Source organism: Puniceicoccaceae bacterium (assembly GCA_040224245.1).
Lineage (GTDB): Bacteria > Verrucomicrobiota > Verrucomicrobiia > Opitutales > JAFGAQ01 > JAKSBQ01.
The window spans coordinates 57,672-104,089 of sequence record JBEGIR010000071.1; the positions used below are offsets into that span (position 1 = coordinate 57,672).

Here is a 46,418-nt window from a genome sequence, read left to right on the forward strand (position 1 = left end):
TCCGGAATCAGGCGTACGAGATCTTCGGTATCCGCCACTGCTACAGTCATGCTCCACGCCACTCGCGTATTGGAACCGATCACCACCAGCGGAAGTCCTGGAATCGTTACACCCAGCAGTCGAACAGGTTTTCCTCTATCACTTTCATATTGATAATCAACACGATACCAAATATTCGGCACACGCAGATTCAGGTGCGGATCACCCGCAAGCAATGCACCTCCCTGCGCTGAAAATCGATCTGCTACCGCCCAGGCATTGGAACCTTGGAGTTCTTTGCTCTCATTCGCTCGCAATGTGCTCGGCAATGTGCTCGGCAATGTTGCAGTTCCGCTCAGCTCAAGCGGCCTCCCGTTGAAAGTCCAATGCTCTGATGATGGAATTGGGAATATGGGAAATGTGGACCCATCAATCGCCGCTTGCCATCGCGTGCTGTTGCGACAGAGAAACTCAAACACCGGTTTTGAATAATGTTCGGAAACCAGTGCAATACTGCGGGCAGTACGAGCGTCTCCACCTTCCAGATCGAGATACATGCTGTAGGCCACGAGCAGACAATCCACCGGTTGCCACTCGACTGGCCGGCGTGCAAGCAATCCATACTCCCATGGTCGCACCCGTAGCGAATCTAATCCCTGATTCACACCAGCCGTATATTTTTCCAACAATTCCCGCTCGTCAGAAGATAACTCGGAATACACCTTCTCCGCTAAGTAGCGAAATCGAAATTGCCGCAGGTAACGGTCGAAATCGAGCGTACCCGGAAGCAGTTCGCTCAATTCCCCGGCAGCACTGCGCCGAAGCAAATCCATTTGAAAATAACGTTCTTGAGCATGGAGAAACCCCATCGCCACATAGGCATCCGTGCGCGATGCCGCCCGAATCGTAGGAACTCCCAACTCATCCCGCTCAATGCGCACGTTGTCCCTCAATGCAGGAATTTGAACCGAACCCGAACGTTGGGGAAGACTTCCAGTAAGCAGCAATCCGACAGCCACAACGACTGCAGCTGCCATTCCAATCCCTCCAACGGCAATCCACCGAATCCATCGTTTGCTCATCCTGTCACTCCATCCGTTGGCAGACACTGAAGCAAGTCTCAAGGCTCCGTCAATTCATGCTCTCAGCTTGCCCGGGTTCTTGAACTGCAGCTGATAGCAAATTCCCCCGGTTGCGCTTCAAGTGAACTTACACATGCAAATCGGAACAGATGGTTTCCCTTGACGCATAACATCCATGCGACAGATTCATAGCCATGATCTTCAAGGTCTGATCCGCTCAATCTCAACAACAAAATTTCCACCGATTGTTCGGTTGCACTGAATTGACCACGGACGGTGAAATCCCCCTGCCCCTATGCAATCAAAATCTTCGCCGACCCGATTCTCTATCCGGAGCATTTCACTCCAATCCCTATTAATATGGATCTTGGTCATGCTCTGCATCGCGATCCTGCTCCGTCTACCGTCCAACTCTCCGGAATCCGATCAGTTCCCACTTTCCGAAAGCTCAACAGATACACCTCATTCCTCCGCTTCGAGTGGCTTGCTGTCCGAGCTGATGCAGGCCAATCACACAACCTTCTTTTCCCCAACGCCTCCCCCCCAACAACCCGTTCTGTCGCTTCCGTGGGAAACAAGCCGATACGTTTTGGTGCAGCTCTCACTTCAGAACCTGCTGGCAGAGCCTGGCCTGTTTCAGGTCTACCATCAGTTTCTGTCGTCAGTGCTTCCCCACATCGAGGTCATGGCCCTCTTTCATCGCTCAGAGTACAAACAGATTCCGGCTTTTCTACAAGCGATGCAGGACAAAATGCATGACCCATCTCTGCTGGATCGTCTGGTTTGGGTCCCCTCCGATACCCAATCCATCTGGGTCAGAGATTATGGTCCCCAGTTTGCACACAACCGCAGCAATCAGTTGGTGGTATATGACAATTCATTCCGGGACCCCCGTACTGAAATCTCAAATCTGCTCAGCTTGGAAGCAAGCCGGAAAGCCGAAGGCCAACATCCTCTCAGTTCGACGTTTTATTCCGAAATCGAACGTCTCCGTGGTGATGACATGGCTCCCAGTGTTGTCGCAACCTTTCTCAACCTCTACCATGAGGACCCCGTCTTGCTTGTTCGCCCTCCTCTCGCCCTGCTGGGAGGGGATTTGATACCCATCCGTTCGAAAGAGGTGATTGTCTCGCAGTCAACGCTCGAAAGCAATGGCGGGCGCGCTGATCTTCTGGTTCGCCTGATGCGCCGCTACTACGGCATCGACAAAGTACACTTCCTCTCGCACCTGCCCGGCAATACCATCAATCATCTCGATTTTATCCTGGCCCCGTTGGATGAGAATACGATCCTGATCGCCACCCCTCCGCCCGCACCTGCCGCCAACCGCATCTATCAACGTTTACTACACCGCGAAATCACACAAGTTCTGGAAAAGAACCGACGTTACCTCCAGAAGCATTTTCCAAGGCACAGACTGATTGAGGTTCCGCTCCCTCCACTCGCAGTCGATACCGATGCAAACATCATGGAACGCTTGACGATTACACTGGTGCAAACTGTCGCCACACAAATGGGCCTCTCTCCCGATGAAGCATTCCAGTATGACAGTACCCGCCCCGATGTTCGTCGCCTGCATCCGGATCTATGGCAGAAAATTCGAGACGACACTGGCATCGATTCACTCTCAAATCTCCAGCAGTTATCCTTAGCCTGCCAGCACTACTTTGGGCAAAGTTCCGAACAAATCCTCAACCTCTATGTTGAAAATTTCGCCGTCTACCGCTCATACCTCAACGCATTGCAGGTGGTGAATCCAGATGGACACGAACACCTGTTCATTCCCCGGTACCAGCCTCGTAGCGACGAAGAGCAGTCCCTGATTCCCGAACTCGAAAAACAGGTTCTCGCTGCATATCGGGAAGCACGACCCAATGCATCCTTGCACTGGATCGATTGCGATCCGCTCATCGATGACCTCGGTGCCGTTCACTGTTTTGCATCGACGATTCCTGAAATCCGCAAACCTTCGCAACATGGCGCGACACGTCCCAGATAGCATTCGCTTTCACCCCCTCGACTACGCAGCTGCTCTGGGTTTTGTCGTCTACGCAGCCAGCGTCACTGCGACGCCGATGTGCCTTGTCGCACTCAGCCATGAATTGGGTTTTTCAATCGGAGAGGGAGGATTGCTCGAATCCATGCGCAGCATCCTTGTCATCCTGACTCTGCTGCTCAGTGGGTTCATTGCCGCCCATTTTGGCAAAGCAAGAGCACTGGGCTGGAGCACGCTCGTGATCGCCTTTGCTATGGTAATCTATACCGCTACCTATCATTTTTTTCCGCTCCTGCTGGCACTGGCACTGCTGGGAATCGGGGGTGGCGTCATCGAAGCCCTGCTCAATCCGCTCGTTGAAGAACTGCATCGAGGGGATTCAGGGCGCTACCTCAACCTTCTCAACGCCTTTTGGTCCGTCGGTGTGCTGATTAGCGTTCTGGTAGCCGGAGAGCTGCTGACGCAGGGGATTTCTTGGCGCTATTTCATGGGAGGACTCTCCTTACTGGGACTCGCAGCAGGATTGCTCTTTCTGCTTCTTCGCAACAGGGGAGCACCTCGCGTTCGCGTCCCGATGGTGGATGTTTTTGCGCACAAAACGGCATTGCTTCAGAACCCGCTGTTTTATGGATTTGCCGCAATGATGTTCATGGCGGGAGCAGCAGAAGGATCCATCATGTTCTGGAGCGCAAGTTTCATCCAACTTCACCATGGAGGGGCACCTCGCATCGCAGGATTTGGAGTCGCCTCCTTTTCTATCGGCATGATTCTGGGACGATTGTTTTGTGGTTGGTGGATTCGACAACACCACCTCAGGGCCGCGATACTCTATTGCGCAGTCATCGGTAGCTTGGTCGGGCTGGCATTGCCCTTCGTCGACCGCATCAGCAGTGTTTTGTTTGTGCTCTTCCTTGCCGGCCTCGCAACCGCCACCTTTTGGCCGAGCATTCAGGCCTACGCTGTGGATTGCATGCCCAGCTCGGATTCAACTTCCTTATTCATCCTGCTCTCCTGCGGAGGCATCGCCGGATTTGGCTTTGCATCCGGAATCATCGGCCAATTGGTGGAACACTTTGGTTTTACGACAGCACTGCTGGCCATTCCCGCCTTCTTTGCACTGCTTGCACTCATGGTGTGGGCAAAGCCCCACAATGCCCGAACTTCCAATACTCCCTAATCCCGCATCACGCCACACATTCCATCTGCGATTCCAATCCCATCTGCCACATGTCTGAAACTCTCACCGCTCTGGTCATCATTCTTGCACTGGCTTCCCTTGCAGCACTCGCCTCTCGCTCACTCGAACTGGGCACGCCATCTTGAAGTCAGAGCACACATACCAATAGTAATAGAACACACCAACGATTCCAAAATTTATCACTTACACTTCTGGAACATAGCTGTCTGAGTGCTCCACTGTTAGCCCAAAGGTGCCACTCTGAGATTTCGAACAACGCGAAGCCCCCCCCAGTCTGCGCCCTTCATTGTCGCATATGCAGCCTTTCGGTGAGCTGAAAAACACAGCGGGTTCTGGCGTTGCAACTCTTTCAGATATGCAGCACTCCCAATCGCCATACCGTCGGAGAAATACCGTATTCGGCAACGCAATACTTCCGAAAGCTCAAGTTTACCCCTGTTGACCAACACTGCTTCGACTTTTTCCACCGGAATGCGCCCGGACGCTTTTTCTGCGCTTCCTTTGCTTCGGTAGCCCTTTCCATACAAACACATACGGTACGAACAAATCGCTGTTTTCCACGACTTTCCAAAATACATGGATGTGTAGCCCGTTCTCGCATCCTTCTGTCCCCCCATTGCCGCTCCATAGCTGCTGAAACGATAGTCTGCGGGGTCTTGCACGAGTTCCGCCCGGACCGGGTTCAGATCAATGTAGGCCGCTACGGTGCTCATGGCTTCCCGGCTGGGTTCCACAATGAGACTCTTGAATCGGTCCGACCAGATGCTGCCCTGATTCTCATGACGATGGTTATACCAAATCCCAAATCGCTGCTTCAGTTCACGCATAAAAACGGAAACATCACCCATGCGCTGTCGCAATCGCTCTCGCCATTGATCTGCTTCCTCTGATCCCGCATTCAGCAATGCCTCAAGTCGTTCTGGAGTAATCGCACGTGGACCCAATCGTTCGCCTGCATACATCACACGGTGTCGTCTCAACAGCTCATGATCAGAAATTTCTGACTCATGTCGAACCCGAACCAAAAGGTGGAAGTGATTGCTCATCACACAGTAAGCCAACACATCCACTCCACAAAACTGCGCTTGACGACGCATCATGCGCACAAACATCGCTTTCTCCTCATCTCCAAACAAGTGCTGCCTGCAACTCGTTCTACTCATCAGGTGATACACCCCATCCATCCCCCGGATCACCGCCCTTGGTCTGCGCCTGCTTCTCATGCCCCCAACCTCCCCCAACTCTCCACATTTTTCAAGCACAATTATAATTATCAGCCTGGGTGTTTATCGATATATTGATGAGTATTGGACTCTGGGTTGCATGAAACAAGGCGGGCAAGTATAGCTTTTGCATGAAACTGTCACTACCCCATCCTACTCGGAAAAACTGGGTCTACTTCGGAACCGCAGGGCCGGGTGCTGAGGGGATATTCTGCTCCGAATTTGATCCTGTTACCGGAAGTCTCAGTGACAGCAAATTAGTCGCATCCATCCACAACCCATCCTTTCTGGCCCTGCATCCCGACGGTAACAAGTTGTATTCAGTCGGTGAACTCAATCAAGAACCCAGCGTTGTCGCCTATCATCTTGAGCAAGATGGGGAGTTGACCGCATTCGATCAAATTCGAATCGGTAACGATTCTGCAGTACATGTTACTGTTCATCCTTACGGTAAATTCCTTCTTACTGCACAATACGACCATGGTTTCATCGCATGGATTGCACTGGATCCTACAGGCAAATTTCAAAAAATGCGACACTACCAGCATACAGGTGCGTCAAACACCGTTCACGGTCGTCAGGATTCGGCCCATCCTCATTTCTGTGAATTCTCTCCCTGTGGTCGCTTTGCTCTGGTTCCTGATCTAGGCACGGACCAAATTTTCATCTATCGGGTTGATCCAAGCTTCGGCATGATCGAATTTCACCATGCCGTCGACACCATTCCAGGTTCAGGTCCCCGTCATCTTCGCTTCTCTCCTGACGGCAATCTCATCTACCTGCTCAATGAGCTCAATCTGTCGGTGAGCATTTTCAAATGGCAGGCGGGAGATGGTATTGCTCAACTCCTCAACAGCATCGAATGTTTGAGTGAATCCGAAAAAGCACAAGAGTCCTTCAATTCCGCCGCTGAAATCCTAGTTCATCCCAACGGTCCGTTCGTGTATACATCCAACCGTGGACACGACTCAATTTCTGTCTTTCGCGCCAATGTCGATTCATCCTCATTGCATCGCGCACAGGTCCAGCCGATACGCGGGGCATTTCCCCGAAACTTCAACCTATCACCAGATGGACAATGGTTGCTCGCAGCGGGTTCACATTCCAACAGCATATCAGTGCATCAAATTCACCCTGAAACCGGAAAACTCACCTATCAGACGGACAGCATCATTCAGGTTCCTTCACCAGTATGCATCGTATTTGCAAACCATCTCTAGCTTACTAGACCGCAGAAAACCGGAATCATCCATCAGTCCCGCAAGTCCATGCCATTCTTGCACAGCGGTGATATGCTCCCCCAAGCTCCACCACCCGGAGTTTCCATTCGCAGCCGTTCTCCAGGCTCGGCCTGCCAACCGTCCAAACCCTCACGGGGGTCCATCGATCCGTCCGTCCGGATTCTCAATTGATTGCCACAGACTCCTGCCCCACCTCCTTCACGTCCCTGCGGCTCGCAAGTCCGTCTCTGGCACAACAATGAAACCTGCATCGTTCGCAAAAATTCATATTCCCTCACCAACCCATCACCACCGTTCCAGCGTCCGATCCCACCAGATCCATGGCGTAGTGCAAAGCGCCAGATTCTCAGTGGATACCGATGTTCAAGGATTTCAGGATCGGTAATGGCGGTGTTGGTCATGTGGACATGCACTCCACTGGCACCCGGGAAACCCTTCCCTGCTCCTGCCCCTCCACCAATGGTTTCATAATACCCAAAACGGTCATCGCCAAAAAGCACATTGTTCATGGTACCCTGTCCCTGCGCAACCTGCCCAAACGCCAGCAGCAACAGGTCTACCACTCGTTGACTCGTTTCCACATTACCACCGACTACTGCCGGACACAGCGCTGGATCCGCAGGAAACTCTGGATTGAGGAAACATCGGGGCAGCACCATCTCGACCGGACGAAGCATGCCCTCATTCAAAGGTAGCTCCTCCGAAAGAAATAGCCGCATTACATAAAGAACTGCACTGGAAACGATTGCGGGAGTTGCGTTCAGATTTCCAGGGTGCATCGCTGCGCATCCGGTGAAATCAAGCAACAGGCGTCCACCTTCGACATGCCCCCGCAGTTCAAGCACTGTTCCATCGTCTAGCCTATCAGTTGCATGGAACTTCCGGTTTCCCATGCGCTTCAACGCTCGCACGCTTGCCTGCTCGGCAATCTCTGCCGCTGCCGCCAGAAAGTGCATCACCTGATCCACTCCCTCCTGTTCGATGAGAGCCTTCAGCAGCATCGCTCCCCGATGGTTCGCCGCGATCTGAGACTGCAGATCTGCAAGATTTTCTGCAATGGCGCGCGACGGCCATGCTGCGCTTCGGAGCAGGTGCTCCAAGACTGCAAAGCGCGGCGATCCACCTTCCACCAGATACTGGGGCTCGATGACAACTCCCTCCTGCGCAAGTGAACGTGCTCGAGGAGGCATCGATCCGGGTTGTATGCCTCCGATCTCCGCATGATGGGCACGGTTGGCCAGGATCGCAACACGCCGTCCATTGTGAAAGACTCCGGAAATCACGGTGACATCCGGAAGGTGCGAACCACCAAATGCGGGATGATTTGTGACGATCACATCACCGGGTCGCAGCGGGATTACTTCCAAAACCCGCCGTACACAGGTTCCAAGTGCTCCGAGATGTACCGGAATGTGTGGAGCATTGACCAACAATAAACCTTCCGCATCCAGTAGTGCACACGAATAATCGAGGCGCTCACGTATGTTCGTAGAGAACGCAGTACGGCGCAATTGTTCTCCCATTTCCTGCACCAACCCGTTGAAGCGATGCAACAAAATCTCTCGGGTCACTGATTCAGGGGCTGAAATTTCGCGTTGCGACACAAAAGTTGTGGCTTGGAATCGCTCGAGTCGCAGACTACCGCGATCACCTTTGATGCCTCTCCACCCTGGAGGAATCACCAATACACTGAACGCATCTGTCACCAATGCGGGTCCCTCAACCACAACTCCAACCTCGAGGTGTTCGCGTAAAAACACGGGAGTCAACAAACGGGAACCATGAAACCAGCTCTGAAGGGTGCGAACAGGCGTGGGAACGGAAGCACTGCTCGGATTCACCGGTGAAAAATTCTCAAGTGAATCCAGTATATCCGCAGTCCCCCATCTCATGCGCACGACCACCAGCTCCAACCGTACCGGCTGCGGAGGTTCATATCCGAAGATTTCACCGAATTTTCGAATAAACGCATCTTCCAGACTGCAATCTGCCTTGACGGTCAAGGTGGACTCCTGCCCCACCAAACGCACATCAAATTCAATCTGTTCCTTCAACCCGGACAGATCGCGCATTCCCTCCGACTGCAAAAACTGAAATGCTTCAGCTCGCATTTCGTTCAGCAACGATTCCTCCCTCTGACTCCAGCTCTCCATCGAACACAGCAGGGAACGCTCCCGGGTGCATGACACTTCGCTTGCCTGAAGTCCTGCTGCGCTGAGCAGCCCCGCATCACAAGGAGAAAGCACAGTTTGCATGCCCAACATATCTGCCAACTCACATGCATGCATTCCCCCTGCCCCCCCAAAGGCGACCAGCGCAAAATTTGCCGGATCATAGCCATCCCTCACGCTGATCTGCCGAATCGCCTGCGCCATGCGCTCATTGGCCAACTGTAACAAACCGGCCAACCACGCATCATCTTCGGGTTTACCGCGCAACTTCAGTGATGCCCATTCAGCTTCTTTCAACGAAATTGGGATTTGAAATCCATCGGGATCGAGACGACCCAGCAAGAGATTGACATCTGTTACGGTCAGCGGTCCACCGCACCCATAACATGCAGGACCCGGCATCGCACCTGCACTTTCGGGTCCAACCCTCACCCGATCCTGTTCCACTCGGCAAATAGAACCACCACCTGCTGCCACCGTTTCGATTTTCACACTACGGGCAAGGATGCGGGCAGCTCCGACCCGCTGTTCGGATTGATACGCAAAATCGCCATTCCAACGGGAAACATCCGTGCTGGTTCCTCCCATGTCCAGCGCAATGATTCGCTCAAGGCCCGCTCTCCTGCCTACTCTTACCGCACCGATAACTCCGCCCGCAGGACCACTGAGCAGACTGTCCACTGGACGAAAATTCGCTCGCGACAGCAGTTCACCCGCACTGGTCATTATACGAAGCTGTGCGGAATCCAAACCCCGCTCAACGGCATCAAGATAATCCCTCATCAACGGCCCCAGCGTTGCATCTACCAGAGTTGTTTCCGCCCGACGAAGATAGTGGATGAAGGGGCGAATTTCCGCCGATCCCGCCACATACGTAAAGCACCCCAGCCTTCGAAGATGATCCACCAGCATTTCTTCCATCTCAGGGAATCGATAGCTGTGCAACAGGACAACTGCGGCGGCAGTACACCCTGCTGCCTTTGCAGCTTCAATTCCCGCAAGCACCGTTTCGCAATGCCAATCGTAGGGTTGAATGATCTTGCCATCCAGTGCATGGCGCCCCGGAACTTCAATCACCCCATGATGCAGTGGCTGTGCTTTGACGATGTTCAGTGCAAAAAGATCGGGGCGGCGCTGGTCCCCGATCCTGCACAAGTCTGCAAAACCCTCCGAAACAAAAAAAGCAACTTTGGCTCCCTTATTCTCCAGCAGCGCATTCGTGCCACGCGTTGTGCCAAGGCGCATTTCAAGCGGCGGCATGGGGTCATTCCCACAGGTTCCCGTCAACAGCCTCGCTGCAAGCACCGGGGCCTCCCAGGGACTTCGCAACTCCAAAACTGCTCCCGGTTCCAGCCTGGGTGTCGCCCCATCGATCTCAAGTTGCAGCCAACCCTTTTCGCAATCATCATCTGCGATGCTCCCAAGACGATCATCATCGCACCACAGTTCAAAGCCACGGCAAAAACCAGGAACAGCTTTCCAGGAACTCTGCATTTGCAAGGTTCGGGAATCCCGCCAACCCTGAAAAGTGGCGCGAAGCGCACCATTCGACAACACCTTCAACCTGTGTTCCGACGCATCAGGAGCGACCGCAATGCAATCGGTAAACGTTCCACCCGTGTCCGCAGCAAAACGCCAGATATTGCTCAACTGCACCGCTGCCCGTCCCACCATCAACCCAGATTCGAATTTTATTCCTTCGCCAATAGAACCCGCTTCAATGCATTGCCATGCTGGAAAAGAAAACCATTTTCATTAAATTAAACACCGATTTGATGATTTTTGATGCTTTTTCAAACCACATCCTGCAATTTTTGATGATTTACTAACGGTTTTGAATGAATTCGATCACTTACTTCACCGATCAGGTAGATTGAACCCGTAACAACCAAAGCTTGTCCGGGCTTTGTCGGAATCGTGCACTGTTCGCAGCTAAACAGCGCATCAACAGTGGCATCCTGAATACTGCCCCGGTAATCTGACGGAACACACGCACGCAACTGCTCGAACCCGAGCGCGCGGGGCTGAGAAGGCTGCAGCAAATAGATTTCATCGGCGAACCGTGTCACCACATCCATCAGACTTCGGGCACGGTCTTCACCCAGTGAACCAACGACCATGACTGGCTTATGCCCTGTTTCCTCAATCAGACGCTGCAAATTCAGCTCGAGCATTCGCGCACCCTCCTCGTTATGAGTCGCATCGAGGATCATTTGCAACGCGGGTCGAAGACTCAGTGAAACAGTTTCCCATCGTCCTGGCCAATTCACTTGCTGCAAGCTCAAGGGTATCTGCGAAAGGTCGAGCGCGTATCGCCCCATCTCATTCTGCTGTAACACTTCACAGGCCAGTGTCGCCATCGCGGCATTGCGTCGCTGGTACTCACCGACTAGATTGCTTTGGGGGTAAGTGGCCAAATCGCGACCAAATCGATCCCGTATCGAGTATACGGTCGCATTGCATTCACTCGCCCGCTCTCGAATCACCTCCTCCGCTACGGCAGGAAGGTCACCCAAAATGACAGGAATGCCCGGTTTGAGAATGCCAGCTTTCTCCGCAGCAATGCGTTCCAGAGTATCGCCCAAAATCTGAGTATGATCGAGGCTGATAGATGTGATCACAGTCAAATCGGGTTGCAGAATATTGGTGGCATCCAAACGTCCACCCAAGCCAGTCTCAATCACAGCAACATCCACCGGGGTTTCAGCAAAGCACAGGAATCCCATCGCTGTCATGAACTCAAAAAACGATGGCCACTGCTCCGATGGAGTCGCATCATCGAGCAAAACCTTCACCATTTCCTGAGTATAGCGAACAATGGCAGATTCAGGCAGTATCGTTCGATTCACCTGAATGCGCTCGCCTTGGCGAATCAGATGTGGCGACGTATAGAGTCCTGTTGTGCGTCCCTGATCACGAAAAATTCGCTCCAGCATCGCACAAGTTGATCCTTTTCCATTGGTTCCAGCCACATGGATCGTTGGGATCCTGTGCTGCGGGTCCCCCAACAGCTTTGAAAAATGCCGCATGCGATCCAGTCCGTATTTGGCACCATGATATCTCAGGCTATATAAAAAATCACGCACGCCATCGTAGTCATGCAGTTGCTTTGCACTTTCAATGATATCATTCATGGGATGGTTGGCTCCCTTACCGAAGGCGACAAACTGTCGCGGTGACACATGCAAACACGCTTCAGGCCGAACGACGGCTGTAAACCTTAAGAAAAAATGCAATGCGTTTGCGCATCTCTGTTCGCGGCACAATCTGGTCGATCAATCCTGCCTTCAGTAGGAACTCTGCCGTTTGAAATCCTTCCGGAAGATCCTGCTGAATGGTTTCCTTGATAACGCGAGGCCCCGCAAATCCAATCAGCGCACCGGGTTCGGCGAGAATCAAATCCCCAAGGGTGGCAAAACTGGCGGTTACCCCTCCCGTCGTCGGGTTGGTGAGAACGGAGATGTAAGGCAATCCAGCCTGCGAAAGCCGGGCGAGTGCTGCACTTGTTTTCGCCATTTGCATCAGACTGAGGATGCCTTCGTGCATGCGGGCGCCGCCCGAGGATGATACGACAATCACCGCGCAACCTTCATCAGCGGCGGCTTCAATGGTGCGCGTAATTTTTTCACCTACGACCGAACCCAAACTGCCTCCGAGAAAGCGAAAATCCATCACAGCGATTCGCACATTCACCCCATCAAGGGTTCCCCTGCCACAAATCAGGGCGTCATATTCCTTCGTTTTGGCCTGATTCTCCGCCAGTTTTTTAATGTAAGCAGCGCCATTTGCCGAAAAGGAAAGCGGATCAGTGGGACGGATCTGTGTCTCCGATTCCACAAAAGTCCCCTCATCCAACAGCGCAGCAATGCGCGCCCGGGCATTGATCGGGAAATGATAGCCGCTTGAGGGAACGACCATGAGATTCTTCTCCAGGTCCTTGTGGTAGATAATCTCACCGGTTACCGGACACTTGGTCCACAGTCCCTTGGGAATGTCTTTCTTTTTCCGATAAGTAATCGTCGAATAACTGGGCTTGCTGAAGAATGCCATAATGATGCAAAATGAGTGACGGAGTAAAACCCCTCTCCTTCTCAAAATCAACCCATAACCCGCAAATGTTCGGTCCGGGGAATAATTTAAAGCCAATCGGATCGACTGTGAAATGGAGCCACCTGTCGGATTCGAACCGACGACCTATTCATTACGAATGAATTGCTCTACCAGCTGAGCTAAGGTGGCCGAAAACTAAAAACGATAGAGAACTTCAGCTTCCGATCAAAGCAAAATTTTCCCAAAATCATGCAATTGAACACTTGTCTCTGCCATCACGTGCATCGCATGCTTCCAATGGAAGCGTCCCTGTAAAAACCGAATTCACAAGAATGCAGTTTACAATAGTCTGACTGGCATGTTTACTGACTTTTTTCGCAACTTGAACACCAACCCAAACCCGTCAACCAGCACTGCCGCGGCCCCAACCGACCTAATCAAGCACCAATGGAACTCCTGATCGAAGTATTGGTTTTTGCTGCGACCCTTTACGGAATCATTGGAGTCGTGTTTTCAATCCTTTTTCTCCTGTTTGGAATTGAGGAGTCTGACCCTTGTGCCAAAGGAACGAGTCTACTTTTCAAAGCATTCGTATTTCCAGGATTGGTCATCTTCTGGCCGCTGTTTGCGATCCGATGGATCATTGGAGTAAAAACACCTCCCCAGGAACGCAACGCGCATCGCATTGCCGCAAAAACTTACCATACCCACGCATCGGATTGAGTTGCCATGATTCGCCCGCTTCGACGACGACACCTGTTTTTTTCTGTGATCATGGCATTGGGATTGCCGGGCTTGGTGATCTACGGATACCTGAGAGGAGTGCAGTCAGTTCCGATGATGGTGCTTCCAAAATTCGAACATGCGGAACCCTCCAGCTATCCACTGGAAGTATGGCACAAGGCCCACTTGTGGAAAAATTTCAGCGATCTCAATACACGCCTGCTGACCAATACAACGCCTGAGCATCCGCTTGCGGTCGAATTGACCTTTGGCGGCACGCTCTCAAATCCCGACATCCTTCTTTACTGGTCTCCACGCTCCTACTCTGCCCGCTCCGGCATCGGTGAAAGCATGCACCTGCTGGGCACCTTCACATCCAACGAACCCAGCATCTACCCACTGCCCGAAGTCGCCCGACACCGCGACGGTTTTCTGATCCTCTACAGCCTTGGTGAAGACAAAGTGGTTTCTGAAGCGCCCCTTGTGAACCCACTCAAATAACAACGCATGCCTGATCGTTCAAACTCGTCATCGCGCCGTGATAGCGGCCCACGTTCTCATGAGTGAAACCTACAAACCCGTCAAATGGAACCACTTTAAACGTGGACTGGATAACTACCTCTGGGTTGGCATCTCCACCTATCTGGTCCTCTTCACCCTGGCTTCGTTTGTATTTACTCCGACGATTTCACTCGAAATTCTGTTGATCCGCGCATTTGGAACGGCTGCCTACCTGCTGCTGCACATTGTTCTGGCAATCGGCCCCTTGTGCCGCCTGAACACTCGCTTCCTTCCCTTGCTCTATAACCGGCGCCACCTCGGGGTATCCTGTTTTCTGCTCGCTTTGATCCATGGGGTGATTGTCATTTTCACCTATCACATCGGTTCTGAGATGCATCCCATCGTGAGCGTCTTTGTGAGTGATTCGGGCACGACCATTGCCACCGCACCCTTTCAGACCTTTGGGGCAATTGCACTTTGCATCCTCGGACTCATGGCAGCCACCAGCCATGACTTCTGGCTTCGACACCTCTCTCCTCCGGTTTGGAAGACGTTGCACATGCTCGTCTATATCGCCTACGGCCTGATCATCGCGCACGTTGTTTTTGGGATTCTGCAAACCGAAAAACACCTCGTGTTCACACTGATCGTCTTTGCCGGTGTCAGCATCGTGTGCCTGTTACACTTGATTGCGGGAATCAAAGAACTGATCGAAGGCTTTCATGCACGCATGAACTCGGAAGATGATTTTGTGGAAACCATTTCCGTGGACGAGATTCCCGAAAATTGTGCCCGTACAGTGCAGTTGCACGGCGAGCGGGTCGCCATCTTCCGCTACAATGGCAAAATCTCGGCGATCTCCAATGTTTGCCAACACCAAAACGGGCCGCTAGGCGAAGGACGCATCATCAACGGCTGCGTAACCTGCCCATGGCATGGTCAACGCTACCGACCACAAGATGGTGCTGCCCCGGACCCGGGAACGGAGAAAGTCCCTACCTTTGAGGTCAAAATCATTGGTCGCCGCATCTGGATCAACCACAAACCGAATCTCCCCGGCACCTACGTCGAACCCGCGATCATTCCAGATCATGAAACATCGAACCCAGCCTGAATCAGAGTTTTTCATCGGCTCTGAACGTGTGGTGCCACCGCTCCAGCGCCGATTTCTCTACCATCGCCTCTTTGGCATCTTCGGCTTTGCCTTCGCGCTGGCTCTGCTGATCCCCGCACTTCAAAACCGTTACGAACCTTCCTTCCACCGCATTTTGAGCAACCATGAACTGGAGGGAGTTCTGTTCGACGATCCGGTTCCCTTCCTGATGGTTGACCGGCCCGGTAGCATCGGTGAATCCCAACAGGATGTTTCCACCTACTTGCTTGTTCATCCGGGGAAAAGTGGGTTCCCGCCCGAAACAGCTGCCTCACTGGATGGCAAAACCGTTCGCCTGCGGGGTTCACTGATGTTCAACCGATCCCAAACCGTGATCGAAGTGGATGCCAAAAACCTGCAACAAACTTCCTACGAAGACGAAAACCCTCCCCTTTCACTGACAAAAAAAGCCTTGGGACGTTATAAGCTGACCGGTGTGATTGTAGACAGTAAATGCTACTATGGCGCCTTGAATCCGGGATTTGGGAAAACCCACCGTGCATGCTCAGTTCGTTCCATCGCGAATGGCATTCCTCCGCTTCTGCTGGTTCACGGTGCCAACGGTGAAACCCTTGAGCTGCTAATCACCGGAAACGATGGTGAACCCATCAACGCAGACATACTCGAATTTGTGGAGGTGCCCGTTCGCATCACCGGAGATGTCTTTCGATGGGGAAACAAATACGTGCTGCGCACCGATGTTTCGCTCTTCGAAACCCTTCAACCCTGATGACAAGATCTCATCGCTGAGCTGAAAGCATTCTGGAAAGCAAGGCAGGGACGGGTTGTCCTTCGTCGCGAACTCACCCGAATCCACTGCCCTTGTTGTTCCTCAATACTTTTCTCAGTCCACACGGGTCATCGCATCGTCGACAATGGCAGTTTTGATGCGCTCAATCTCAACCGCAGTCTGCTGCTTGATCGAGGCGAGTTCTTCTGCATCGGCAACAGCTGCAGAAGCAAACACATAAAACTTAATCTTCGGCTCGGTTCCACTGCCCCGAACCGCGTACTGATATCCATTGGCAAGCTTGATCAGATAAAAATCCTGCGCGGGTATGCGCTTGCCATCGGCATCATGCAGTACGTCCCGTCCAAAATCCGTAAGGGATTCAACGGCAATACCCCCAATTTCAGTCGGCGCATTCTCCCGGTAGGAACGAAGGATATTTCGGATCTGCCTGGAACCTGACGCTCCCTCCAGATAGACATTTCCCAGCGTTTCCATGTGAAATCCGTAGCGAATGTAGAGTTCGTCGAGGTATTCCAAAATGGATTTCCCTCTGGACTTCAGCCATGCCGCGAGTTCTACCACCGCAAGGGTTGCCGCATTTCCATCCTTGTCGCGAACACTGTCGTCGCACAAGTATCCAAAACTTTCCTCGCCTCCAAATACATACCACGTGCTATGCTTCATGAGCAAAGCACGTTTGCTCGCCAGAGGCATACCGTCGTAGTCCAAGGCGATCCCCTCGGCAAGCATGGCGTCCTTGAGCTGCTGTTCCCAGTCCAGAAGCTTCTCTCCGATCCATTTGAAACCGGTAAGTGTATTGATCACCTTCAGTCCGTTTTCCCTGCCGATCTTCTCCTGCAGTGGAGTCGTCACAAACGTCTTGATCAGTGCTGCATTGGCCGATCCTTCTGGAGGCAGCACCCCCAGCTCTTTGAATCGCTCAATTCGGTAGGCAGCAAGCAACGAACCCGTCTGATTGCCCGAAAGGATCACATAATCACCCGAAGCATCCCTGACTGCCGCCGCAACGCGATCCGCATCCGGATCGGTACCGATCAACAAATCCGCGCCAACTTCCTTTGCCTTTTCCACCGCCATGCTGAGTGCTTCCGCATTTTCCGGATTTGGCGATTTCACCGTTGAAAAATTTGGATCAGCCTTCATTTGCACATCGACCACATCCACATCCAGGCCTGCGGCCTTCAGCATGGGAACCGACGCGATGGCACCCGTCCCGTGGATCGGAGTAAATACCACCTTTGGCTGTGCCTTTGCGATGATGTCAGGGTCAATCAGGGATTGACGGGTACTCTGCAGATACACCTTGTCCAACGCAGATCCAAGCGTCACCACGCGCTCTGTTTCCACCTCAAGGTATGCAGGCAAATCCTGCAACGCAACCTGCTGAACAGCCTCTACGATGCCTTCCGCATGCGGAGAAACAACCTGTCCGCCGTCCTCAAAATACACTTTGAATCCATTATCATGATAGGGATTGTGACTTGCCGTGATCATGGCACCACAATGTGCCCCCAGGTAGCGTACTGAAAAGCTCAGTTGAGGAGTGGAACGCGGACCGTCATAGATGTAGGCATTGCCTCCCATCTTGCACCAGGTCGATGCGCAGAGTTTTGAAAAATACGCGGAGTAGTGCCTCACGTCGTGTGCAATCACCAGAGTCGGAATCTCATGACCGCGCTCACTGGCATCCAGAAAACCACGCGTATAGCGAAACAGACCAATACAGGCGCGAATCAAATTAAAATCATTCAACAGATTGGATCCCACAGCTGCATGTGCTGGTGCCTCCGGTTCGGACTTTCCACCCCACTCAGCCCGTGTCACTTCATAGCTGATGGTGCGCCCACGAATGCCTCCGGTTCCAAAGGTCATGTACTGGTAGAAGCGATTGTTCAATTCATCCCAACGCTCAGAACCGATCAGTTCCTCAAGCGACTGCATGGACCAGTCGGGCAGGAAATCTGCCTCGATCCATTCCAGCAGATGATCACGTGTCGAATCGAGCAACGCCCCTTTTGCATGCGCCGCCTTAATTGCTTCTGTCAGGTTCATGTTGAATAATGATTAAAGGTTGATATCAGGTTTGACTGCTTTCGTTCACGAAGCCCAAGATCGAGTGCCATCAACGTTTGCCGCGCAGGTTCTGCATGGTATGCACACGCTGTTCGAGCAGGGCTTGGGTTCCAATGTCACGACGATGAAACAGGGGTCCCTTCAATCGGGAAACCTGTGCCTCGGCCAAAGCTTCCGCCTCGGCGATGCTTTCTCCCAGGGCCACCACCGCTGCCGTGCGGGACCCTGCACCCAACAATTTCCCATCGACGCAATCCACCGAACCCAAATACAAATCCACCCCACTGACGTCATCCGCATCCCATTCAAAGCCTTTGAGCGGTTGTTCCGGATAGCCTTCAGGCACCGCATACTTACAGACACTGGCCTTGGTCTGACAACCCGACTCCAGCTGATCCAGACGATCCTCAATCGTTGCTTCCAGCATCTCCACGAAATCACCCTCAAGCAGACTCATCAGATTCAGGCATTCCGGGTCCCCAAAGCGCGCATTGTATTCCACGATCATGGTGCCTTCAGCCGTCGCCATAAACCCGCCATACAGCACACCCTTGTAAGGTTGACCCACCTGCTTCCAAAGGGCTGCGGCAATCCGTTCATTCATCGAACGCGCCTGTTCGATATCGCTGTCGTCTAGAAAGGGAAGACTGTGATCGCTGTCAGAATACGACCCCATGCCGCCCGTGTTGGGACCGCTGTCCCCCTCAAATGCCCGCTTGTGATCCTGGACCGCCGGAAAATGCAGTAGCGTTTTGCCGCCACAAAGGCTGATCAACGAGAACTCGACACCGATCATCTTCTCTTCAATCACCACTTCACCTCCGTCTGCAATGAGTGACTCCACATACTCCATCGCTTCGGCGTGACTGTGCAGGTGATCTCCGGCTACCTTCACACCCTTCCCTCCCATCAGCCCATTGGCTTTGATCACATAGCGATCACCCAATCTGCGGAGAAAATCCTCAACGCCCTCCATCGACCTGAACGTCGCATAGGCGGGACATCCTCCGATCTTGTGATCGCGCAACAGGTCACGCGTGAAGGATTTGCTCGTCTCCAAACGAGCAAGGGCCTGAGTCGGTCCAACAACCGGAATGCCCTCTTTCCAAAGTGCGTCCGCAACTCCCGTTTCAAGCGGTGCTTCCGGTCCAATGATCGCGAGTGTTGCCCCCCGTTTTTTTGCCCACCCCGCGACAGCTTGCCCGTCGGTGATGGTTCCCACTATCATCTCACTGGCAAGTGCAGCGATGCCCGGATTTGAATTCGAGGCAAATACCAGCAATTCCACTGGTTGCGGAGAGCGATGAATCGCCTTGGCCAGAGCGTGTTCCCTGGCACCCGATCCTACAAGAAGCAAGCGTTTATTCGTATGGGTCATGGTGTCGGTCTGATTCGGACAATACCAAGCGCATTATTCAACGGGTGCTCACTTCAAGGCAAAGGCATTTTCTCAAAAAATACAGAATGAAACCGCGCAGCACACAGCTCGCAGCGCACACATCACGTCAAGGTTACCGATGTTCCCAGTTGAACAGAGTGGAGCGTAAAATCCTCTGCGTAAAGCTACTCAGATCGGACTTCCCCTATCCAGGGATGCGGAAGCGTTTGCGCAAACAAGATGAACAGAATCTTGTTCAGCAGCCAATACATCGCCACCGGAAGGAACAATACCTGCACCACAAAAATCCCGATATACAGCCCCATGATAGCAGTCATGTGATGATAAATCTCCACAGCATGCAACAGCAGCAGCGCCATGGTGATCTTCAACTGAGCAGTCTTCTCATTCATCATGCGCACGGGTTCGGAGAACACATCGCCCAAGCCCTTGATCTGGGGAGTCTCAAATTCAGTCAACCCCTGCAGCTCTTTGACGACCGGTTCCATCTGCTCCCGATGCTCCTGGATTTGCGGAAAAAACAGCCGCTCATTGAGTTGATGTGCCAGCACAGCAGAACATGGTAAAAACAAGCGAACCACAAAAAGGAACAGTGAAATCTTGCCAAACAAGTTGCGGTAATGGCGAATTACCGGGTTTTGAAACAAGGACAATACGCCCATGACTCCCAACGTGATTCCCAACACAAAAAAAGCGAACTCCTGCGCAACCTCGTATACGATTTTCTGCGCAAGCAGGGACACGATCGCGGTGACCAGAACAGTTGACATGCGCTCGGTCAGGTCGTCCAGCGGATCCAGTACCTGTCCGACTGCCATGGATACACCAATGCCAGCTGGCTGCAGTTGAACCGATGATTCCTTCACCACGGACACTCCCGCATTGATCAGCCGGGCTGTGCCATAGGAAACCGACGCCTTCAGCACCGAATCCTCAAAATAGGAGTCCGCGATGGGGTCGAGCCACTCCATGCGTTGCGGAGGGAACAGCGCCAGCCAGAGGCCAGCCAGAATACAGACGATAGCCATCCCCCATCGCTGAAACCAGCGACGCAGGGCGCGTCTGCGAGGATTGGAAGAAGAACCAGTGGATGAATGTGGGACAGACATGACTCAAACAGGGACTGCAAACTGCATGCACAGCGCGCGCAAAGTCAACGCTCAATCCCAGTTTAAGGATGCACGCCCAGCACCCTTCAACCGAGCCTTCAATAACTGCGTCCGCCCGTCTTTTTCTCGAAATAATTGATGAAGGCCCGATTGAGCACACGATACCCTCCCGGCGTCGGATATTCACCCGTGAAATACCAGTCACCCGTATGCTCCGGCAAGGCTTCATGAAGTGCATCAATGGTCTGATAGACGATCTGCAATTCACCGTCCCAACCCTCCACCTGGGGTCTGACCAACTCCGAAATTTTTGCCGAAATCTGTTCCGTGGTGAATGCGTCATAAATCCGCGCCACCTTATTCCCGAGCATGTCACTGGGAAGCGATTCCTGTGCCTTGCATTCCCGGTACACATCCTCGATCAGCTGTGTTTCCCCTGCCTCACGCAACAGTTCCGTAGCCGCTTCAAAAGCGATGAATTTTTCGATCTGAGACATGTCGATGCCATAACAGTCCGGGTAGCGAATTTGCGGTGCGGTCGACACGATCACGATTTTGCGCGGGTTCAGTCGGGCAAGGATGCTGATGACAGATTTGCGCAAGGTGGTGCCCCGAACGATGGAATCGTCCACACACACGAGAATGTCTTTGGGTTCCACCGTACCATACGTGATATCATAGACATGCGATACCAACTCCTGTCGACTCCCCTCCTGACTGATAAAAGTGCGCAACTTGATGTCCTTGTTTGCCACCTTTTCCGAACGCGGCCAATTGCGCAGGATTACCGAATCGAGAAATTCTTCGGTCAGTTTTCCGCGCGAAGCCTCTTCCAGAATCGCCTTCTTGACCTCAAGTCGGCGACGCAGGCGAAGCTCCTGAATCATTCCCTTGTATGCAATCTCCGCTGTGTTCGGAATGTAACTGAACACCGTGTTTTCAAAGTCATTACCGATGATCTCTTCAATCGGTCCGGCAAGCTTCGCACCCAGCCGCTTGCGATCCTCATAGATGTCGAGGTCGTTCCCGCGTGAAAAATAGATGCGTTCAAAGCTGCACGAACGTTTGGGTTTTGGCTCTCGAATCGTCTGTTGCAGGATGCGACCGTCCGCCTTGATCACCAGAATATCACCCGGAGGAAACTCGCGAATTTCCTCTGCCTTTTTCCCAAAAACCGTCATCAGAGGTGCGCGCTCCGAAGCACAGGCCAGGACCTCCTCATCCTGCATGTAAAAAAGCGGACGGATGCCCCATGGATCCCGAATCATGAACGCATCTCCATTTCCCAAAAACCCCGCGATCGAATATCCTCCATCCCACTTGCGACTGGCGGCACCGATGATGTGGGCCACATCGAGATCCCGGCTGATCTTGTTCGTGATGTTTGCGCCGTTTTCTCCCTCAATTTCACGATAGGCCCGATAGAGACGATCGTGCTCATGGTCGAGTTCAAAACCAATCTCCTCCAGGATCGTCTGCGTGTCCGTATCGAAGATCGGGTGTTGCCCCATCGCGATCAGGCGATCATTGAGTTCGGGCGTATTGGTCATGTTGAAGTTGCCCGCCAGCATCAAATTCTTGGTCGGCCAATTGTTCTTGCGGAAAAACGGGTGGCAGGAACTCTCGCTGTATCCACCCGACGTGCCGTAGCGCAGATGCCCCAGATACACTTCACCGGCAAAATCAAAATGGTGCTTCACCGAGGCCACATGCTCCGGGTCAATCACCCCGCGCTCCAGTAGCTTGTTATACTGTTTCAAGCCCTTGCGGAAGACTCGCGCAAGTGGATTGCTCTTGATGCTGCGCTCCCGAAACATGTAGGGAAGTCCGGGCTGCACATTGAGCTTCACACAACCAATACCCGCCCCATCCTGACCGCGATTGTGTTGTTTCTCCATCAACAGGAAGAGCTTGTTGTAGGCCCACAGCGGAGACGCATACTTCGTCTTGTAGTGAGCGAGAGGTTTGAGCAGGCGAATCATCGCCACGCCACATTCGTGCTTGATCGGATCACTCATGGAATCGGGTCCTCAGGGTACCAATGTCGAAAACGATATGCCGGACTCAGGCGAGTCGACAGAGCGTGTCCGTCACCGGATTGTGGAAAATGTGGGTTTTGACCAGTGCCTGCCAGTCGACTCCCTTGCCGCTCTGATCGGTCAGACGCCAGATCGTGCGCTGTCGTATCTGCCGCAGATGGTTCATCGCAAAGCGTTTTTTCAGGGTTTGCAGGCGCATGGCCGCGACCGGATTGACCGGAGAATCGACCAACAGGGTGATTCCCTCCGGTGTGGGATGCTGCACTTGATCTATCGCGTCGATCCACTCCTTGTTTGTATTCAACAATTCCCCCGATGCAACCAGGGCCTGATGTTGGGCAGAACTGAGAGGAGCCTCTGCCTGCAGGCTCCACAGCACCCAGCGCTCCACCGAGATGGCATATCCCTTTTTCTCGAGCGCATCTTCGATCGAACAGGCCGTATTGTCGGTGATGATCAACTTCACCGGCAGGTGCTCGAACTCTGGCTCCAGCTTCCCCATCGCAATGGCATCTTCATTCTGCGCGCGTGTGGGTTCCTTCAGCTCGGTCGTATCGAGCGAAATTCGATCATATTCCCGCATGTATTCACCGATGGACTCAAAAATCACGTCCCCCTCAGACACACGCTCCGGATGCGGCATCATCGCCATCACGTTACCAGCTACATTGGTCACTGCCGCCACATTTCGCTCGGATCCGTTCGGATTCACGGGATAGTCCACTACCCGTTCACCAGAGGCGTCCACATAACGAAATGCGAGCATGCCCAACTCTTCCATCTGGTCCGCAAGCGTGGGTTCAAACAGAAAGCGACCTTCCGCATGTGCAAAAGGCACCCGGATGCGATCTTTCGCCCCCAGTTTTCGATTGAAGGCATTGCGCCCGGATTCAAGTCCGGTTTGAAGGTAGCAGTGGTCGTTGTAATAACCGACGCCCACCAGCCGTCCCTGGCGCTCCATGCGATTGGGCGCCAGCACCATGCCAAGGTGCCGACTCCGGTAACCCGGAACCAGCCCTGTTTCCACGAGAATCTGTGCCCCATTGCAGATGCCAAGCACAACCTTGCCCGACGCTGCCTCTCGGGCGATCTCCTGCATCACAGGTTCGAGCGAAGCAATGACACCTGCTCGTGAGCGGTCCTCATACGAAAATCCGCCCACAATATAATAGCCTGCATAGTTCCGCAGGTTTGCCACCGGAGCGTTCCATAAAAATGGTTCACAGGCAATACCCGCTCTTCGCAGCGCAAATATGGACTCGTCTTCACAGTTACTCCCCGGAAACTGCACGACTGCTATCGTTTTCTCCATGTATCAATTCGTTTGAATTCACTGAACGCAGGTTTTCAACCCCTCTCTTTCAACACCACTTTGCAATCTCCCGGCACGATGGAACCAATGCGATAAGCATCATAGCCCGCCGCTGCGACCGTTTCGATCAACTGGGATGCCTGCTCAGCGTCAACCACCCAGGTCATGCCAATGCCCATGTTCATGGCGCGAAACATTTCATCACGCTCCACACCACCCAACTTTGAAATCAGATCAAAAATCGGGAGCACTGGCCAGGTTCCCAGCTGAATCTCGGCCTGACAACCCTCAGGCAACACGCGGGGAATGTTGTCATAAAATCCTCCTCCCGTGATGTGCGCCATGCCATGGATGCGAATGCCTGCAGCATCTGCAGCGGCAAAGGCCGGATAATAGTTGCGGTGAGGCTCGAGCAGTGCCTGCCCCAAAGTCATACCGAGGTCGTTGTGATGAACGGTGAGATCCAGCCCCGCGATTTCCAGAAGCACCTTGCGCGCCAGCGAATACCCATTGGTGTGCAATCCACTGGAGGCGAGCCCCACAATCACCTGTCCCGGTTGAATCGAGGCCCCCGTGATCAGCTTGCGTTTTTCGACCACACCCGTGATCACTCCGACAATGTCAATCTCCCCTTTGGCATAGGTCGGTGGCATCTCTGCGGTCTCCCCTCCGACCAGAGAAACTCCACTCTCGATACAGGCATCTGCCATGCCTCCGACAATCTCTGCCACAACTGCGGGTTCGAGTTCCTGGCTGGCCACATAGTCGAGAAAGGTGATGGGTTTGGCTCCGTGAACCAGGATATCATCGCAGGCATGGTTCACAATATCCTTCCCCAGCCCGGCAAACTGGCGCAGCTTGCATCCCAGGGTCACCTTCGTGCCCACTCCATCGATACTCTGGATGAGCACTGGTTCATCATAGCCTTTCAACACCGCGCCAAGGTCGATCATCGAACCAAAACTGCCGATGTCCGCCATCACTGCGGGGGAAAAGGTCGAGCGGACTTTGCTCTTGATGCGGGCAACCACTTCCATGCCTGCATCGATGTTTACGCCAGCCGACTGATACGTCACTTTGTTGGCTTTTTGATCATTCATAAGGGGAAAAATGCAGTGGGTTCGATAGGCCGCTCCTGTGCCGATCAGAGATTGTCGAGTGCCGTCATCCAACGGTTTTTCAATCCAGCCATATCCGGCAATCGAATGCCCTGAATCTCACAATTGCCTCGGTTCACGGTCTCTCCGATTTTTTGAAATTTCACGTGCCGCTCGTTCAGCAGGGTTTCCACTTCATCTGCATGCGCACGCGATACCTCCATCACAAATCCGGGACTTTCATTGAACAGCAGGAAATCCTTGCGCAATCCAGACTGCATCCATACCCGGCACTCAAATTCGCCATGAAAGCACATCCACGCCAGGGCTGCCGCCAATCCCCCGGGACCCACAGCCTTGCACGCAAGGACTCGCCCCTGATCGATGAGATCGGTCACCACGTTGACCTGATTGCCAAATTCTGCAAAGCCCACCGTTGGCATGGGAGCACAGTCACGCCCAATCACTTCCTGATACACACTCCCGCCCATGCGATCCGTGATCGTGCCCACATGGAAGAGGATCGAACGCTCTGCCTTGAATCCCGGTGTCACCGCCCGATCCACGTGCTCAAGTCGGCCAACACAACCAATCATGGGACTCGGGGGAATGCTTCCTTCCCTCGTCTCATTGTAGAGGGATACATTGCCAGCAACGACCGGAATCGCATGATCCGGGTGCGCCTTCAGTCGAATCTCGCGGCATGCGTCGGAAATGCCGCGAATCGCTTCCACGAATTCCCCCATCTGACTGGGTTTTTCAGGGTTTCCAAAACAAAGGCAATCCGAAATCGCAATGGGAGCAGCTCCGACCGACGCAAGTTTCGCAACTGCATCCACAACTGCCATGGCAGCGCCCCAGTAGGCATCAATGCGACCCCAATGCGGATTTTGGGCCATGCTCACGGCCAAGCCCACCTGTCGAATACTCTCGGGATAGCGCTCCGCATCGAGATAGGGACGCAGCACGCCAGCATCAGCCTGCCCACGTTCAATGACCACCAGCCCCTGCACCTGTTTATCATACCGGCGATACACTCCATGCTTGCTCGCAACATCCGGATGCGTGATCACTTGCTGGATGATTGCAGCATAGGAGGCAGGTTCATCATATGCGATTTCATCACGAGGGGAGCGGGAATAGTGATGCTCGCGATGATAGATCAATCCCTCCGTGACGTCCTTTGCCTGGGCCTCGACAATCACCTGCCCCTTGGCGGTGACGCGGTACAGAGTATCCCCTCGAACACTGCCGACCACCGACGCGCGGGCACCGTGTGAAACACTGGGAAAGTCAAACGTTTCGTTGTAGTGCTTGAGAACGGTCTCGACAAGATCTTCCGGTACCGCCCACATGAATCGCTCCTGCGTTTCCGAGCAAAGCTTCACCGCATCGGGGAGATCATCCATGCTCACGTGCACAGCGTCCAGATCCACATCGGCACCATATCCTGCCGAATCAGCCAACTCCACACTGGCACAGGCAATCCCGCCCGCACCCAAATCCTTGAACCCCACGCGATGGATGTGTCCATTGGCCTTGAGCCATTCGACCAGCGCATAGGTTGCCTTGAGGATGTGGCGTTCGAGAAATGCGTTGGGTTCCTGCACCGCCCCTTTGTTCTGCTCCTTCTTTTCCTCTTCGAGTTCGAGTGAAGCAAAACTTGCGCCTCCGAAGCCGCTGTTGTCAGTCGGCTTGCCCACCAGAATCAACTTGTATCCCGCACCTCCTTCGGGAACGGATGAATGGATGATTTCATCCTCTCGGATTGTGCCAAGTGTCAACACGGTCACCAGGCAGTTGTCGTTGTATCCTTTGTGATAATAGACATCGCCCACCACATTGGGAATTCCCAACGGATTTCCATAACCCGCAATCCCGGAAACAACGCCATTTGCAATCCACTGTGCCTTTGCATTTTCGAGCTCCCCAAAGCGCAGTGCATCTCCAATGGCGATCACTTTTGCGCCCATGCAGCAAACATCCCGCACATTACCTCCCACCCCGGTGGCCGCTCCTTCGTACGGAACGATCTGTGAGGGATGGTTGTGCGACTCATGACTCACCGCAATGCCGTATCGCATGCCGTTTTGATCGCGGGCAAGTTCCACAATTCCAGCATCTTCCTTCGGTCCGAGTATCACTCCGGGTCCATCTGTGGGAAACAATTTCAGGAACGGTCGGCTGCTTTTGTAGGAGCAGTGTTCCGACCCCTGGATCGACCAAAGCACCAGTTCCGAAACTGACGGTGGACGCTTGAGAATCTCAAACTGCACTTTCCGAACTTCTTCAATTTTCAGTGACAGCCGATACTCCGCCAAAATGGATTGAATTTCCGCGTCCGTTTTTCCCTCAAAGTCGATGCACTCCGATGTGAAAGTCATACCCCTAGCAAGCATTGCGATTCCGATGTGTCGAGCCATTTTTCCGTTCACATCAACAGCTGCGAATCCCAACGGGCACAGCTGCTCCTCACCCGAAAAAAACAAGACAGAGTGCAGCCCACTTCATGGGCTTCGCCGGGTTTTCCAAATTCCGTTTCGACAAAACAGGAAAATTGCCTCACATTACCCATCGTCAGTTCAACTGCTCCAGGACTCGTCAGAGGAGTCCCAACTCAAACATCATGGAATTCATCCTTAGTTTTCTGAAAAATCCGATTTCGATCGCGGCCCTCTCCGGCCTCGGTGTAGGCCTGCTGTTATCCCTCTTCATCCTCATCAAAACCCGGATCTACCGGCGCGAGCTGGATGACGAAATCGCGGATGCCCGCTATGACTACCGACGCCTGGAGGAACAGATGAATGCCCAGATGCGGATCAGTGCCAAGGCGCAGGACGAGCTGCAGGCACGTATTGACGAGCAACAACAGCGCATTCATCACCTGCAGACTTCGCTGGAGACCTTGTCACAGAAGCCGGGAAAAAAAGAACTTCGGCAGCTTCAGCTCTACGAACGCACCCTTGAACTCATGGAACAACGTTCCCCCAACGCCATGCTCTCCTGGGAAAATGCACAAACCGAAGCATTGGAACAGATGGCAGCCATTGACAAGGGATTGAAACCCATGCTGCGCAAGGTGTTCAAATCGGAATGATTCCGGCACGAGGCAACGACTGGTTTCCGCTTACCTGAACCCGATTTTCCCTTCCATGCAGACTCACGAATCCATCGTCATCGGTGCTGGCATCTCAGGGTTGCTCTGTGCTCAGGCCCTGCACGATTCCGGCGTCGATGTGCTGGTAATTGAAAAAGGCCGTGGAGTCGGCGGTCGAATGGCCACCCGACGCTTCGCAGGTGGACGTGCCGATCATGGAGCACAGTTGTTTACCTCCCGCGATCTGCGGTTTCAGATGATCGTAGACGAATGGCTGGGGGAGAAAGTTTGCAAGCGCTGGTATGTGTCCAAAGGCTGCGAACTCGGTGCTCAAGGCTACGTTCGCTACTGCGGTCGCACGGGCATGACGGATGCCCCCAAGTGGATCGCGCGCAATCTGCAGGTAAGCAAGGAGACTCTGGTCGACCATGTGCACTACGACGCTTCATCCCGCAGTTGGCAGATCACGGTGCAGGGCGAGCTTGCCTATGCCTGCCAAACCCTCTTTCTCACCGCTCCACTTCCCCAATCCCTGACACTGCTCGAAGCAGGTGACAGTCCTTTGGAAGTGAGCCTGCACGACGAACTCAAAGGGATTCGCTATCACCGTGGCATCACGATCATCGCGCAACTCGATGGTCCCGCCCAACTGTCAGAAACCGGGGCAATTCGCATCAATGATGCTCCGATCACCTGGATCGGTGACAATCAGGCCAAGGGCATCTCCCCGGATGTCCCGCTGATTACGATCCACGCAACACCTGGTTTTGCCGACAAGCACTGGGAGAGTCCCGACGCTGAGCGTGCTCCTCTCTTGATCGAGGCCGCCCGCCCTTACCTGAAATCCAATGTGATCGATTGGCAATGCCACCGTTGGGGCTATTCCTTTCCCATCAACCCCTGGCACGATGTCTTTGTCGAAGATGCAGATCGAAGTCTGTTTCTCGCTGGCGATGCCTTCGGAGGACCTCGGGTCGAAGGTGCCGCACTCTCGGGTCTAATGGCCGCAGCAGAGTTTCTCGACAAACGCTCCCGACGCCCACTTCGAAGTTGATCAGCGCGATAATGCGCTTCCCAGTGACCTCACATCCAGTCCCGATGCCTCCTGAAACGCAGCCAGCCTGAATTCTGGAAGAATGGCAAAGAGGTGATCAAAGATATCGGACTGGATCGCTTCGTAGTTCACCCAGTTTGTGTCCTTCGAGAATACATAGATCTCGATAGGAAGACCCTTGGATGTGGGCGCCAACTGACGCACCAGAAAGGTCAGTTTATCATGAATCTGCGGATTTGCTTTCAGATAGGCCACACAGTAAGCGCGGAAGGTCCCGATATTGGTAAGTGAACGTCCGTTTCTCGGGAAATCCATGATCCCGTTCTCCTTGTTAAAGGCATCAATTTCCGCAATTTTCTGATCCACATAGTCACGGATCAACGTGATGGAGCGAAAGTGATCGATCATCTCCCGGTCAGCAAAGCGAACCGTGCTCAGATCGATCATGAGGGAGCGTTTGATGCGACGCCCACCCACTTCGCGCATTCCACGCCAGTTTTTGAAGGATTTTTGAATCAGGTCGTATGTCGGAATCGACGTGATGGTCTTGTCCCAATTCTGTATTTTCACAGTTGTCAGCGAGATGTCCGTGACATCTCCATCCGCCCCGTGCGCTGGCATTTCGATCCAGTCTCCAACCCTCACCGTGCGATTGACCGAGATCTGAATTCCGGCCACAAGTCCCAGAATCGCATCCTTGAAAATCAGCAGCAGGACAGCGGTCAGCGCACCGATACCTGATAGAAAATAGACCGGTGTCTTCCCCAACAGTACCGAGAGAAAGAAAATCGCACCCACGAGAAAAACCACCAGTTTCACCGCCTGCACGAAGCCCTTGATTTCGATGTCCTTCGATATGGGCAGCAGCCCATAGAACCCCATTCCTGCATTGAGCAGTGAATCCACCAGCAACAGCAGCGTCACGATGAAGTACAAATTGCACACGGTGGTGATCAATTGTCCCAGCGGGACACCACCCACATTCATGTTCCCAAAAAAGACTTGAGACAGCAGAATGAAGGCAACCGAAATCCCTAGATTGACTGCCCAGGTGAAACACCCATGGCGTGTCAGCACATCATCCCAGCGAAAGCGTGTCTTCGCCGTGAGTTTCTGCACCAGGACCTGCACGTACTGCTTTCGCACATAAACCAACGCAAATACAATCAACAGAAATACCAGCAGGGTCATGCCAAATGCAGAATACCATGCCAGCGCAGGTCCGATGCCCCGATCCATCAGGGCATGCGCAAGGGTCTGAGTCAGAAAGGGTTTGAGATCAGCTTCAGTTTCCATCGCCTGCCATGCAAGCCGAGCGCGAGCGCTCAATCAACCGAAAAACAACCGACACAATACCTGAAGCTGCCCCTACAACCGGGCCGGAACAGGATGCCCTTTGATCTCCGCAAGGTAGCGCTCAATCACTTCCATCGGCAACTCGTAGTCTTCGAGGCGCCCTTCGAGGTATTTTTCGTAACCGACGAGATCCATCATGCCGTGACCGCTGAAGTTGAATACAATCACACGCTGCTTTCCTTCCTCCTTGGCCTGTTTTGCCTCGCGAATGGCAGAGGCGATCGCGTGCGTTGTCTCCGGTGCAGGAATGATGCCCTCCGTTTTGGAAAACAGCAGGCCCGATTCAAAACACTCCAGTTGATGGATCGCCTGCGCTTCGATCAACCCCTGCTGCACCGCAGCACTCACCAGCGGAGCCATGCCATGATAGCGCAGTCCACCCGCGTGGATGGGTTCCGGAATGAAGCGATGCCCCAAAGTGTGCATGGGCAGCAGCGGCGTCATCCTTGCCACGTCACCATGATCATAGGAAAAGGGGCCTTTCGTCAGCGTCGGACAGGAAGCAGGCTCAGCCGCAACGACTCGAATGGCATCACCGTTGATCTTATCATGCAGAAAGGGAAAGGACAAACCCGCAAAATTGCTTCCACCGCCTGCACACCCAATCACCACATCCGGTCGCGTCTCGCCAAATTTCTTCAGTTGAATGCGCGTTTCCAGTCCAATGATGCTCTGGTGCAGCATCACATGATTGAGCACGCTGCCCAGGGCATAACGCGTCTGTCCGGTCGCATCGGACACGGCCTGTTCCACCGCTTCCGAAATGGCGATGCCCAACGATCCGGGTGTATCCGGATACTGTGCCAGGATCGAGCGCCCTGCTTCGGTTTCCATACTCGGACTCGCCACACAAGTTCCGCCCCAGGTTCCCATCATCATCTTGCGGAACGGTTTCTGGTCAAAACTGATGCGTACCATGAAAACCTTGCACTCCAGGCCGAGCAATGCACAGGCAAAGGAGAGTGCACTTCCCCACTGCCCTGCCCCCGTTTCCGTCGTGATGCGCTTGATGCCAAAGGTTTTGTTATACCATGCCTGGGCAACTGCCGTATTCGGTTTGTGACTTCCCGCCGGAGACACACTCTCGTTCTTGTAATAAATCTTTGCAGGCGTACCCAATGCCTCCTCCAGAGCATAGGCGCGGACCAGCGGAGTGGGACGCCACCGGGCCAGCAGTTCCAGAACCGGTTCCGGAATGTCAATCCATCGATCTGTGCTCACTTCCTGCTCGATGATGTTCATCGGGAATACGGGTGCCAGCATCTCCGGTGAGATGGGCTTTCCGTCAGGTCCAAGCGGAGGATTCATCGGAACATCAGCTGCCAGGTTGTACCACTGGCGCGGCATTTCCTCATCAGAGAGAACGATCTTCTTAATTCGACTCATGAGCGGGTAAACGTGGGGTTACAGGCCAAAAACAAACAGATTGCACATCCTGCTGTCAATGGACATTCCCTCGTCGTTGAGGGGTAGAAAATTTCAGATTCACGAAGACAAGAAAGAACCAGCCCCACTGCTGAGGCTGGCCCTTTTTCGAATTGCGATAACAAAAACGTTACGCGTTCTTGAGCTTGGATTCGAGCGAATCGAGGAAATCCTTCAGCTCTTGCGGAAGCTTGTCACCAAACTTCGGGTAGTGATTGGCACGGATATCTGCTACTTCCTTCTTCCAGCCCTCAATATCGATGGCAAGCAGTTCGTCCATATCCTCTTCCGTTACTCCCTCAGGCAAGCTGATCTGCCCCTTTGCCGGCATTTTGCCGATCGGCGTGTCCACTGTCTGGGCCTTGCCTTCACAGCGATGGAAAATGTATTCCAGAACCCGGGAGTTTTCACCAAAGCCGGGCCAGAGCCACTTGCCATCATCGGTCTTGCGGAACCAGTTCACGAAGAACACCTTGGGTAACTTAACACCTGCCTGCTTGCCGAGATTGATCCAGTGCTGAAAATACTCGCCCATGTTGTAACCACAGAAGGGCAACATCGCCATCGGATCGCGGCGGATCGTGCCAGCGGCCAGGTCGAGCGCAGCTGCAGTGATCTCCGAACCGACAATGGAACCCATGAATGTGCCATGCTCCCAGCTGTCAGCTTCGTGAACCAAAGGAATCACCGACGGGCGGCGTCCACCAAAGAGGAAGGCATCAATCGCAACTCCCTTCGGGTCCGCCCAGTTGTCCGCAATGCAGGGACAGTTGGCAGCCTTTGCTGTGAACCGCGAATTCGGGTGCGAGGAAGGTGTGTCCGCAGTTTTTGGATCCCACTCGTTGCCCTTCCAGTCGATGAGTTTGCCGGGGGCATCGTAGCCAATTCCTTCCCACCAAACATCTCCATCTTCGGTCAAAGCCACATTGGTGAAAATGGTATCCTTCTCGATGGAACGCATCGCATTCGGATTCGAATCCATCGAAGTTCCCGGAGCCACTCCAAAAAATCCTGCCTCAGGATTGATCGCGTAGAGTTTACCGTCATCTCCAAACTTCATCCAGGCAATATCATCGCCCACCGTTTCAACCTTCCAACCCGGAATGGTCGGAACGAGCATGGCCAGGTTTGTCTTGCCACAAGCACTCGGGAACGCAGCCGCCACATGCTTCACCACTCCTTCAGGGCTGGTAAGTTTGAGAATCAGCATGTGTTCAGCCATCCAGCCTTCATCCCGCGCCTGCGCCGATGCGATGCGAAGCGCCAGGCACTTCTTGCCGAGCAGGGCGTTTCCACCATATCCCGATCCATAGGACCAGATCAGGCGCTCCTCGGGAAAATGGGCGATGTACTTCTTGTCGAGCGGTGCACAGGGCCACAATCCCCCATCGCTTTCACCTTCGGCAAGCGGCTTGCCAATGGAGTGCAGACAGGGAATGAATTCGCCGTCCTCTCCCAGTGCCTCAAGTACTTTCGTGCCAACACGCGTCATGATGTGCATGTTGATCACCACGTATTCACTGTCCGTCAGCTCCACGCCGATCTTGGAAATCGGAGAGCCGACAGGCCCCATCGAGAAGGGAATCACATACAGAGTACGACCCTTCATGCAACCCTTGTAAAGGCCGCGCATGGTTGCCTTCAGTTCCTCCGGATCGATCCAGTTGTTGGTAGGTCCAGCAGCTTCTTGGGTTCGCGTTGCAATGTAGGTGCGGTTTTCAACTCGCGCCACATCACTCGGATCCGAACGGAAAAGCAAACTGTTGGGGCGCTTCGCCAGTCTGACGGCAAGGCCAGATTCAACAAGAACATCAGACATGCGCTGGTATTCTGCTTCAGAGCCATCGCACCAAACGACCTTGTCGGGGGTCGTCATCGCGGCACATTCATTTACCCATTCGATGAGCTTCTTGTGGTTAGTTGGTAGACTCATATTCTCTCCAGTGATAGATTTGTTTCTCTGTTATCGATTCGTTTAGGTAAGAAAAAAGGCCACATGACCCCACAATTCACTTGCGAGCAATGTGGCCTTTTTCCCGACTGCCTCGAAAGACCTTCGGTAAAACTTCCGTTTGTGCAACCATCAAAAGTTTTACTTATTTAATTGTCAAAACAATTTAGCATAACTGATGATAAAAATTGAAATCCCTTATGCAGGGCTATCTTTTCGCATCAACTGTAGTCTCAATTCCCGCTGCTGGCTTGCAGGAAACCTGCATACCACGATACTCTCCTCCCTTCATTTGCAGGCAATCTGCACGGCGGAAACCGATGTTCGCACAAAGAAAATCGGGCATTGCATTGACCTTGGGATTCCCCTTGTGCTAACTTGAAGCTTGTGAACGGGAATTATTTCTCCCAAAACTAACGACCATGACCACTCTCGCTTTCATCCAGAACGTTGGGCTTCCCGAGCTCGCCATCATCTTCATGTTCATCCTGATTTTCTTCGGCGCCAAGCGGCTGCCGGAACTCTTTGGTTCCTTTGGAAAATCCATCAAGGAGTTCAAGAAAGCCACAAGGGATATTGAAAACGACATCAATTCGTCGATGCACGAACAACCCAGGCAGGTCACTCCACCCCAGCAGAGCGTTCCCCATCAGACCGAACAGGCGACCAAGCAAGAGACTCAATCGTAATTGCCATCCCATCGCACGTTCTCAAAACCACCTCAACAGGGTGGTTTTTTTTGTCCGGGGATGATGGTGTTCTCTCAAACATGCATTTTCCTTTTTGGTATTCCCGCACACCTCTATCCTGTTTTCGGGCCTACTTCAGCTCCGCCCAATGGACACAGTAGAAAGAAGTTCAAATTGAAAATCCAAATCGTAGCGGGAGCTTCCAGCTCGCGTCCCATCTACACCCCGCTGACACCCCTACCCTCATCTCCCTCGCTTCACACCTCCACAACACTACCCGTAATCCCGACTCCCCTCACCCCAAGCCTCCCTATCAACCGATAGGGGTAGGGATGGCTCATTGAGTTGATCCACCCCTCCTCCGAACAGGACGAGAGACTTAACTCCTGGCTCCTAACTCCTAACTCCTGGCTCCTGCATTTCATCCGCTCGCGGTTAAAAACTTGACAAGTGGGGCAATTGGGAGTGCAAGGGAGGAATGAACGTTTGTTTGCAATCCCCTGCATCCCTGCCCTTGCGCTGCGATGTTGCCGCTGTGGCATCGCCTGATCGCGCGGCGGTTCTGCTACGCCAGCGCGGAGGATTGCTGCTGCTCCCCCTGGGGGAGAAATAAGTACGCAAACTGGTGCAGCGCGCACCCTGAATTTGCAACGCCGGAAGGTTTCGATGCGTTGCCACCGCAGATCCGCCAACCAGAGGCATCGGCACATGAGGCCATGAACCCGACGGACCTGCAGCCCGGCTCACCGCCGAGTCCTGCCATCCATAAAGCCTTGGGCCTTGCGCTCAGAACCTGTGCTCCTTAAAACGGACACTCATTGACCTATTGATCCGCAACTGCGGACTTACTGCCATGTTTCACTTTAACATCGAAAAGAAATACAAACCCTTTCCCAAAATTGACTTGCCGGATCGACGCTGGCCGAACCGCACGATCCAGCAGGCCCCCATCTGGTGCAGCGTTGACCTGCGCGACGGAAATCAGGCACTCGCCAATCCCATGACGATTGACCAGAAGACCGAAATGTTTGAGCTGCTCGTGAAGATGGGATTCAAGGAAATCGAAGTGGGCTTTCCCTCGGCCTCCGACACCGAATTCCAGTTCACGCGACGGCTGATCGAGCAGGGATTGATCCCGGATGATGTTGCGATTCAAGTGCTCTGCCAAGCCAGGGAACACCTGATCCAACGCAACTTTGAAGCCTTGCAGGGTGCAAAGAAGGTGATTTTTCACCTGTACAATTCAACCTCTCCGCTGCAGCGGCGGGTAACCTTCAACCTGAACAAGCAGCAGATCAAACAGATTGCAATCGACGGCACACGCATGATCAAGGAGCGTGTATCGATGCTGCCGCAGACGGACTTCACCCTACAGTATTCGCCCGAAAGCTTTTCGGACACCGAGGTCGACTATGCACTGGAAGTGTGCGAAGCGGTACTCGATACCTGGCAGCCAAGGGCTGGGGAAAAAGTGATCCTGAACCTGCCTGCCACGGTCGAAGTATCGACCCCCAACGTGTATGCGGACCAGATCGAATGGTTCATCCGCAACCTGAAGCAGCGCGAACACGTGATCATCTCACTGCACACTCACAATGACCGGGGCACGGGTGTGGCCGCTACCGAGCTGGGCTTGCTGGCAGGCGCTGACCGGGTGGAAGGAACCCTCTTTGGCAATGGGGAACGCACGGGAAATCTCGACATCATCAACGTGGCGCTCAACCTGATGGCGCATGGAGTGGACCCGCAGCTGGATCTGAGTGATCTGCCCGCGATTCGCGAGGTCTGCGAGCGCAATACCGACATGCCAGTCCCACCACGTCATCCGTATGCCGGGGAACTCGTCTTTACCTCGTTTTCCGGCTCGCATCAGGATGCGATCAAGAAGGGCATGGACCTGCGCAAGCAGGAAGCCAGCGACGATGCACACTGGGCCATCCCCTACCTCGCGATTGATCCCTCCGACATTGGTCGCAGCTATCACGCCATCATCCGCATCAACAGCCAGTCCGGCAAGGGAGGCGTCGCCTACATCCTCAATCAGGAGTTTGGCTATGACCTGCCCAAACCGATGCACCCGGAAGTGGGCCACTGCATCAACCAGCATGCCGACCGTCAGCAGCGCGAACTGTCCGTGCAGGAAATCCACGACTGCTTCCTCGCCGGGTTTGCCAATCTGTCAGAGCCGCTGGAACTGGTGGACTATGACGTGCACCGGGAAAGCAAGGCCGAACCAGACAAGACCTACCAAATTTCGGGCGTCATGCGACTGCAGGGCATTGAACATGCATTTTCCGGGGTTGGGAACGGCCCGATCAATGCGTTTGCGAATGCACTGGAAGTGATGGGGGTAAAGGATTTCAAACTCGTGGACTATCGTCAGCATGCGATTGGGGAGGGTTCTGCAACACAATCCGCCGCCTACATCTGCATCCAGGCCGACAACGGAAAAGGACCCAAGTTCTGGGGAGTCGGACTCGACGCCAACATCGAGTTTGCCAGCCTCAAGGCATTGGTGTCGGCCTACAACCGATCAAGCGCGCAACCCGTAGCTTGAGGCACTGCACGCTGCCCCACTTCCGCAGACCGAATGGGGCAGAACGGAGCCGGTCGTGTCCCGATCACTCCCACCTGGAGTGCTTCGGGGGATCGGCTGGCGCGATGCAAAACACAGCACCCTGCCCGTGCCGCGATCAGCCTTTGGTCTCGATGGAAAACTCCTCAATGCGCTTGCGCAGAGTGGAGCGACTGATGCCGAGCACCTCAGAGGCCTTGAGCTGATTGCCCTTGGTCTCCTTGAGGGTGCGAAGGATCATTTCCTTCTCCATGGCAACCAGCAGCGCACGATGGTTCTCCTTGCGCAGCAACTTGTAAATGTGGTCAAAGGATTCCTCGCGATTCATGCCACCGCCGATCCAGGTATTGGCCGCTGCCGGGGCAGTTGGCAGCACATCGGCGCGCTGAGGTTGTGCACCCCATTCCGGCTCCGGACTCTCTGGCTCGGCCTCAGATTCCGCGATTTCGGGTATCTGCGATGGAGAGTCGAGTGCTTGCGTTTCGGGACTGGGTGGGGTTGCCGGGCTGGTGCGTGATGAACTGCGCTGCCGCAGCTCTGCAGGGAAATCACCCGGCAGGATGACATCACCCTGTGCCAGCACCGCGCTGTGATGGATCATGTTTTCAAGCTCGCGCACATTGCCCGGCCAATCGTGAGTCATCAAGAGCCGAAGCGACTCCTGCGACAGGCGTTTGGGCTTGCTGCCGGACTTGTTGGCCAGCTTCTGAAGCAGGAAATTGGCAATGAGCGGGATGTCGTCGGTGCGCTCCCGCAGGGCAGGCAGTCGCAGGCGAAACACATTGAGCCGGTAGTAGAGGTCCTCACGAAACTCCTTATCCTTCACTATCTGCTCCAGGTTTTTATTGGTCGCGGCGACGAGACGAACATTGACCTTGATCGTTTCATTGCCACCAACGCGCTGCAGCTCTCCCTCCTGGAGGACGCGGAGAACCTTGGTCTGCGTGGAGAGCGTCATGTCGCCCAGCTCGTCGAGAAAGATGGTGCCACGATCAGCAAGTTCGAATTTCCCCTTTTTCAGGTGGGTGGCCCCGGTAAAGGAGCCCTTCTCGTGGCCAAACAGCTCACTCTCAATCAGATTCTCCGGAATCGCGGCACAATTGACCGCCACAAAGGGACCCTCCGAGCGAAGGCTGTGACGGTAAATGCAGCGGGCTACCAGCTCCTTGCCGGTGCCGCTCTCCCCGGTGATCATGACAGTCGCATCACTGGGTGCGACCTGACCGATCAGCTTAAACACATCGCGCATCACATCGCTGGAGCCTACCATGCCCTCCTCGTAGTCACGGGAGTCGATGCCGGGCAGGGACGGTTCCGACTCGGTGTGCAGCTGCGCCCAGGCATCAAACGCCTTGGTGGTCAGATTGAGCACCTTCTTCAGCTCAAACGGCTTTACGATGTAATCGAAGGCGCCAAACTTCATCGCCTCGATCGCCGTCTGAGTGGTGCCATAGGCCGTCATGATGATGACCATCGAATCCGGCGAAGCATTGCGAATGTGCTGCAGCGCCTCGATACCGCTGATGCCCTGCATCCGGTTGTCGGAAAAGATCACTGCGGGCTGAAGCTCGGATGCGCGTTCAACACCCTCCTCCCCGCTTCCAGCGAGCTGCACCTCATAGCCGCGCGGCTCAAGCACACGCTTCAGGGAGTAGCGGATTTCACTGTCATCATCAATGACCAGGATGGTCTTGTCGTTTGCCATAGCTCAGGTTCTCCAGCACAATTTCACGATGTCGAGACATACATTTGCAGGCGGTCCAGCAGATGATTGAAACCATCGGCCAACGGAATGTATCCCCGCAATTGAATCTCACCTTTACCCACAGCTGCGAGGTTGTCAGCAAGATTTGCAACCGATTTCCAGGCGACCTCGAGGTTTGCAAAGCGAAAGTCCACCGAACGTCCCCCAACCGCACTGCCATCGCTCACCCAGCTGAGACGCCCCTCTTGCACGGTGATGCACCCAAGGTTTGCTTCTACTCCACCGATGAAGAGAGAAATCCGGCCATCGGGCAGATGATCCATCAGCCCACGGCTGAAATCATCCACCTCCCTCAACCCATTGAGTCCTGCCACAGCAGCACGCAGCGTGAGCAGGGTCTTGGCCAACAATTCCTGCGGTTGCGCATGCTGCCAGGCCTGAGTGCTCATGCGTTGTTTCAGGGCGAGCAGGTTGCGGATGAACCTGAACCACGCGGGAACGTGAGACAGTCCTCGAAGGCTTCGCAGCGGGAAGCGGTTGTTCTCAAAAAAACCCAGTGCCTCGGACTGTGAACGAAAGGCAAATCCGATGGAGTCGGCAGGCAGTGACTGTGAACGAAGATCGAGCAAGCGCACTCCAGCACCTCCGGTCTGGCGGATCACCGCGATGTCACAACCCGCCACGCTGCAGGTAATGCTGCGCCCGACCTCCGGCAACGGTGTTCCCATGAGGCTTCCGGGAAAGGAATCCTCCTGCATCAGACTGAACAGGATCCACGGATACAGCAGACACTGCACCCGCCCACGCTCACAGGTCAGGGTTTCCATGCTGATGCGCCCTCGCAGTCTCAACCACCTTTGCGATCACATCGAGCGGGTTGCACTTGGGGCGCACCCGAAACAGATTCTCCCGAATCTCGCGCAGTTCTCCAGGGTTATCCATCCACTGCTTGATGATGATCGGCAGGTCTCCCGCACGTTTGATCGAACGACCAAGGTTGTGTTTTTTGCAGTATCGAACTGTGATGATTTCCTGAGGCATTAATCCGCCAATGCCATTGGAAATAATGGGACAGCCCAGGAAAATCGCCTCACTGGTCAGCCCTGTTCCAGGTCGAGCCACCACCGCCGATGCACACTGCAGCAGCTCCGCCATTTTGTCGGTGTAGCGCAGGGGTTTCACGCGCATGGAAGGATGACGGCGATCCCAAAGGTTGATGGAATCGTAGACGAGGTTGTTTCGCGCGCAGAGTGCGACGACCTGGGGACGAATGCCCTGACTGTATATGAATTCAAGCTTGTCCAGGTGGTTGTTGGCACCATTCGCACCTGTCCCCAGCACGAGGATGAATTTGTCCGGATCCATTTTCAGTTCGTCACGAATGAACTGCACCTTCTGTTCCTCGCTCATCATGGAGTCGTAGAACGATGGCTTGAGCATGAATCCGCCGACCCAGTTCTTCTCATCCTTCATGCCAAGTGCTTTTGCGGCCTCGCAGGTTTCCTCGACAGCCCCGATGAAAAGATCACAGTCCGGGTTGACCCACTGTCGGCTGAACCCGTAGCTTCCATACAATTCACCACAGTAGGTAATGCAGGTAACCTTGTCGGGACCCAGCGTCTTTTTTGCCAATTCGAAAAACCCGTGATTGAGGTGCGGGTGGGTACTGATCAACACCTGCGGCTGGTAGAGTTCGAGTGTTTCCTCAAAATTCTTGCGACCAAAGATGCGCTTGGCGGCCCCCAGCAGTTTCACCTGCTCGAGAAAATTCCAGTAGACGTGATGCATGCGCGGCGCCAGTCGCTGGATCCAGTTGTAAGTTTCCACCCCGATATTGTAGATGGGGTGTGTGCCCTCCAGCGTCTGGTGGATGTTGATCTCAAGGCCCATCTTGCGACCTTCGGGGGTATGGGCCCAGTCTTCGAAGGCGCGTGCGCGCATGTTGTGACCGGTGCCAGTGCTGGATGTTAGGATGAGTACTCTCACGTTGATAAAAAACGGGGAGCCAATCCGACTCCACATGCTGTCCTGTTTTGGAGGATCGAATGTGCGACCCAAAATCTATGCAATCACACGAAAACGTTGCCCTGTCAATGTCAGGCTTGGGTGCGAGCAGTGGGTGATCGGTGATGGGTAAGGTAGCGGGAGCTTCCAGCTCGCGAAAAAAAGATCGAACCACGGATGCCTAATGCCTGATGGCGAATGGCTCCTGCGGTTACAAACCGCTGATAAACAACCACAGATGGGCACAGATTTTGGATGATGCTTCTTCTCTCACGATCTGTGCTATCCTGAAATTTGCTTCGCACCCTACAAGTCGAGGTTGAATGCCGCTGCGCTCTGGAGTGGTTCAAATTCGGCCCCATGCAGACTCACCAAGGTGAGTCTCACAAAAGGAGATGTGTGATAAAGGCGCGAGCTGGAAGCTCCCGCTACCTTCATCCTGACCGCGTTCTTACTCCTTGCTCGTGCGGTTCATCCGCTAAGTGAGAATCACCGATGGCACAGATAGGGAGAGGATAAAGTCATACGTCATTCACAAAACATCGTTCCTTCGCTACTGGATCGACTGCGCCGAACAGGATGGGCCTGCGGCCCAACAGTTTTTTATACCCATTATGGTTCAAAAACTGAATCCCATAACATCAGCAGGCGAATGCCTGCCGATATTCAGTAATCTAGACAAGCGCTGACTGATGTCAGACATTGTAAACATGGTTTCCTTCATTTCAACACGAGAGCTCTCAAGGCAACCGGGCAAGGCCATGGCCAAAGTTCGCAAAATGGCCCGCAGGTAATCACACAGAACGGTGTCCCTGCCGCTTACCTGATCCCCACCAGCGGTCGGGCCAACGAAGTCGATCTCGATGCCTTGCGTCGTTTATTGCTTGGCCGTGCTTTGGATGCTGCTCAAGCGGAAGCGGCTCGCTCTGGAACTTCCACACTATCGATGGACGAAATCAACTCAGAAATCGCTGCCTACCGGGGAGAGCGCAACTCAGTTCAATGCAAACAACCTGGCTGATGCCTGTCCCAGTCTGGGTCATCGATACAAAAGTCCTGATCTCCCCAGCACTGACTGCTGGGGGCACCTGCGACAAGATTCTGCCGGCGGCGATGGATGGGAAAATTCGCTTGGTGTGGAATTCGCCCATGCTCGCAGAATACCGGGCAGTTCAAGCGCGCCTAAAGTTCAAGTTTTCGCCTTCAACCGTTGCCAGCTTATTGGCAATCTTCGATCCCGGAGAACAAGTAGATTTTACGGCGCTGTCGCTTTGCCAGATCCTGACGATCTGGCATTCCTAGCCCAGACGTGGTGATTATTTACGGTAGGATTCGGTTAATCAGATTTAGTAATCTTTATATTTTGCGTTTGACCCCTTCGAATTTGCCTTATCTCCATGTTCCAAAAGTGCATTGCCAAAACGGATTGCAGCCTCCGGGTTATCTTGAACGATATAGCCACATATTTCGGCAAGATCTGCCTTGGCCTCGTCGGTCCAAACTACTTTGTACACCACGATTCAACGAGTTTTTTGACTTCTTCAGTCGTTTTCACTCGACCCGCCTTGGAGTCTTCCAAACCACGCTGGATTCCAGCAATAAGCTCAAGCTCATCACGGATTTGATCCAATGTTGCAGTCTCAGGAAGTCTTCCAACAGCTTCTAAAACCATTTCTTTATCGCTCATATTTTCGGTGCTTAAATTACATCAATTTCCTGAGTTTCGCAACTTTTCTTATTTCGCAGATGGATGGGATTTGCTGTAAGCTTCTTTGAGTCGGGTCTGGCTCAGATGCACTTAGATCTGGGTAGTCTGCAAACGGAGGTGTCTGGTTTGTTGCTGCACGTGGCGGATGGCGAAGTTGAAATGCTCAGGTTGGCTCAGCATGGGAATTTCATTTCCCTGAAAACAGGGGACTTTGGCTGGACCAAAGTCCTGTGGGCACCGCAGGTGCATTTGTTAAATCCCTTTTTCTTGAACCTGCATTCTCGAACGCCTCACCACTTCCCCACGCAAAGCAAGTCTTTCCGGTAGTTCCCCCGGCCAAACTCGCACCCCGCATGCCCTTCTATCCATACCACGCTGGAAACCCGATTGATGCAGCGGGAAAAAATGCCCATAATGGATTGCATGAAAAATCCAGTATTCAGATTGCTAATCTCCGTGTTCATGCTCTCCCTCCCCGTGCTTCCGGTCCAGGCATCCCAAACCCTGGAAGGATGGCCAGACAGCTGGAGTACCCAGTGGCTGACCCATGTCGATGGTGATGATGCGATTCAGCCCTTCATGGTCAGTGAAGGCACACTCATCATCAGGGGCGAACCGTACGGGTACATTCGCACTCGGGAAGTGTATCACCACTATCAGCTTGAGTTCGAATGGCGCTGGGTCAGGGAAACCGGAAACAGCGGTGTATTGATGCACATGAACGGACCGGATCAGGTTTGGCCTCTCTGCATCGAAGTGCAGCTTCGCGCCGGAAATGCCGGAGACATTGTCATGATCAACACAGGATCGGGAGTCACGGTGCGGGGTGAGTCCTACCTCGTCAACGGAGATGCACGCTTCGCCAGTGCCACCAAAACCATTCCCGAAATCGAAAAACCAGCCGGGGAGTGGAACCATTGCAAAATCGTCAACGCAGGCACCACGCTCGAGGTCTGGATCAATGGTGAAAAAGTAAACTCGGCCTCGTCCATGACGCTCAGCTCAGGTTTTGTCGGATTTCAATCCGAAGGAACACCCCTTGCCATTCGAAAGCTAAGTCTGGTTCCTCTGCAACCCTGAATGAGCACAGTAGAAGTGCAAAGCCACTACAACGACGTGTAGTTTTGCCAGTGTGTTTTACGAAATCTTATTCGTATTTTTATTTTGATGCAATTTTATTACTGTCTTCTTCGTCGTGTAGACCAGACACCAATATCATCACATGAAAATACTGAAAGAATTCGACGAAAAAACACTGAGGCAAAAACTGAGGTTTGAGAATCGAACCACAGCTCGCCGCCCGACTTCACGGCTGCGAGAGCGTGTTCGAAGCAAATCCTTCTTTGAGGATGGACCGAGCGGACCCTATCATGGTCTTGGCATGTACGGCCGCTTCTGATTTGGGCAAAGTCCGAATCATCCAGTCTCGATGCTTGCTTTTGCCCGCCATTGGCGGGCGAGGCTTGCAACAACAACCTACAGCTGATCATTTTGCTTTACCTTCCCCACCCTCATGCTGCCAGCAGCAAAAGCACAACTCCAAAAATCGCGCATTAGGTGAAATGCCATAACAGAGGCGCAGCTACACCTCTAGACGTTCAAACGGCAGTTGCCGATCCTGTGCCCATTGCAGTACTGTCGCAGTGAATTCGACAATGCATGAAAACCCAGACTCCAATATTGAATTACCGAATGCCATGAGTATGATGTCCAACACTTTCCGCGACTGCCGAACGCGCAATGCAGCCGCATATTGTCTCTGCCAGAAACATACCCATGAATTCACCCCAAATCCTCCCTGACGCAACAGCATCCACGCCCGATCCAGCAACCTTTGCTCCGGGTAGCGAGGGACTCGTCTTTGCGTGGGAAATCCATGGAAACGGATCGGGGCGTGAACTCAACTGGAAGGCCGTGCGCGAGGGGTGGAATCAAAAAGGACTGATCTGGCTTCACCTGCATTTCGAGCACCCAACGGCGAACCGGTGGCTGCGTGAAAAAAGTGGTATCGAAGAGTCCTTGCTGCCATACCTGCTTTCCGATGATTCCCGTCCTGGCGCAGTGGTACACGAAAACCGCCTCATCCTCATCATGCGTGGCATCAACGCAAACCGCGGTGCGGAACCGGAAGATCTCATTACGCTTCGCCTCTACCTTGCCCCGGATCAGATCATCAGCCTGCGCCGCCGGAGAGTGCAGACGATGCAGGCGACTCACCAGGATCTGCTTGAAGGGCATGGAGTGCGCAACGCCAGTCAATTCCTCATTGAAGTGATTGCCAGGATCGTCGAACGCATCGGCGATCATGTGGAAACGCTCGAAGAAAGACTCTCCCAACTCGAACAACAGCTGCTCAACAACGAAATCGACGGCCTGGGGGCTGGGCTACAGGAGCTTCAGTCCGACTTGATTGACTTGCGGCGCTACCTGCATCCGCAACGCATCATGTTTGGCAAACTGCTCGATGTTGAACTCGATTGGCTCGACGACGGAACCTACAATCGCATCCGCACACAAGTTGAGTTTCACACCCGGCACGTCGAGGACATTGACTACTGCTGGCAACGCACACAGGTGATCAAGGAAGACCTCAATACCCGGCAAAGCGAGCAGCTCAACCAAAAACTCTACCTGCTTGCAGTGGTATCCTGCGTCTTCCTTCCTCTGACCCTGATCACCGGATTGCTCGGGGTCAATCTCGCGGGTATACCCATGGCAGAACACCCAGCCTCGTTCAGCGTGCTCACGGCGACAATGCTAGGAATCGCTGCGATCATCCTTGTCTATTTCAAACGAAAACGCTGGTTTTAACAGGATGCAACCGCAACTCACTCCTGAGGACATTTGGACTTCGTTCGACCTCGAACCCGGTCAAACCCTGGTTTGGGATGTCGGCGCAATCCGACTCTGCGCTTCACGCTGCAAGAATGATTGGCTGATTTTCAAAGAAAACAGCAGCGAACGATCCGCCGCAAGCATCGACGTTCACAACGAACCCGTCGACATCACACAATCCCACGAGCGCTGGGCTTTCAAGAATCCTCGACCGACTCTTCACATCCAACCGGCAATGCCTGACCGTCCGCTGGTGGTGCGTCCACTCACGCCGCTCGGACTCCCCCCCGACTCGGAAGTACAGTTCTACATCAACATCCCAACCTTTGTTCAGCTCGGGTTTTCCCATTCCAAGCGCAAAACCGAGATTACAGCATTTCCTTCCCAAACCCTTTCAAACACCTGGTTTGGGGACAACTATGGTGGTGTGTTGTGTTATGCCAACAAAAGCATGATTCGCCGGGAAAAAGAAGAGCTGGGCGTCATCGCAAATCAGATCATTTGTCCGTTCAAGATCAAAAACCGCGCGAATGAAGTGCTTCAGGTCGAACGCATCTGTCTGCGCGTCCGATACCTGTCCATATGGGCTGGAAAACAGCGACTCTGGAGCAATGAAGTGACCTCCATTTTCAGGGGACATGGAAAGGAAACCCAACTGGAGTATGCATCCGCTCCACCCAAAGACGCTACCGAACCACACCTGATAAGGAAGGCCGAGGTGAAGCCTGAGCGGGGATTCCTACGGCAAACCTTCGCCCATGCGTCCTTCCCGTGGAGAAAGGAGAATGCATCATGAGCACCAGCCTCAACCAATTGTCCGAGTTTTTTGCCCAGTATCCACACGCCTCGGGCATCCTGAAGTCGCTCATCATTGCGGTCATTTGCTTTCCACTGCTCTGGATGCTTGCGGGGCTTACAT

35 protein-coding genes and 1 tRNA gene (1 of these 36 only partly in view) are annotated in these 46,418 nt (G+C 53.6%); 16 read left to right on the forward strand and 20 right to left on the reverse strand.

Annotated features, from left to right (window positions below; genetic code table 11):
* Positions 1 to 1,061: the 5' end (the start) of a penicillin acylase family protein gene (locus ABQ298_11890; protein MEQ9825076.1), read on the reverse strand. Its footprint begins 1,327 nt before the window's first position; 1,061 of the gene's 2,388 nt are visible here — the first part of the coding sequence; its start codon is at positions 1,059 to 1,061; its stop codon lies off the left edge, out of view.
* A gap of 373 nt (positions 1,062 to 1,434) precedes the next feature.
* Between ABQ298_11890 and ABQ298_11895 the strand changes: the two genes are divergently transcribed.
* Positions 1,435 to 3,060 carry a hypothetical protein gene (locus tag ABQ298_11895; GenBank protein MEQ9825077.1) on the forward strand — a complete coding sequence of 542 codons (1,626 nt, stop codon included), beginning with the start codon at positions 1,435 to 1,437 and terminating at the stop codon, positions 3,058 to 3,060.
* On the forward strand, positions 3,038 to 4,234 hold the full coding sequence (locus tag ABQ298_11900) for an MFS transporter (protein MEQ9825078.1): 1,197 nt from the start codon (positions 3,038 to 3,040) through the stop codon (positions 4,232 to 4,234). The genes ABQ298_11895 and ABQ298_11900 overlap by 23 nt, the downstream gene beginning before the upstream one ends.
* A 242-nt stretch (positions 4,235 to 4,476) precedes the next feature.
* Here the strand turns inward: ABQ298_11900 and ABQ298_11905 are convergent, their stop codons facing one another.
* Positions 4,477 to 5,418 (reverse strand): transposase, encoded by a 942-nt coding sequence (locus ABQ298_11905; GenBank protein ID MEQ9825079.1) that lies wholly within the window; start codon positions 5,416 to 5,418, stop codon positions 4,477 to 4,479.
* Positions 5,419 to 5,609: 191 nt separating this feature from the next.
* Between ABQ298_11905 and ABQ298_11910 the strand changes: the two genes are divergently transcribed.
* Positions 5,610 to 6,698, forward strand: coding sequence for a lactonase family protein (locus ABQ298_11910; protein ID MEQ9825080.1), 1,089 nt, complete (start codon positions 5,610 to 5,612; stop codon positions 6,696 to 6,698).
* A 32-nt stretch (positions 6,699 to 6,730) separates the two neighbouring features.
* Here ABQ298_11910 and ABQ298_11915 read toward each other — a convergent pair whose 3' ends face one another.
* From ABQ298_11915 to ABQ298_11930, 4 genes are all read right to left on the reverse strand, one after another.
* Positions 6,731 to 10,564, reverse strand: a complete 3,834-nt coding sequence (locus tag ABQ298_11915) for a hydantoinase B/oxoprolinase family protein (protein MEQ9825081.1) — start codon at positions 10,562 to 10,564, stop codon at positions 6,731 to 6,733.
* Positions 10,565 to 10,683: 119 nt separating this feature from the next.
* A complete protein-coding gene (locus tag ABQ298_11920) occupies positions 10,684 to 12,024 on the reverse strand; it encodes a folylpolyglutamate synthase/dihydrofolate synthase family protein (GenBank protein ID MEQ9825082.1) in 1,341 nt (446 codons plus the stop codon).
* Between the two features lie 61 nt (positions 12,025 to 12,085).
* Positions 12,086 to 12,940 (reverse strand): acetyl-CoA carboxylase, carboxyltransferase subunit beta, encoded by an 855-nt coding sequence (accD, locus tag ABQ298_11925; protein MEQ9825083.1) that lies wholly within the window; start codon positions 12,938 to 12,940, stop codon positions 12,086 to 12,088.
* Positions 12,941 to 13,053: 113 nt separating this feature from the next.
* A tRNA-Thr gene (locus ABQ298_11930) sits at positions 13,054 to 13,129 on the reverse strand.
* A gap of 258 nt (positions 13,130 to 13,387) precedes the next feature.
* Here ABQ298_11930 and ABQ298_11935 point away from each other — a divergent pair.
* Genes ABQ298_11935 through ABQ298_11950 form a run of 4 tightly spaced genes read left to right on the forward strand, consistent with a single transcriptional unit; the run spans position 13,388 to position 16,047 of the window.
* On the forward strand, positions 13,388 to 13,663 hold the full coding sequence (locus ABQ298_11935) for a hypothetical protein (GenBank protein MEQ9825084.1): 276 nt from the start codon (positions 13,388 to 13,390) through the stop codon (positions 13,661 to 13,663).
* A 6-nt stretch (positions 13,664 to 13,669) separates the two neighbouring features.
* Positions 13,670 to 14,164, forward strand: a complete 495-nt coding sequence (locus ABQ298_11940) for a hypothetical protein (GenBank protein MEQ9825085.1) — start codon at positions 13,670 to 13,672, stop codon at positions 14,162 to 14,164.
* Positions 14,165 to 14,222: 58 nt separating this feature from the next.
* Positions 14,223 to 15,278 carry a Rieske 2Fe-2S domain-containing protein gene (locus ABQ298_11945; protein ID MEQ9825086.1) on the forward strand — a complete coding sequence of 352 codons (1,056 nt, stop codon included), beginning with the start codon at positions 14,223 to 14,225 and terminating at the stop codon, positions 15,276 to 15,278.
* Positions 15,256 to 16,047 carry a hypothetical protein gene (locus ABQ298_11950; protein MEQ9825087.1) on the forward strand — a complete coding sequence of 264 codons (792 nt, stop codon included), beginning with the start codon at positions 15,256 to 15,258 and terminating at the stop codon, positions 16,045 to 16,047. Before ABQ298_11945 ends, ABQ298_11950 begins: the two co-directional genes overlap by 23 nt.
* 114 nt (positions 16,048 to 16,161) lie before the next feature.
* On the opposite strand, the gene ABQ298_11955 is transcribed toward ABQ298_11950, so the two are convergent.
* From ABQ298_11955 to purL, 7 genes are all read right to left on the reverse strand, one after another.
* On the reverse strand, positions 16,162 to 18,123 hold the full coding sequence (locus ABQ298_11955) for a phospho-sugar mutase (protein MEQ9825088.1): 1,962 nt from the start codon (positions 18,121 to 18,123) through the stop codon (positions 16,162 to 16,164).
* Positions 18,124 to 18,193: 70 nt separating this feature from the next.
* The gene (gene purD, locus ABQ298_11960; GenBank protein MEQ9825089.1) at positions 18,194 to 19,522 is read right to left on the reverse strand and encodes a phosphoribosylamine--glycine ligase; all 1,329 of its coding nucleotides are present in this window, start codon (positions 19,520 to 19,522) and stop codon (positions 18,194 to 18,196) included.
* Positions 19,523 to 19,707: 185 nt separating this feature from the next.
* Positions 19,708 to 20,571, reverse strand: a complete 864-nt coding sequence (locus ABQ298_11965; GenBank protein ID MEQ9825090.1) for a hypothetical protein — start codon at positions 20,569 to 20,571, stop codon at positions 19,708 to 19,710.
* Positions 20,572 to 20,750: 179 nt separating this feature from the next.
* Positions 20,751 to 22,670 (reverse strand): amidophosphoribosyltransferase, encoded by a 1,920-nt coding sequence (locus ABQ298_11970; protein MEQ9825091.1) that lies wholly within the window; start codon positions 22,668 to 22,670, stop codon positions 20,751 to 20,753.
* A 46-nt stretch (positions 22,671 to 22,716) separates the two neighbouring features.
* Positions 22,717 to 24,003 carry a phosphoribosylformylglycinamidine synthase I gene (purQ, locus tag ABQ298_11975; GenBank protein ID MEQ9825092.1) on the reverse strand — a complete coding sequence of 429 codons (1,287 nt, stop codon included), beginning with the start codon at positions 24,001 to 24,003 and terminating at the stop codon, positions 22,717 to 22,719.
* A gap of 35 nt (positions 24,004 to 24,038) precedes the next feature.
* Positions 24,039 to 25,103, reverse strand: coding sequence for a phosphoribosylformylglycinamidine cyclo-ligase (gene purM / locus ABQ298_11980; GenBank protein ID MEQ9825093.1), 1,065 nt, complete (start codon positions 25,101 to 25,103; stop codon positions 24,039 to 24,041).
* Positions 25,104 to 25,147: 44 nt separating this feature from the next.
* Positions 25,148 to 27,484: a phosphoribosylformylglycinamidine synthase subunit PurL gene (purL, locus tag ABQ298_11985; protein ID MEQ9825094.1), complete on the reverse strand. Its 2,337-nt coding sequence runs from the start codon at positions 27,482 to 27,484 to the stop codon at positions 25,148 to 25,150.
* Between the two features lie 242 nt (positions 27,485 to 27,726).
* On the opposite strand from purL, the gene ABQ298_11990 reads away from it, so the two are divergent.
* Both ABQ298_11990 and ABQ298_11995 read left to right on the forward strand, forming a co-directional pair.
* Positions 27,727 to 28,197, forward strand: a complete 471-nt coding sequence (locus ABQ298_11990; protein ID MEQ9825095.1) for a hypothetical protein — start codon at positions 27,727 to 27,729, stop codon at positions 28,195 to 28,197.
* Between the two features lie 55 nt (positions 28,198 to 28,252).
* Entirely contained in the window at positions 28,253 to 29,251 is a 999-nt protein-coding gene (locus ABQ298_11995; protein ID MEQ9825096.1) for an FAD-dependent oxidoreductase, read from the forward strand.
* Here ABQ298_11995 and ABQ298_12000 read toward each other — a convergent pair whose 3' ends face one another.
* From ABQ298_12000 to ABQ298_12010, 3 genes are all read right to left on the reverse strand, one after another.
* On the reverse strand, positions 29,252 to 30,547 hold the full coding sequence (locus ABQ298_12000; GenBank protein ID MEQ9825097.1) for a mechanosensitive ion channel domain-containing protein: 1,296 nt from the start codon (positions 30,545 to 30,547) through the stop codon (positions 29,252 to 29,254).
* 72 nt (positions 30,548 to 30,619) lie between these two features.
* Positions 30,620 to 31,993 carry a TrpB-like pyridoxal phosphate-dependent enzyme gene (locus ABQ298_12005; protein MEQ9825098.1) on the reverse strand — a complete coding sequence of 458 codons (1,374 nt, stop codon included), beginning with the start codon at positions 31,991 to 31,993 and terminating at the stop codon, positions 30,620 to 30,622.
* A 169-nt stretch (positions 31,994 to 32,162) separates the two neighbouring features.
* On the reverse strand, positions 32,163 to 33,965 hold the full coding sequence (locus ABQ298_12010; GenBank protein ID MEQ9825099.1) for a phosphoenolpyruvate carboxykinase (GTP): 1,803 nt from the start codon (positions 33,963 to 33,965) through the stop codon (positions 32,163 to 32,165).
* A 440-nt stretch (positions 33,966 to 34,405) separates the two neighbouring features.
* Here ABQ298_12010 and tatA point away from each other — a divergent pair, with 440 nt between their 5' ends.
* Complete coding sequence (gene tatA / locus ABQ298_12015; protein MEQ9825100.1) at positions 34,406 to 34,672, forward strand: twin-arginine translocase TatA/TatE family subunit; 267 nt, start codon at positions 34,406 to 34,408, stop codon at positions 34,670 to 34,672.
* 853 nt (positions 34,673 to 35,525) lie between these two features.
* Positions 35,526 to 37,229 carry a 2-isopropylmalate synthase gene (leuA, locus tag ABQ298_12020; GenBank protein ID MEQ9825101.1) on the forward strand — a complete coding sequence of 568 codons (1,704 nt, stop codon included), beginning with the start codon at positions 35,526 to 35,528 and terminating at the stop codon, positions 37,227 to 37,229.
* Positions 37,230 to 37,365: 136 nt separating this feature from the next.
* Here leuA and ABQ298_12025 read toward each other — a convergent pair whose 3' ends face one another.
* Genes ABQ298_12025 through ABQ298_12035 form a run of 3 tightly spaced genes read right to left on the reverse strand, consistent with a single transcriptional unit; the run spans position 37,366 to position 40,893 of the window.
* On the reverse strand, positions 37,366 to 38,952 hold the full coding sequence (locus tag ABQ298_12025; protein MEQ9825102.1) for a sigma-54 dependent transcriptional regulator: 1,587 nt from the start codon (positions 38,950 to 38,952) through the stop codon (positions 37,366 to 37,368).
* A gap of 23 nt (positions 38,953 to 38,975) precedes the next feature.
* Complete coding sequence (locus ABQ298_12030) at positions 38,976 to 39,779, reverse strand: hypothetical protein (GenBank protein MEQ9825103.1); 804 nt, start codon at positions 39,777 to 39,779, stop codon at positions 38,976 to 38,978.
* Positions 39,760 to 40,893 (reverse strand): UDP-N-acetylglucosamine--LPS N-acetylglucosamine transferase, encoded by a 1,134-nt coding sequence (locus ABQ298_12035; GenBank protein MEQ9825104.1) that lies wholly within the window; start codon positions 40,891 to 40,893, stop codon positions 39,760 to 39,762. Before ABQ298_12035 ends, ABQ298_12030 begins: the two co-directional genes overlap by 20 nt.
* A gap of 1,065 nt (positions 40,894 to 41,958) precedes the next feature.
* Between ABQ298_12035 and ABQ298_12040 the strand changes: the two genes are divergently transcribed.
* Positions 41,959 to 42,258: a PIN domain-containing protein gene (locus tag ABQ298_12040; GenBank protein MEQ9825105.1), complete on the forward strand. Its 300-nt coding sequence runs from the start codon at positions 41,959 to 41,961 to the stop codon at positions 42,256 to 42,258.
* Between the two features lie 199 nt (positions 42,259 to 42,457).
* Here ABQ298_12040 and ABQ298_12045 read toward each other — a convergent pair whose 3' ends face one another.
* Positions 42,458 to 42,643: a hypothetical protein gene (locus ABQ298_12045; GenBank protein ID MEQ9825106.1), complete on the reverse strand. Its 186-nt coding sequence runs from the start codon at positions 42,641 to 42,643 to the stop codon at positions 42,458 to 42,460.
* Between the two features lie 444 nt (positions 42,644 to 43,087).
* Between ABQ298_12045 and ABQ298_12050 the strand changes: the two genes are divergently transcribed.
* The 4 genes from ABQ298_12050 to ABQ298_12065 all read left to right on the forward strand — a co-directional run bounded on the left by ABQ298_12050 (position 43,088) and on the right by ABQ298_12065 (position 46,295).
* Positions 43,088 to 43,744 carry a DUF1080 domain-containing protein gene (locus ABQ298_12050; GenBank protein ID MEQ9825107.1) on the forward strand — a complete coding sequence of 219 codons (657 nt, stop codon included), beginning with the start codon at positions 43,088 to 43,090 and terminating at the stop codon, positions 43,742 to 43,744.
* A gap of 142 nt (positions 43,745 to 43,886) precedes the next feature.
* Positions 43,887 to 44,063 (forward strand): hypothetical protein, encoded by a 177-nt coding sequence (locus tag ABQ298_12055; protein MEQ9825108.1) that lies wholly within the window; start codon positions 43,887 to 43,889, stop codon positions 44,061 to 44,063.
* A gap of 377 nt (positions 44,064 to 44,440) precedes the next feature.
* On the forward strand, positions 44,441 to 45,475 hold the full coding sequence (locus ABQ298_12060; GenBank protein ID MEQ9825109.1) for a CorA family divalent cation transporter: 1,035 nt from the start codon (positions 44,441 to 44,443) through the stop codon (positions 45,473 to 45,475).
* Between the two features lie 4 nt (positions 45,476 to 45,479).
* Complete coding sequence (locus ABQ298_12065; GenBank protein ID MEQ9825110.1) at positions 45,480 to 46,295, forward strand: DUF432 domain-containing protein; 816 nt, start codon at positions 45,480 to 45,482, stop codon at positions 46,293 to 46,295.
* Positions 46,296 to 46,418: the final 123 nt, after the last annotated feature.

What these genes read in the sequence shown, in the direction of transcription:
- ABQ298_11895 (MEQ9825077.1), top strand. Translation starts at nt 1,435, where the DNA reads ATGCTCTGCATCGCGATCCTGCTCCGTCTACCGTCCAACTCTCCGGAA.
- ABQ298_11900 (MEQ9825078.1), top strand. Translation starts at nt 3,038, where the DNA reads ATGGCGCGACACGTCCCAGATAGCATTCGCTTTCACCCCCTCGACTAC.
- ABQ298_11905 (MEQ9825079.1), bottom strand. Translation starts at nt 5,418, where the DNA reads ATGAGTAGAACGAGTTGCAGGCAGCACTTGTTTGGAGATGAGGAGAAA.
- ABQ298_11910 (MEQ9825080.1), top strand. Translation starts at nt 5,610, where the DNA reads ATGAAACTGTCACTACCCCATCCTACTCGGAAAAACTGGGTCTACTTC.
- ABQ298_11915 (MEQ9825081.1), bottom strand. Translation starts at nt 10,564, where the DNA reads ATGGTGGGACGGGCAGCGGTGCAGTTGAGCAATATCTGGCGTTTTGCT.
- ABQ298_11920 (MEQ9825082.1), bottom strand. Translation starts at nt 12,024, where the DNA reads ATGAATGATATCATTGAAAGTGCAAAGCAACTGCATGACTACGATGGC.
- accD (MEQ9825083.1), bottom strand. Translation starts at nt 12,940, where the DNA reads ATGGCATTCTTCAGCAAGCCCAGTTATTCGACGATTACTTATCGGAAA.
- ABQ298_11935 (MEQ9825084.1), top strand. Translation starts at nt 13,388, where the DNA reads ATGGAACTCCTGATCGAAGTATTGGTTTTTGCTGCGACCCTTTACGGA.
- ABQ298_11940 (MEQ9825085.1), top strand. Translation starts at nt 13,670, where the DNA reads ATGATTCGCCCGCTTCGACGACGACACCTGTTTTTTTCTGTGATCATG.
- ABQ298_11945 (MEQ9825086.1), top strand. Translation starts at nt 14,223, where the DNA reads ATGAGTGAAACCTACAAACCCGTCAAATGGAACCACTTTAAACGTGGA.
- ABQ298_11950 (MEQ9825087.1), top strand. Translation starts at nt 15,256, where the DNA reads ATGAAACATCGAACCCAGCCTGAATCAGAGTTTTTCATCGGCTCTGAA.
- ABQ298_11955 (MEQ9825088.1), bottom strand. Translation starts at nt 18,123, where the DNA reads ATGAACCTGACAGAAGCAATTAAGGCGGCGCATGCAAAAGGGGCGTTG.
- purD (MEQ9825089.1), bottom strand. Translation starts at nt 19,522, where the DNA reads ATGACCCATACGAATAAACGCTTGCTTCTTGTAGGATCGGGTGCCAGG.
- ABQ298_11965 (MEQ9825090.1), bottom strand. Translation starts at nt 20,571, where the DNA reads ATGGCTATCGTCTGTATTCTGGCTGGCCTCTGGCTGGCGCTGTTCCCT.
- ABQ298_11970 (MEQ9825091.1), bottom strand. Translation starts at nt 22,670, where the DNA reads ATGAGTGATCCGATCAAGCACGAATGTGGCGTGGCGATGATTCGCCTG.
- purQ (MEQ9825092.1), bottom strand. Translation starts at nt 24,003, where the DNA reads ATGGAGAAAACGATAGCAGTCGTGCAGTTTCCGGGGAGTAACTGTGAA.
- purM (MEQ9825093.1), bottom strand. Translation starts at nt 25,103, where the DNA reads ATGAATGATCAAAAAGCCAACAAAGTGACGTATCAGTCGGCTGGCGTA.
- purL (MEQ9825094.1), bottom strand. Translation starts at nt 27,484, where the DNA reads ATGACTTTCACATCGGAGTGCATCGACTTTGAGGGAAAAACGGACGCG.
- ABQ298_11990 (MEQ9825095.1), top strand. Translation starts at nt 27,727, where the DNA reads ATGGAATTCATCCTTAGTTTTCTGAAAAATCCGATTTCGATCGCGGCC.
- ABQ298_11995 (MEQ9825096.1), top strand. Translation starts at nt 28,253, where the DNA reads ATGCAGACTCACGAATCCATCGTCATCGGTGCTGGCATCTCAGGGTTG.
- ABQ298_12000 (MEQ9825097.1), bottom strand. Translation starts at nt 30,547, where the DNA reads ATGGAAACTGAAGCTGATCTCAAACCCTTTCTGACTCAGACCCTTGCG.
- ABQ298_12005 (MEQ9825098.1), bottom strand. Translation starts at nt 31,993, where the DNA reads ATGAGTCGAATTAAGAAGATCGTTCTCTCTGATGAGGAAATGCCGCGC.
- ABQ298_12010 (MEQ9825099.1), bottom strand. Translation starts at nt 33,965, where the DNA reads ATGAGTCTACCAACTAACCACAAGAAGCTCATCGAATGGGTAAATGAA.
- tatA (MEQ9825100.1), top strand. Translation starts at nt 34,406, where the DNA reads ATGACCACTCTCGCTTTCATCCAGAACGTTGGGCTTCCCGAGCTCGCC.
- leuA (MEQ9825101.1), top strand. Translation starts at nt 35,526, where the DNA reads ATGTTTCACTTTAACATCGAAAAGAAATACAAACCCTTTCCCAAAATT.
- ABQ298_12025 (MEQ9825102.1), bottom strand. Translation starts at nt 38,952, where the DNA reads ATGGCAAACGACAAGACCATCCTGGTCATTGATGATGACAGTGAAATC.
- ABQ298_12030 (MEQ9825103.1), bottom strand. Translation starts at nt 39,779, where the DNA reads ATGGAAACCCTGACCTGTGAGCGTGGGCGGGTGCAGTGTCTGCTGTAT.
- ABQ298_12035 (MEQ9825104.1), bottom strand. Translation starts at nt 40,893, where the DNA reads ATGCGCGCACGCGCCTTCGAAGACTGGGCCCATACCCCCGAAGGTCGC.
- ABQ298_12040 (MEQ9825105.1), top strand. Translation starts at nt 41,959, where the DNA reads ATGCAAACAACCTGGCTGATGCCTGTCCCAGTCTGGGTCATCGATACA.
- ABQ298_12045 (MEQ9825106.1), bottom strand. Translation starts at nt 42,643, where the DNA reads ATGAGCGATAAAGAAATGGTTTTAGAAGCTGTTGGAAGACTTCCTGAG.
- ABQ298_12050 (MEQ9825107.1), top strand. Translation starts at nt 43,088, where the DNA reads ATGAAAAATCCAGTATTCAGATTGCTAATCTCCGTGTTCATGCTCTCC.
- ABQ298_12055 (MEQ9825108.1), top strand. Translation starts at nt 43,887, where the DNA reads ATGAAAATACTGAAAGAATTCGACGAAAAAACACTGAGGCAAAAACTG.
- ABQ298_12060 (MEQ9825109.1), top strand. Translation starts at nt 44,441, where the DNA reads ATGAATTCACCCCAAATCCTCCCTGACGCAACAGCATCCACGCCCGAT.
- ABQ298_12065 (MEQ9825110.1), top strand. Translation starts at nt 45,480, where the DNA reads ATGCAACCGCAACTCACTCCTGAGGACATTTGGACTTCGTTCGACCTC.